This is a genomic window from Paenibacillus macerans (assembly GCF_050565405.1).
Classification (GTDB): domain Bacteria; phylum Bacillota; class Bacilli; order Paenibacillales; family Paenibacillaceae; genus Fontibacillus; species Fontibacillus macerans_B.
Genome location: NZ_JBNYYG010000019.1, coordinates 1 through 57,671 on the forward strand (window position 1 = coordinate 1; position 57,671 = coordinate 57,671).

General features: G+C 53.5%; 45 protein-coding genes and 1 pseudogene (1 of these 46 running past the window's edge). 17 read left to right on the forward strand and 29 right to left on the reverse strand.

Going from position 1 to position 57,671, the window contains the following annotated elements; translation table 11 throughout:
* The 3 genes from ACQ4N8_RS13400 to ACQ4N8_RS13410 form a co-directional block, all read left to right on the forward strand.
* Window positions 1-265, forward strand: a 265-nt coding sequence (locus ACQ4N8_RS13400; RefSeq protein WP_430704876.1) for a redoxin family protein, incomplete at its 5' end; no start/stop codon positions are given.
* A 30-nt stretch (window positions 266-295) separates the two neighbouring features.
* Window positions 296-640 (forward strand): iron-sulfur cluster biosynthesis family protein, encoded by a 345-nt coding sequence (locus tag ACQ4N8_RS13405; protein ID WP_430704877.1) that lies wholly within the window; start codon window positions 296-298, stop codon window positions 638-640.
* Window positions 641-869: 229 nt separating this feature from the next.
* Window positions 870-1,787 (forward strand): aldo/keto reductase, encoded by a 918-nt coding sequence (locus ACQ4N8_RS13410; protein ID WP_430704878.1) that lies wholly within the window; start codon window positions 870-872, stop codon window positions 1,785-1,787.
* Window positions 1,788-2,199: 412 nt separating this feature from the next.
* On the opposite strand, the gene ACQ4N8_RS13415 is transcribed toward ACQ4N8_RS13410, so the two are convergent.
* The 3 genes from ACQ4N8_RS13415 to ACQ4N8_RS13425 all read right to left on the reverse strand — a co-directional run bounded on the left by ACQ4N8_RS13415 (window position 2,200) and on the right by ACQ4N8_RS13425 (window position 3,982).
* Complete coding sequence (locus ACQ4N8_RS13415; protein ID WP_430704879.1) at window positions 2,200-2,403, reverse strand: response regulator transcription factor; 204 nt, start codon at window positions 2,401-2,403, stop codon at window positions 2,200-2,202.
* A gap of 102 nt (window positions 2,404-2,505) precedes the next feature.
* A complete protein-coding gene (locus ACQ4N8_RS13420; RefSeq protein WP_430704880.1) occupies window positions 2,506-3,336 on the reverse strand; it encodes a hypothetical protein in 831 nt (276 codons plus the stop codon).
* Between the two features lie 220 nt (window positions 3,337-3,556).
* Window positions 3,557-3,982, reverse strand: a complete 426-nt coding sequence (locus ACQ4N8_RS13425) for an NUDIX domain-containing protein (RefSeq protein ID WP_430704881.1) — start codon at window positions 3,980-3,982, stop codon at window positions 3,557-3,559.
* A gap of 176 nt (window positions 3,983-4,158) precedes the next feature.
* On the opposite strand from ACQ4N8_RS13425, the gene ACQ4N8_RS13430 reads away from it, so the two are divergent.
* Window positions 4,159-6,066, forward strand: a complete 1,908-nt coding sequence (locus tag ACQ4N8_RS13430) for an FAD-binding protein (RefSeq protein ID WP_430704882.1) — start codon at window positions 4,159-4,161, stop codon at window positions 6,064-6,066.
* An 83-nt stretch (window positions 6,067-6,149) separates the two neighbouring features.
* On the opposite strand, the gene ACQ4N8_RS13435 is transcribed toward ACQ4N8_RS13430, so the two are convergent.
* Window positions 6,150-6,734: a TetR/AcrR family transcriptional regulator gene (locus ACQ4N8_RS13435; RefSeq protein WP_430704883.1), complete on the reverse strand. Its 585-nt coding sequence runs from the start codon at window positions 6,732-6,734 to the stop codon at window positions 6,150-6,152.
* 110 nt (window positions 6,735-6,844) lie between these two features.
* Complete coding sequence (locus tag ACQ4N8_RS13440; RefSeq protein WP_430704884.1) at window positions 6,845-8,572, reverse strand: methyl-accepting chemotaxis protein; 1,728 nt, start codon at window positions 8,570-8,572, stop codon at window positions 6,845-6,847.
* A gap of 371 nt (window positions 8,573-8,943) precedes the next feature.
* Between ACQ4N8_RS13440 and ACQ4N8_RS13445 the strand changes: the two genes are divergently transcribed.
* Window positions 8,944-9,129, forward strand: a complete 186-nt coding sequence (locus ACQ4N8_RS13445; protein WP_430704885.1) for a hypothetical protein — start codon at window positions 8,944-8,946, stop codon at window positions 9,127-9,129.
* Between the two features lie 17 nt (window positions 9,130-9,146).
* Window positions 9,147-9,395 carry a spore coat protein gene (locus ACQ4N8_RS13450; RefSeq protein WP_430704886.1) on the forward strand — a complete coding sequence of 83 codons (249 nt, stop codon included), beginning with the start codon at window positions 9,147-9,149 and terminating at the stop codon, window positions 9,393-9,395.
* A gap of 112 nt (window positions 9,396-9,507) precedes the next feature.
* On the opposite strand, the gene ACQ4N8_RS13455 is transcribed toward ACQ4N8_RS13450, so the two are convergent.
* Window positions 9,508-10,383 (reverse strand): SDR family NAD(P)-dependent oxidoreductase, encoded by an 876-nt coding sequence (locus ACQ4N8_RS13455; protein WP_430704948.1) that lies wholly within the window; start codon window positions 10,381-10,383, stop codon window positions 9,508-9,510.
* Window positions 10,384-10,549: 166 nt separating this feature from the next.
* On the opposite strand from ACQ4N8_RS13455, the gene ACQ4N8_RS13460 reads away from it, so the two are divergent.
* Window positions 10,550-11,002 (forward strand): MarR family winged helix-turn-helix transcriptional regulator, encoded by a 453-nt coding sequence (locus tag ACQ4N8_RS13460; RefSeq protein WP_430704887.1) that lies wholly within the window; start codon window positions 10,550-10,552, stop codon window positions 11,000-11,002.
* 181 nt (window positions 11,003-11,183) lie between these two features.
* Here the strand turns inward: ACQ4N8_RS13460 and ACQ4N8_RS13465 are convergent, their stop codons facing one another.
* Window positions 11,184-11,327 (reverse strand): hypothetical protein, encoded by a 144-nt coding sequence (locus ACQ4N8_RS13465; protein WP_430704888.1) that lies wholly within the window; start codon window positions 11,325-11,327, stop codon window positions 11,184-11,186.
* A gap of 184 nt (window positions 11,328-11,511) precedes the next feature.
* On the opposite strand from ACQ4N8_RS13465, the gene ACQ4N8_RS13470 reads away from it, so the two are divergent.
* Window positions 11,512-12,258 (forward strand): GTP pyrophosphokinase, encoded by a 747-nt coding sequence (locus tag ACQ4N8_RS13470; RefSeq protein ID WP_430704889.1) that lies wholly within the window; start codon window positions 11,512-11,514, stop codon window positions 12,256-12,258.
* A 208-nt stretch (window positions 12,259-12,466) separates the two neighbouring features.
* Here the strand turns inward: ACQ4N8_RS13470 and ACQ4N8_RS13475 are convergent, their stop codons facing one another.
* The 8 genes from ACQ4N8_RS13475 to ACQ4N8_RS13510 form a co-directional block, all read right to left on the reverse strand.
* Window positions 12,467-17,797 (reverse strand): glycoside hydrolase domain-containing protein, encoded by a 5,331-nt coding sequence (locus tag ACQ4N8_RS13475; protein WP_430704890.1) that lies wholly within the window; start codon window positions 17,795-17,797, stop codon window positions 12,467-12,469.
* Between the two features lie 48 nt (window positions 17,798-17,845).
* Window positions 17,846-19,462 carry an S-layer homology domain-containing protein gene (locus ACQ4N8_RS13480; protein ID WP_430704891.1) on the reverse strand — a complete coding sequence of 539 codons (1,617 nt, stop codon included), beginning with the start codon at window positions 19,460-19,462 and terminating at the stop codon, window positions 17,846-17,848.
* A gap of 26 nt (window positions 19,463-19,488) precedes the next feature.
* Window positions 19,489-23,778: a PA14 domain-containing protein gene (locus ACQ4N8_RS13485; RefSeq protein WP_430704892.1), complete on the reverse strand. Its 4,290-nt coding sequence runs from the start codon at window positions 23,776-23,778 to the stop codon at window positions 19,489-19,491.
* Between the two features lie 491 nt (window positions 23,779-24,269).
* On the reverse strand, window positions 24,270-24,728 hold the full coding sequence (locus tag ACQ4N8_RS13490; RefSeq protein WP_430704949.1) for a HEAT repeat domain-containing protein: 459 nt from the start codon (window positions 24,726-24,728) through the stop codon (window positions 24,270-24,272).
* Window positions 24,729-24,781: 53 nt separating this feature from the next.
* Window positions 24,782-24,952: a DUF3934 family protein gene (locus ACQ4N8_RS13495; RefSeq protein ID WP_430704893.1), complete on the reverse strand. Its 171-nt coding sequence runs from the start codon at window positions 24,950-24,952 to the stop codon at window positions 24,782-24,784.
* A gap of 30 nt (window positions 24,953-24,982) precedes the next feature.
* A complete protein-coding gene (locus ACQ4N8_RS13500; RefSeq protein ID WP_430704894.1) occupies window positions 24,983-26,245 on the reverse strand; it encodes a DEAD/DEAH box helicase in 1,263 nt (420 codons plus the stop codon).
* A 323-nt stretch (window positions 26,246-26,568) separates the two neighbouring features.
* Window positions 26,569-33,075 carry an S-layer homology domain-containing protein gene (locus tag ACQ4N8_RS13505; protein ID WP_430704895.1) on the reverse strand — a complete coding sequence of 2,169 codons (6,507 nt, stop codon included), beginning with the start codon at window positions 33,073-33,075 and terminating at the stop codon, window positions 26,569-26,571.
* A gap of 328 nt (window positions 33,076-33,403) precedes the next feature.
* Window positions 33,404-33,952 carry a GNAT family N-acetyltransferase gene (locus ACQ4N8_RS13510; RefSeq protein WP_430704896.1) on the reverse strand — a complete coding sequence of 183 codons (549 nt, stop codon included), beginning with the start codon at window positions 33,950-33,952 and terminating at the stop codon, window positions 33,404-33,406.
* Between the two features lie 251 nt (window positions 33,953-34,203).
* On the opposite strand from ACQ4N8_RS13510, the gene ACQ4N8_RS13515 reads away from it, so the two are divergent.
* From ACQ4N8_RS13515 to ACQ4N8_RS13530, 4 genes are all read left to right on the forward strand, one after another.
* A complete protein-coding gene (locus tag ACQ4N8_RS13515; protein WP_430704897.1) occupies window positions 34,204-35,979 on the forward strand; it encodes an ABC transporter ATP-binding protein in 1,776 nt (591 codons plus the stop codon).
* Window positions 35,966-37,744, forward strand: a complete 1,779-nt coding sequence (locus ACQ4N8_RS13520) for an ABC transporter ATP-binding protein (protein ID WP_430704898.1) — start codon at window positions 35,966-35,968, stop codon at window positions 37,742-37,744. The genes ACQ4N8_RS13515 and ACQ4N8_RS13520 overlap by 14 nt, the downstream gene beginning before the upstream one ends.
* Window positions 37,745-37,864: 120 nt before the next feature.
* Window positions 37,865-38,452: a TetR/AcrR family transcriptional regulator gene (locus tag ACQ4N8_RS13525; protein ID WP_430704899.1), complete on the forward strand. Its 588-nt coding sequence runs from the start codon at window positions 37,865-37,867 to the stop codon at window positions 38,450-38,452.
* A gap of 72 nt (window positions 38,453-38,524) precedes the next feature.
* A complete protein-coding gene (locus tag ACQ4N8_RS13530; RefSeq protein WP_430704900.1) occupies window positions 38,525-39,163 on the forward strand; it encodes a DUF998 domain-containing protein in 639 nt (212 codons plus the stop codon).
* Here ACQ4N8_RS13530 and ACQ4N8_RS13535 read toward each other — a convergent pair.
* Window positions 39,125-39,673 (reverse strand): CarD family transcriptional regulator, encoded by a 549-nt coding sequence (locus ACQ4N8_RS13535; RefSeq protein WP_430704901.1) that lies wholly within the window; start codon window positions 39,671-39,673, stop codon window positions 39,125-39,127. The two genes, ACQ4N8_RS13530 and ACQ4N8_RS13535, sit on opposite strands and share 39 nt — an antisense overlap.
* Before the next feature lie 452 nt (window positions 39,674-40,125).
* Between ACQ4N8_RS13535 and ACQ4N8_RS13540 the strand changes: the two genes are divergently transcribed.
* Complete coding sequence (locus ACQ4N8_RS13540) at window positions 40,126-41,664, forward strand: flavocytochrome c (RefSeq protein ID WP_430704902.1); 1,539 nt, start codon at window positions 40,126-40,128, stop codon at window positions 41,662-41,664.
* Window positions 41,665-41,737: 73 nt separating this feature from the next.
* Here ACQ4N8_RS13540 and ACQ4N8_RS13545 read toward each other — a convergent pair whose 3' ends face one another.
* Window positions 41,738-42,043 (reverse strand): MFS transporter, encoded by a 306-nt coding sequence (locus tag ACQ4N8_RS13545; RefSeq protein ID WP_430704950.1) that lies wholly within the window; start codon window positions 42,041-42,043, stop codon window positions 41,738-41,740.
* A complete protein-coding gene (locus ACQ4N8_RS13550; RefSeq protein WP_430704903.1) occupies window positions 41,952-42,338 on the reverse strand; it encodes an MFS transporter in 387 nt (128 codons plus the stop codon). The genes ACQ4N8_RS13545 and ACQ4N8_RS13550 overlap by 92 nt, the downstream gene beginning before the upstream one ends.
* Before the next feature lie 120 nt (window positions 42,339-42,458).
* On the opposite strand from ACQ4N8_RS13550, the gene ACQ4N8_RS13555 reads away from it, so the two are divergent.
* Window positions 42,459-43,061: a TetR/AcrR family transcriptional regulator gene (locus ACQ4N8_RS13555; RefSeq protein ID WP_430704904.1), complete on the forward strand. Its 603-nt coding sequence runs from the start codon at window positions 42,459-42,461 to the stop codon at window positions 43,059-43,061.
* Window positions 43,062-43,501: 440 nt separating this feature from the next.
* Here the strand turns inward: ACQ4N8_RS13555 and ACQ4N8_RS13560 are convergent, their stop codons facing one another.
* From ACQ4N8_RS13560 to ACQ4N8_RS13570, 3 genes are read right to left on the reverse strand one after another with little or no spacing between them, the layout of a single operon-like run.
* Window positions 43,502-44,848 (reverse strand): MFS transporter, encoded by a 1,347-nt coding sequence (locus tag ACQ4N8_RS13560; RefSeq protein ID WP_430704905.1) that lies wholly within the window; start codon window positions 44,846-44,848, stop codon window positions 43,502-43,504.
* Between the two features lie 39 nt (window positions 44,849-44,887).
* A complete protein-coding gene (locus ACQ4N8_RS13565; protein ID WP_430704906.1) occupies window positions 44,888-46,417 on the reverse strand; it encodes an FGGY-family carbohydrate kinase in 1,530 nt (509 codons plus the stop codon).
* A gap of 14 nt (window positions 46,418-46,431) precedes the next feature.
* The gene (locus ACQ4N8_RS13570) at window positions 46,432-47,208 is read right to left on the reverse strand and encodes an SDR family oxidoreductase (protein ID WP_430704907.1); all 777 of its coding nucleotides are present in this window, start codon (window positions 47,206-47,208) and stop codon (window positions 46,432-46,434) included.
* A gap of 205 nt (window positions 47,209-47,413) precedes the next feature.
* Here ACQ4N8_RS13570 and ACQ4N8_RS13575 point away from each other — a divergent pair, with 205 nt between their 5' ends.
* Complete coding sequence (locus tag ACQ4N8_RS13575; RefSeq protein WP_430704908.1) at window positions 47,414-48,538, forward strand: ROK family transcriptional regulator; 1,125 nt, start codon at window positions 47,414-47,416, stop codon at window positions 48,536-48,538.
* A gap of 81 nt (window positions 48,539-48,619) precedes the next feature.
* The gene (locus tag ACQ4N8_RS13580) at window positions 48,620-48,814 is read left to right on the forward strand and encodes a hypothetical protein (protein ID WP_430704909.1); all 195 of its coding nucleotides are present in this window, start codon (window positions 48,620-48,622) and stop codon (window positions 48,812-48,814) included.
* Between the two features lie 194 nt (window positions 48,815-49,008).
* On the opposite strand, the gene ACQ4N8_RS13585 is transcribed toward ACQ4N8_RS13580, so the two are convergent.
* The gene (locus ACQ4N8_RS13585; protein WP_430704910.1) at window positions 49,009-49,206 is read right to left on the reverse strand and encodes a type II toxin-antitoxin system RelE/ParE family toxin; all 198 of its coding nucleotides are present in this window, start codon (window positions 49,204-49,206) and stop codon (window positions 49,009-49,011) included.
* A gap of 245 nt (window positions 49,207-49,451) precedes the next feature.
* A pseudogene (locus ACQ4N8_RS13590) lies at window positions 49,452-50,207 on the reverse strand (PLP-dependent aminotransferase family protein); the annotation flags it as partial.
* Between the two features lie 194 nt (window positions 50,208-50,401).
* Between ACQ4N8_RS13590 and ACQ4N8_RS13595 the strand changes: the two are divergent.
* A complete protein-coding gene (locus ACQ4N8_RS13595; protein ID WP_430704911.1) occupies window positions 50,402-51,364 on the forward strand; it encodes a DMT family transporter in 963 nt (320 codons plus the stop codon).
* A gap of 256 nt (window positions 51,365-51,620) precedes the next feature.
* Here the strand turns inward: ACQ4N8_RS13595 and ACQ4N8_RS13600 are convergent, their stop codons facing one another.
* The 6 genes from ACQ4N8_RS13600 to ACQ4N8_RS13625 all read right to left on the reverse strand — a co-directional run.
* The gene (locus tag ACQ4N8_RS13600; protein WP_430704951.1) at window positions 51,621-52,328 is read right to left on the reverse strand and encodes a DNA alkylation repair protein; all 708 of its coding nucleotides are present in this window, start codon (window positions 52,326-52,328) and stop codon (window positions 51,621-51,623) included.
* Window positions 52,329-52,470: 142 nt separating this feature from the next.
* Window positions 52,471-53,820, reverse strand: coding sequence for a sodium-dependent transporter (locus ACQ4N8_RS13605; protein ID WP_430704912.1), 1,350 nt, complete (start codon window positions 53,818-53,820; stop codon window positions 52,471-52,473).
* A gap of 125 nt (window positions 53,821-53,945) precedes the next feature.
* Window positions 53,946-54,788, reverse strand: a complete 843-nt coding sequence (locus tag ACQ4N8_RS13610; RefSeq protein WP_430704913.1) for a formylglycine-generating enzyme family protein — start codon at window positions 54,786-54,788, stop codon at window positions 53,946-53,948.
* Between the two features lie 129 nt (window positions 54,789-54,917).
* Window positions 54,918-55,553: a glycoside hydrolase family 11 protein gene (locus tag ACQ4N8_RS13615; RefSeq protein ID WP_430704914.1), complete on the reverse strand. Its 636-nt coding sequence runs from the start codon at window positions 55,551-55,553 to the stop codon at window positions 54,918-54,920.
* Window positions 55,554-55,970: 417 nt separating this feature from the next.
* Window positions 55,971-56,918 (reverse strand): alpha/beta hydrolase, encoded by a 948-nt coding sequence (locus tag ACQ4N8_RS13620; protein WP_430704915.1) that lies wholly within the window; start codon window positions 56,916-56,918, stop codon window positions 55,971-55,973.
* A gap of 3 nt (window positions 56,919-56,921) precedes the next feature.
* Window positions 56,922-57,671, reverse strand: the 3' portion of a protein-coding gene (locus tag ACQ4N8_RS13625; RefSeq protein WP_430704916.1) for an SDR family oxidoreductase. Its footprint extends 99 nt past the window's final position; the window shows 750 of its 849 coding nt (coding positions 100-849); the start codon falls outside the window, past its right edge; its stop codon occupies window positions 56,922-56,924.

Genomic DNA, 57,671 nt, shown 5'->3' on the forward strand with positions numbered 1-57,671 from the left:
GTTGACGATTTCCGTCGACCTGCCTTTTGCCCAAAGCCGCTTTTGTACCGTGGCCGGCATTGACCGCCTCGAGGTATTGACCGATTACAAGAACCGCTCTTTCGGCGAGGCCTATGGCGTGTTAATCAAGGAATTGCAGCTGGATATGCGGTCTATCTTTATTGTGGATGAACACGATACGGTGCGTTATGTGGAATATTTGCGCGAAATGAGCGATCACCCCGACTATGACGCCGCTTTGAATGCATTGAAAGAGCTGATTTGATCTATTTTCGCTAGAAAGGAGACGATGGCGATGAAAGTGGAAATCACGAACTTAACTAAAGAAAAGCTGCAAAAAAGTCTTGGCGGAGAACCGGGGTATTTCAAATTGGTCGGCGAAACGGAAGGCTGCAGCGCAGGAAGCGTGTATTCGCTTCACCTGGTTCGCGAACCGCTCCCGACCGATGTTCCAGTAGCGTCCGACGGTTTCTCCTTTGTGGTCGACCGCCAGCAGGAAATTCTGTTCGATGGCGTAATGCGGCTATATGCTCATGATAACTACCCTACTTTCCGATTAAGCAGCGACTCCATGCTATACAGCGATCACGTCGTGCTGAAAGACAAACGCTACGCGGAAACAGGCGGATCCGTGCGTTAACGTTAACGCACCCGCCTTCAGGCCGCCGGGATACCCCGGCGGCTTTTTTATGCAAAGTGTGTGGTCGCTCGGATTTCATCTTTCGAGTCTTGAAACCGCAGTGCTTCTATGTCACAATGATGGGGGCATCCAGGCGCCGTACGGCACCCGCCGTTGTTTAGTTTATCGATACATACTTGCCGGGATGGACCGTTGATATTTTTCATAAACCATGAGGAGGCTCCAATCCATGAAAACCATCAAGCTTGGAACCAGTACGCTGGAAGTGCCCGTTATCGCCGTCGGCTGCATGCGGATCAATTCGCTGGACAAAACCGAAGCGGAACGTTTCGTGCAAACCTCGCTGGAAGAAGGCGCGAATTTCTTCGACCACGCGGATATATATGGCGGCGGCAACTGCGAGGAGATTTTCGCCGACGCAATCCATATGAACGCCCAGATTCGGGAGAAAATCATCCTGCAATCCAAATGCGGCATCCGTCAGGGTTCGTTCGATTTTTCGAAAGAGCATATTTTGTCGTCGGTGGACGGGATTTTGAAACGCTTGAATACCGACTATCTCGACGTATTGTTGCTGCACCGTCCGGACGCGCTGGTGGAGCCGGAGGAAGTCGCCGAAGCGTTTGACCAACTGCACGGCTCGGGCAAAGTCCGCCACTTCGGCGTATCCAACCAAAACCCGATGCAAATCCAGCTGCTGAAAAAATTCGTAAAGCAGCCGATCGTCGCCAACCAACTGCAGCTCAGCATCACGAACACCACGATGATTTCGGCCGGCATCAACGTCAATATGGAGAATGAAGCGGCCGTCAATCGCGACGGCGGCGTGCTGGATTTCTGCCGCTTGAACGATATTACTATCCAGCCTTGGTCCCCGTTCCAATATGGATTTTTCGAAGGGGTCTTCCTCGGCAGCGACAAGTTCCCCGAGCTGAACCGGAAAATCGACGAAATCGCCGCAAAATACGGCGTGTCCAACACGACGATCGCCATCGCCTGGCTGCTGCGCCATCCGGCCCAAATGCAGCCGATTATCGGCACGATGAATATCGAACGCCTGAAAGACTGCATCAAAGCCGGCGAGATTCGCTTGACCCGCGAGGAATGGTACGAAATCTACCGCGCCGCGGGGAATATTTTGCCGTAATAGCGGCTCCGGTCACGAAAAGAGCAACCTTGGGTCTGTACAGACTCGAGGTTTTCTTTTGGTTTGGGACCCCGCTTTGGCCTCAGAAGATATGAAGGACTTCCCGCCCCTCCGTTTAGACCACCCCGTCTCCGGTTTTAAGCTTTACCGTGGCGTGGGACGAGGAGCTAGTGCATCCCGATTGTTGTATTTAGTACATCATTTTGAAGCGATAAGGGCGGTATTCGGCAAAAATATTGTATTTTGTACAACAATTTGACCTCAGTTGGCGAAAAGCGGCTCGACATGTTGTACGTTTTACAACTTAATTCGTATTAGGCAGGTTAAGTCCCCAAAATGTTGTACGTTTTACAACCCTTATGGGTGACGACGCTATGCTGTCGTTAACGCCGGATCGATCCCGATTACTTCCCTATTCGTCAAATAAGCCCCGTTCCTGCGCGGCGATCAAAACCTGCGTGCGGGAAGACACAGCCATCTTTCCGTACAGCCCGGAAAGGTAGATCCGCACGGTACCTTCCAGTAAAGCCATCGCTTGGGCGATTAGCTTGTTGGTCGCTCCTTGCCGAAGCTGCTTAAGCAGTTCAATTCCTGGCGATTCAGGGGCTCGGCCCAAGCCGCGCCGGCGTAGGCCCGGGCTTGATCGATTAAGGCAGCAAAACCCTGCACATGCCATGTGCAGGGCTTTTTGCCGTTTCGAGTCTGCGTGCGAATCGCTTTACCTCCGAAGAGGCTGGCAGGACGGGCAAAAATACACGTTTCCGCCCAGATAGGCCTGGCGAGTAATCTCGGAGCCGCAAACGGGGCAGGGCTCTTTCCACGTGAGGCTGGACAGGTGTACCTCATACCCGCCCCTCCTCCCCAGCAAATCCTTTTCCGTATTGCGTCCGCCCTGATCGGTCATCTCCCGCAGCGTGTTTTTGACGCTCCGGTACAGCGCCTCCAGTTCCTGCTCCTTCAGCGCCGCCAGCCGGGTGCGGGGATGAATGCCGGCAAGAAACAGGATGTCCTGGAGCACTCCGTTGCCCAGGCCGGGAATGCGCTGCTCGGTGGCGAGAAACGCCTTGGCGCTAAGCGACGGCTTAGCTGCCTCCAGGAGCGAGGCAAAATAGCCTTCATCAAAGTCCGCAGACAGCGGCGAAGGTTTTTCTTTGGCTATGAGGTAGTATGGATTCTCGTTTTCGCCCTCGGGATAAGCCCATAATCCCCCGTACATTTGCACGGTGCATACGATGGAAGCACCGTCGTCCAGCCCGAGAAGCAACTGATGCTTCCCGGGCATCTCTTCCTCTGGCGGGTAATAGCGGATATTGACGCCATCGCCGAAGAGAAGGCGCATCGCTTCCGCGTCGATCTCGATTTGCCCTGCCAGGGCGCGGGCTTCTCCGATGCGCCGTCCATTGAGACGCCGGGGATACTCCGCCGGGTCGCCGAAGTAGAAGGCGAAGCCGTGCGGCGAGGCGTTTGCGGAAACATTTCGGATGGTCCTGCCCGTAACCGTCCGATTCCATTGCGAGGCGATAGTCCGGCTTTCCGGTATTTCCAGCATTTCCATTCCTCCTTATCGATCTTCCCCGTAGTCGGGGAACGGGGCATCCCCCAAAATGCGCTCCCGCCAGACCCTCCCCCAAAGTGTCGCGGTTGGAGGAACTTCCGGAAGGCATGGTGGCGGACACGGTGCCGGCCCTGGCTGACGCGCATTACTGCGAGGTGGATCTCTATTATCCCTTGCGGAGGCTGTAAAGCCACTTCATTGCCCTGACCGTCTGCTACTCTCGGCTCTTCACTGCCTCGATTGCAGGTACAGTGAAGCTGGCAAGCTTGTCCGGCAGCCGATCAAGCGTGAACCACTCGACGGCGCCGATCGCCCCGCCTTCCTCCATGTTTCGCAGCTCGCCGCCAACGACGGACGCTTCGTAAATGACCGATACCCAATGCTCCGCCTTCTCCGGCCGGATCGTCTCGGCCGTGCACATCACCCCCTTCACCGCAATGTCGAGGTTCACCTCTTCCTTGATTTCGCGAATGACCCCTTCTTCCATCGTTTCGTAGAGGTCGATCTTTCCGCCTGGAATGCTCCAGGTATCCTTTTCCGGCGCCCGATTGCGCAGCACCAGCAATATCTCCCGGCGTTCGTTCAGGATCACCGCTCCCACGCCAAGCCGCGGGACTTCCACTCCTGCCGTTTTGTTCATACCCCTTGCCCCCTCTTTAAAGTCGCTGCTTCTATTATAAGGTTAACCGCTTTCTTGACAACTTGTGAATTTTTTCACTTTAATAATAAACCAATCGAGTTAATCTATTAGTGACCGCGTTCAATGACCTCGGTCATCGAACGTAGCCAAACCAATGTTGAAGGGGAGTTTTGGCTATGAAATCTTGGATCAAACCGGTTACGGTTGGCCTCCTAGGTCTTTCGCTCGTGCTTGGAGGCACTCAAATCGGCGGCAAGGCAGGAGTCGACGCGTCCGTTGCCGCAGCGCAGGGAGCAAGCAGTAAAACGGGTACCTCCACGCAAAAAGGATTTGGAGGCGATGTAAAAGTTACCTTGACGGTAGAAGGCAAAAAAATAACCGGGGTGACCATCACCGCCGACAAAGAAACGCCGGAGGTTGGAGGCGCCGCAGCGAAGAAGCTGCAGGAGCAAATGTTGGCCAAGCAAAGTGTTGAGCTGGACGGCATATCCGGTGCCTCCCACACCTCGGCCGCCGTACTGGCTGCCGCCAAAGCGGCGCTCGCGCAAACCGGTTTAAAGCCGTCCGATTTGCAAACGGTTACGACCAACAAGAAGGTCGAAACCGCAACGGCGGATGTCGTCGTGGTTGGCGGAGGCACCTCGGGAACGGCCGCCGCGTTAGCAGCGGCGCAAGGCGGCGCTAAGGTTATCGTACTGGAGAAAACCTCCGCCATGGGCGGCCTGCTGAACTACGCGATGGGCATCGCCGGTACGGAAACCTCGCTCCAGAAAGCTGCCGGCGAAACCGTAACGACCGAGTACCTGTTTAACTATCTGGAAAAATACAATCACTACCGCAGCAACGCCCCGCTGCTCAAAGCCATTCTCAACAAGTCGGGCAGCACGATCGACTGGCTGCAGGCAAACGGCATCGGCTTGCGCCTAAGCCTCGGCGTCAACCAGAAGCTTCACGTCGACTCGCCGAAGACTTACCATCTGTGGACGAATTCCAAAGAAGATTTCGCCAAGCTGCATGAGCGGATGCAAAAAGAACTCGGCGTCGACGTCCGTTTCAACACGACCGGCCAGTCGCTGATCACCGACGCCAACGGCCGCGTGACCGGCGTCAACGCCACGATGGAGGACGGCAGCACGCTGAAGGTCACGGCGAAAAACGTCATCCTCGCCAGCGGCGGATTCGGCGCCAACGAAGAGATGTTCAAAGAGAAAACCAAGGTGAACTACTACAACTATTACGGCTGGGGCAACAAGGGCGAAGGCGTGAAAATGGCTTGGGCCGTCGGGGCCGACGAAATCGGCAGCGGCGTGATTCAAATCCACTTGGGCGACCTTTCGGGCACCAAAGGGATTTTCGAAAACTACAACGGCCGTCCGACTTTTACGGTCAAAGACCTGCCGCTGTTCTGGGTCAATAAAGAAGGTACGCGGTTCGTCGACGAAGGCGTCGTTTACGATAACGTCCTGTGGGGCAACGCGGCATATTCCGCAGGCGGCGAATATTTCGCCGTCATCGACCAGGCCACGGTCGACAAATTGACCAAGGAAGGCAGCCCATTGTGCGGCGCTTATCAGGTGAACGGGGACGGCTTGTTTGCTCAAGGGCGCAACGACGTAAGCAAGTTGAAGACGGCTCCGATCAAAGGTTTGCAGGCCGACCTTGAGACGTTCTCCAAAGATGGCGTCGTTCACATCGGCAAAACGCTGGACGAGCTGGCCAAAGCGACGGGCATGAACGCCGCGAAGCTGAAGGCCTCGGCACAAGCGTACAACCAGGCCGTCACGGCGAAAAAAGATACGCTCTACTATAAAGATCCGGCTTACCTGCAATACACGATCGAAAAAGGTCCCTTCTACGCCATCCGCGTCAGCGGCTCTACCTACGGTTCTATCGGGGGCGTGCGCGTCAACGAGGATCTTCAGGCGCTGACCGCCGAAGGCAAGGTCATCTCCGGCCTCTATGCCGTCGGCAACGACGCCGGCGGATTATACGATAACAGCTATCCGGACGTTGAGGGCTTGACGATGGCATTTGCCGTCAACTCCGGCCGGATCGCCGGGGAACATGCCGCTGCCCATAAATAAATAAGGGACAAGGCTCTACCCCCTCCCTATAACAAGAAACCCGTTCGCCCGATGGCCTCCATCGGAACGAACGGGTTGTTTTTTTAGATGCGAACGGCCTTCATCATAAACTCAAAATAGTCCTGGCCTTCCTTCAGCAAATCGAATTGCTCGACGTCGGCGATCCAATAGCGGACCAACCCCAGATTCCCATCGGACCAGTAATGGCCGATTTTCTCCGGCATCAGTTCGGAGCGGAAAGCCCCTTGCTGCTGCCCCAGCCGGATATACCCCTCGATAAAGCTGTTATGCAAATCGGAAACGTCGCCGCTCGTGAACTGAACGGAATAGATGATTTTGAATATTTCCCGCGACATGGCGGGCCCGCATTCCAATACGGTCCGGAAATAAAGCCGGATATACTCCTGCAGCTGCGGCTCCGCCGGCAGTTCGGGATTCACCTTCAAGCCGTGGAACAAGCGCTCGTTGATATCCTTCAATATTTCGATCGCGATATCGCTTTTGGAGCTGAAATGGGTATAAAAAGAACCTTTGGCCACCTCGCTGGCCTTGCAGATTTGCGAGATGGTCACCTCGTCGTACCCGTAGGCCGAGATCAGCTCGATCGAATTGCGCAAAATCTTCTCTTTGGTCAGCAGCGACTGCTGCTCCCGCTTCTTCAATGTCATGCTTGGTTCCCCATCCATCGGTTATTGGCCGGATCACCCGATCCTTCTCTTGTTCCAGTGTAACGGATGACTTCCCCGGGGTGCAAGCTTTCCGAATCCAAGCTCCCCCGCTAAAACTTGAATTGGCCGACTAGGCGATTCAGCTCGTCCGCCACGTCCTTCATTTCGCCGGCCGATGACGAGACTTGCTCCATGCTGGCCAGTTGCTCCTCGGTGGACGCCGATATTTCCTCCGTGGATGCGGTCGACTCCTGAGCGATCGAGGAGATGCTTTCGATCGTGCCGATGACCTCGTTCTTGTCGTGGTTCACCTGGTCGATGCCGCCGATCAGCACCTGCATTTCCTCAATGATATGATGCACCGTTTGGTCGATCTTCTTGAAGGCTTGTCCGGTTTCCCGCGAAACCTCGCTCGTCCGGGTAATGACCTCGGCGCCTTGCTGCATGTAGCCCTGCGTCCGGCTCACCGCCGTGCTTACTTCCCGAACCATCTCTTCGATCCCTTGCACGGAGCCGGTCGTTTGCTCGGCCAGCTTGCGGATTTGCATCGCTACCACGGCAAACCCCCGGCCCTGCTCCCCGGCCCTAGCGCTTTCGATCATCACGTTCAAAGCCAGCAAATTCGTCTGCTCCGCCACCGTTTTGATGACCGAGGTGACCTGCGTGATCGCCTCCGATTTCGCGCTGAGATCGTTTACCTGTTCCTCGATGCCCATCGTCACTTCCGCGTTTTCGCGAATGGCCTGCTGCAGTTGCTTCATGCTTCCCATGCTGATTTGGTTCGCTTCCCGCGTCTCTTCGATGGTCGCTTTCATCTGATCGGCCCGCTGCGCCAGCGATATGATTTCTTCTGCGAGCCGGTTCAGCCGTTCCAGCCCTTCCTGCGAGTTCAACGCCAGATCCCCGGAACCGGCGGCCAGCGAATCCGTCGCCGCGGAAATTTCCCTGGCGGCGATCGAGGATTCCTCGATCATGGCGGAAAGCTGCTGCGAGCCGGCCGTCACCCGGATGGCGCTGCGCTGAATATTCTCCATCATGCCGCCCAGCGTTCTTCGCATATGCGCGAGATCCGCCGCCATTTTGCCGATTTCGTCGTTGCCGTTATGTACGAATTCCGTCGAGAAATCCCCTGCCGCAAATCCTTTGATCCGATCCGACATCATCGAGATCGGCCGGATCATTCTCCGGGCCATCAACAGGCCGAGCCCCACCGCGAACAACAAAATAACCAGCGAAATGATAATCGTTTCGAGCAAGGCTTCGCGGATTTGCGCATACATGCTTTCCAGCGAGATCCCGACGTTCAATGCTCCGGAAAGCTCCTCGCTATAAGCGAAATCCGTTGAAATGTTATATACCTTTTCCCCGCCGGCCGTTTCCAAAATGCTTCCCCGGGTTTCCTGCCGGGCAACGACCGCCGATATATCGGTGCCGGAGCCCGCGGCCGAGGCAGAGGAGGTGGCGTCCGTCTCCGCGGTCTCGCCTTCCTTCCGGATCTTGCTGTTATCGGAAACGATCATTTGTCCGGAGGCGTCGGATAATGAAATATATTCGATATTCCCGTTCCCTTCCGTTTTGATCGTTTGGAACACCTTCTGCAGTTCCTCCAGGTTCATAATCTCGTTATTGGCGATCTCCCGTTTCATGTTCGTAACCAGCGTCGTGCCGTCGCTTTTCATCTGCATGGTCATCGATCTTTGCACTTCATAATAGGAGACCAGCGTAAACGAAACCGCGCACACCGCCATCAGCAATACGATCAACGCGAGTATTTTGCCGGTAAGCGATGAGAACCGGAACAACCTGAAGAAACGCAATGGCTTGACTTGCCTGGACATAAATTATTCCACCTTTTGAGATTATTTTCACATGTAAAAAATGCAGGTTACGCCAATTTTTGTCGATTCATGCACAATTACGGCTTTACTAATTTTAACAAAAAACGTAAAAATCACAGTGACTATTTTAATATCTTCCATGCCAGGGGATGTAGGACTTTGGACGCATACACGCCCGCATTTCCCCGTTCGAGCAATGAAATAAGGCCCGAAACGCTGCAGCTGCGGTCGAGCGACTGCCGCTGAACAGTCGGCGTCACATTTTATCCAAGAATCCGCTCTTCTCCCGCCGGACGAACGAGCTTTCGCGCATATTTGCCTGTGAATCGCAGACAATAACCAGCGAATACCAAATGAAAGGAGCAAGAGGCATGGCCCAAATCAACGAGCAGGAGCTGCAAAGCCTGCGGCACCTCATCGGCGCCCATGAGACGGCACACCAAAAAATGCTCACCTACGCGCAGCAATCCGCCGACCCGCAGGTAAAGGCTTATTTTCAAAAATCGGCCCAGGACGCGCTGAACACCAAGCAACAGCTAATGTCATTTTTAAACTAGGGAGGAATCAGGTCGACATGATGCAAGATAAAGACATGGTCAATGACGCGCTTTCGATGGTCAAAAGCAGCCTGACCACCTACACCAGCGTGATTTCGGAATGCGCCAATCCCCAGCTGAGATCCACGATCCAGCAGATTCGGAACAATTGCGAGGCATCCCAATACGAGTTGTTCCACCTGGCGCAATCGAAAGGCTTCTATCAACCGGCGATGATGGCGGACAACATGGAAGTCCAGCAAGTGAAATCGCAGTTGGGCGGCTGAGCAAAAGGTTAGTTTGCGCAAAAAAGACGATCTCGCTTTCATTGCGAGATCGTCTTTTTCGTTTACGATTTGTCTTCTCCTGCAGGAGCGGCAGACCATCGTCTTGTAACCTTTATTCGAGGAACCCATGATGAGACAGCAGGTCTTGGGTGGCGTTCCATAACTTTTTTTGCATTGCGGCATCTCCTCCAGGGTGCACGGGCTTAATCGGATTCCCGGTTCCCACGTTGAAGTACCCTCCTGTCACCTCTTGATACTTTGAGTCCGTGATTAAGCGAGTCATGATTTCAGCCCCCCTTCGGGGATCTCCAATATGAAAAAGGTTCATAAGACGTTCGATGACAGATGCAAATCTGAGTTCACGTCCAAGGCCGGTGACATTGAATCCCGGATTCAGGGCATTCACACTGATCCCCGTACCAGCCCATCGTCGGGCCAATTCAACCGTGAACATGATGTTCAACAACTTGGTTTTTCCATATATCGCGGACGAGCCGCGGGCAGTAAAAGGAGAGGTATCGGTTAAATCCTCAGGCAGCTGTAATTTGCCATGGTTTCGCGAGGCTTCCGAGGCAACATTGACAACCCGGGCTTTCCCCGCTTTTTGTAAGGATGGCTGCAAGGCATGCGTCAGTAACCATGGAGCTAAATAGTTAACGGCGATCATTTCCGAAAATCCCTCGGAGGTGATTCGCGGCTTGAAGGCGTGAATTCCCGCATTGTTCAAAAGCACATCGATGACAGGGTACGCTGCAGCAATTTCTTTGCCGACTCGCTTAACCTCACTCATTAACGACAGGTCCCCGAAAAAGAAGGCAACATTGGCGGAAGCATGGGTTTCTTGAATGATTTTCTTCGTTGCTTCCGCGCGTGCTCTGCTTCTAGCTGTCAGAACCAGGCGGAAACCTCGTTTCGCCAAATCAATGGCCGCAAGCTGTCCCAGACCACTTGTGGCTCCGGTTATGACAACAACTGGATTTTTCGGCATCATGACCATTCTCCTTTATGGTGATACAATATTTTTGAAAAAATAAATCCAAAAAAACGGTATCAGCCAATGAATTTGATTGATATATGTCAACTATATTGATTTAATTGATATATGTCAATCAAATGGAGAAGTTATTTTTTGACTGAAAGTAAGGTGGATATAGATGGAAAACAATCAATCCAGCAATAACCCGAGAGAGCAATTGGAGATCGCTTTAGGCGAGCAGCTTAACGCTCTCATCAGCGCTGCGCATGCATTAAACGTCAGGGCTGCGGCGCGGTTCGATTCGTCGTTGCAGCCTGCTTCCTTCCATATTGTTCGTTGGCTCTACTCTTACGGGCCAACAAGTGCTGCGGCCCTAGCGGAATCAACGGCTATGGATCGCAGTTCCGTAAGCCGACTCGCGAAACAATTGGAAGTTCTTGGGTATGTGAGAAGGGAAGCTTCTCCTGATGATGGCCGAGCCATTCTTCTTTCACTTACAGAGTACGGACAGCAAAAGACAATTCAGGCCCTCAAAGAAAAAGAGTCCGTTTTTTTTGAACGGATCTCAGGCTTGAATGATGCTCAACTTCATGAATTCATCCAACTTCTCAGACACTTTAATGGTTTTTGAGTCACTAGGAACGTTGCTCCAGTACCGTCGTTGGATAGCGGGCTAATTCTCTGCTCAACTCGGCTACGGCCTCATCCAACACGCTTAACGGACGCGCTGCTTCTGCAGCGGACGACTTAAAAAGAAGAGGAGCCGTCCCTAGGCTCTCCGGATGAAAAGTCTTTGGGCGGCTCCGTTTGGGTTAAGCATGGTATTTTTCGGTGGGCTGGTTTAGAATCCACTCCAACATATCGACCTGGGCTTGGATCACGGGGTCGTTTTCCCTGACGGCCAACAGTTGTTTAAGTTCGATCAGCTTGCGTTTGACTTGGTCTTCCGTTCTCATGGAATTTCCTCCGACATTCACAGTTTCGCCGCATTCGTGGGCCTGAACGCTTATGCGTTCATTATACCATACCGGCTGAGCGGCTCTCGCTTCCGCCCTTTCTGGCATCCCGGCTACCCCCTAGGCTATAATGGGAATAGGCAATCGTTTTTGCATCTTAAGACAAAGGACGGAAAACCAAACCATGATCGACAAGCCCAATGCCAATCCCCTGGAACAAATGAAGGCTTTGCAGAAAACGCTGACGCGGTTCATCATGATGTACAAATTCGCGCTCCATGAGGTGGAGACCAAAATCGAAATTTTGCAGGAGGAGTTTCAACTGCTCCATGATTATAATCCGATCGAACACACGAAATCGCGGGTCAAATCGCCGGAAAGCATCATGAAAAAGCTCTATCGCAAAGGCGGCATCACCTCTCTTGACGACATCAAGCGCAACATTCACGATATCGCCGGTATCCGGATTACCTGCTCTTTTATTTCGGACATTTACCGGATCAGCGAGATGCTGCAAGCCCAAAAGGATTTGAACATTCTCTCGGTGAAGGATTATATCAAAAATCCCAAGCCCAACGGCTACAAAAGCCTGCACATGTTAGTCGAGGTCCCGGTGTTTATGTCGGACCGCGAAGAACTGGTCTGCGTCGAAATCCAAATCCGTACGATCGCCATGGATTTCTGGGCCAGCCTGGAGCACAAAATTTTCTACAAATACAACGAGTCCGTCCCGGAACGGCTGCTGCAGGATCTCAAAAACGCCGCCGACACCGCTTACGAGCTCGATATGAAAATGGAACAGCTCCAGCAGGAGATGGAGGAGATCAAGCACGCCCACCAAGCGGAGGCCAACGGCGATTTCCAACTGCTGCTCGACAACCAGAAGATCAACATCCCGCAAAACCTGCTTCGGTTGCTGTCGGGAGAATAACACGGTTGGATCAGGAGGTCGGGTCGCGGGCAGGTTCTGGGCACAATTAAGCGGAAAAAGTCCGGCGAATTTAACTAAAAAAAGAAGCAGAGCGCCCGTTCGCTCTGCTTCTTTCATTAGCAATCTTCACGCATCCCCTGCCGGCCCATAGGCGGCGACGATGGCATCGGCGATGCGCGTCGCGGCCCCTTTTCTATCAACTCGATTTTTATTTTTTGGTAAACGAGGCGTTATCGAAGTTACCGATGTAGATATACTTCGAGTCTGTCGTACCGGTCAGGACGAGATACACATCATAAACCCCGGTAACGGTTCGGTTCAGTTCGCCGGACGCAATCTTGTAGGTTCCCCAGGACCCCGCCGTCGGCGGAACGGGAAGCGTGCCAACCAACGTGCCGTCTACTCCACCGAGCCGAACTTCGACCACGGCATCATTGGGGCAACTGCTGCTGTTGCCTGAGTACTCGATCGAGAACTCATTCACTCCGGCGCTGCCGAAGTCCATTCCTTTGTAGGCGAGCCAAGCGCCGTTAAAGGTGTTTGCGACCTGATTATGGCCATTGCTGATTTCTGTTTTGAGAGGCGTCCCTTTCGCCGGATTTTTCGCCGTCGACCACGCATCATAGTTTTCCAGTTCCAGCTTGGCAAAGTCGGTTCTGGTATTTATATACGAAAAGGCCGCAGATTCAAAATTCCCGATATAGGTGTATTTCGAATCGGTTGTACCGGCGAGCACGAGATAAACGTCCTGCACGCCGGTCAAGGTCCGGTTCAATTTGCCGGATGCCGTTTTGTATTCTCCCCAGGAACTGGCCGTCGGCGGCGTGGCTACTGTCCCGACCAAGGTGCCGTTAGCGCCGCCAAGCCGAATTTCGACCCTGGCGTCCGAAGCCGTATTCGAGGTGTTGCCCGCATAGGTAATGGAGAACTGATTGACGCCTTCGCTGCCGAAATCCATTCCTTTGTAGGCCATCCATGCCCCATTGAACGTATTGGCTACTTGATCGCTTTCGATTCCGCCTGAAGCCCGCTCCTTTTTTAAAGGAGTGCCTTTGGCGGGATTCAGCTCGGTCGTCCATTCATCGAAGTTTTCAAGCTCCAGTTGGGCAAAGTCGGTTCTGATCTTCTGATTTCCCCAGGTAAACTTGTCGAAGTTTCCGATGTATGGGCGTGCGCTCGTCGTGCTGCCTCTCATGACAACGTAAAGGTCCTGTTTCCCGGTTACGGTTTTGGCGAATGCGGCGTTGACGGTCGAGTAATTGTCCCAGCCGTTGCCGGTGTTCGGCAACGTTACCGTGCCGACAAGTTCTCCGTCCACGCCGCCCAGCCGGAATTCGAGCGCCGCGTCGGTCGGAGCCTTATCCGATGGAGCCGTGTATTCCACGATTACCCGGTTCGCTCCTTCCGTGCCGAAATCAATGCCCTTATACGACAGCCAAGCGCCGTTAAAGGTATTTTTCACCACGGTTCCGTTGTTCGCGTCTTCCGTTCCAAGCGGGTTGTTATTGAACGTATTCACGTCTATCGACATCGTTGAGAATCGCTCGAACTGAACCGTTTTCGGGTCTTCCACCGGCGGTTCCGGCTCGACCGGCAGCTCCGGCACGTCAGGCGTTTTTGCCGGTACCGGAATCGGTTCTGGCAGTTCACCTTCGCCCGGATGTTCGGGTGGTTCGGGAGCCTGTTCCGGCTGCGAGACGATTGGCTCAGCCAGCCACACCGAATCGTAGATGCTGCCGTTATAGTCATCCACCAGGTAAATGTTCACCTGATATCTGCTCGAATTGACGTTAAACGTCTGCGATAAGTCGAATGCTCCCGTTTCCACGGGCACGGCGCTGGACAACATCGCCTGGCCGCTGCCGTTCATCAGTTGGATGACGGCGACCGCCTGATCGGCGTAAGCTCCTTTCAGGTTACCGTCGATATTCACCACCATATTGCCTTTCCGGTTCACGTCCGCCTTCAGGTCGAACACGTCCCACACGATATCGGAGGTGTAAACCTTATCGGAAACCAAACGCTCGCCGGGAGCTCTCCCCGAGCTTGCGTCTCCCTTGATTCTGACTTGAACCTGTCCCGCCGCATAAGCGCCCGGACCCACGATTTGCGGATTGGCGGAAGCGGCCGTCCAGTTCTTGCCTCCGTCGGTCGTGAATTCATAGTCGGTTGCGTTCTCAAAGCCCGGCACGACGGTCCAACCGAAGGTATTGGCTTCGTCATCGGCCACGGGCCCGGTCGGAGCCGCAGGCACCGTCAGCCGCTTCACGGCTTCCAGTCCGAAATCGAAAGCGATATCCGAACTGCTGCCCCCCGATTGATGGACCTCCGCCGTCAGCACGTTGGTGCCTGTCACCAGCAGCGACGGGTCGATACGGAACGTGTTCTTGTCCCGCTCGTCGTTGACGGTGACGTTGGCGTATGTGGTATAGCCTACCGGACCGCCTGGCATATTGGTACGAATGATTTCCTTCCCGTTCAGGTAAACGACGGCGCCGTCGTCGCGAACCAACGCGGCGTCAAGTTCAAGGATATCCTGGGTGTCCGCCACCTCGAACGTTTTACGGAAGTACGTCGTCGGATACTTGTTGTTGCCGTCCGTTCCGTAGCCGACGATCGTTTTGGCGTAGCCTTTATTATCGTAACCGAGCGGAGCCGCCCCCGCGCCCCAGGCGTTGTCGTCGAACCCGGCCTCGTGCCAGCCGCCGTTCGGCGCTTGCCCTTTGTCGTAATATTTCCACGCCGAGCCAAGGGCGATCAGCTCCTGACGGCTAAGCGTATCGTCGACGCCGGCGCCGTAATCGGTCATCGGCGGGGTCGACTTGGCCGTGGCGCCCCAAGCCATATTCGGCTTGGACCCCATTTCGAACTCCAAGGTTCCGCCGGCCATGATCTCCTTGTAGTCGATCCAGGCCTGGTCGAAGTTCTTCCCGTTCAACAGCGCCGATTGAATGAAGCGGTTCTGGCTGGAAACGTTGTTCGCCTTGATCGTCAACGTCTTTCCGCCGTCCAGATGCAGCTTCACTTCCGAGAAGATCGGCGATCCGATCAGGAAAGCGGCGTCCCCCGGATTGGCCGGGAACAAGCCTAACGCGCTGTACACGAACCAAGAGGCCATCGCGCCCGCATCGTCGTCCATCGACGGCAGGTACCCTTCCGGGTCGGCCCGGTACACGCGCGATTGGAGCGGATACGAGTAAGCCCCGTGGTTGTGGTATTTTTGCGTGACCACTTCCGTCGTGAATTCCCGGGCGTAATATTGGGTCAGATAAGGATACCCCAGATAATTGAACAAATACGGGGCATCCAAGTCCGTTTCGTTAATGGCCATGTATTCGTCTCTTTGGAAAAAGTCCACCAGTTGCTTGGCCATTTCCGTTTTGCCGCCCACCAGCTCGGCCAGTCCTTGAATGTCCTGCATCACGGACCAGCGATACTGCCACAGATTGCCTTGGTAGGCGTATTTGTCCACCGCCGTAACGTCCGAGCCGCTGACGTCCGTCCCGTTCGGCGTGAAGAAACCGATCTTCTTGCCGGTTTCGTCGGCCTGTTTCGGATTCCACAGGCTTTGGTAAGACTGCGCCACGCGCTTGTATTTCTCGTACGTATCTTTGTCGCCGATCAGCTCGGCCAATTTCATCGGGAAATAGCCGCTTCTCGCCTTTTCCAGTTGGCCGGACACTTTATCCTGGTCCCCGAAGTTATCGGCATCGGCGCCCATACCTTTCAGTGCCGTATAGGCGTCGAAATCCTTGAATCCCTTCGCGTAGGCATCCAGGACAACCGCGCCGTTAAACTCGTTGCGCACCGTCGGGCTTGGCCAGTAGCCATCCCCCCACTGGGTATATGTCCCGCGCGTTTTGTACAAATCGACCAGCGATTTGACCATGTTGTTGTATTCCTTCGGCGTCAGCACGGAGAACAGGGCATATTTTCGGAAATCGTCCCAGGTCGTCCAGCCGTTGTAATACTCGAAATCGTCGCCCAGCTCCGAGGCTTGGCGGATCGTGTTCTCGTCCCGTCCCGCCCGGAAGGTGCCCGCCGAGCTGGTGACGTTCTTGGGATGGAGGAACGTATGGTACAGCTGCGTGTAAAAAATCCGCTTATTCTCTTCGTCCGCATCCGTCACCTCGACCTTGCCGAGCAGCTCGTTCCAGGCGTTGCGGATTTTGGCGTGCTGGGCATCGAAATCCCATCCTACGATATCGTGATCGCGCTCGTATTTCGCCTGCTCGACGCTGATCGGCGACAAGCCGACCTTGGCTTGCACCGTTGTACCCCCAGCCGTATTGAAGTTGACCCACGCGCCGGTTTTCGGGCCGGTGCGCGTCGCTTCCGCTCCGGTTGCATCGCCGGACCAAGAGGTGTAGGAATCAAAGTCTTGGTCGAACTGGATGGAGTAATACATCGTGTAATAACCGTGTTCGCAAACATTCTTGGCTTTAATCATGCCGGAAATCGTATTATTGTTCTCGACTTGCAGGCTGGCATCCAGCATACCGTCTCTGCTGTAGTTATTGCTTAAATCGACAAGCACGGATCCGGTCGACGCGTTCTCCGGGAAAGTATACCGATGAAAGCCTACCTTATCCGACGCGGTCAGCTCGACCCCGACGCCGGAAGCCAGTTTCACCGCGTAATAACCCGCGGAAGCCTGCTCGCTGTTTTTGTCGTAGGGTTGCTTGTATTCGTTGCTGTTGTTCGTGAACGTGCGGGTTTCCGGCATCATCAGGATGTTGCCGCCCGCCCCGTTGCAGCCGACGCCGCTAAACCGCAGATGCGAAAACCCCTTCAGGTTTTTATCCTGATAGTAGTAGCCGCTAAAAGCGCCGCCGTCGCTATCCGGTCCCAGCGAGACCAGCCCGAACGGCATGGTCGGCCCCGGATTCGTCTGGCCGTTGTCGCCCAGCGTATTGATGAACGGGTCCACGTAGTCGGCCGGGTCCAGGCCTACCGGCGGATACGCCGGCGTTTGTCCCGCGTCGACCCCGTAGAGCTCCAACTCGTACAGGCGCACCGTATTGGAGTCGTAGGCCCCTTGGCTCACGTAAAACCGTACGTACCGGGCGGAAAAAGGCTCCGGCAAATAACGGTCGACGATCGTCTGCGCGTTGTTTTGCACGACGTCGACATCCGTCCAGGCCGCGCCGTCGTCACTTTTTTGCAGGCGGAAATTTTTCGTGTTCCAGAACGGGCTGGTGCCTTCGTTCAAGCCCGCGTTTTTGACGACCCACTCATTGATGGTATATACCTGGCCCAAATCGAGCTTCATCCACTTGATCTTCGCCGCCGAGTTATCGCACCACTTGGTATCGTTTTTGCCGTCTACGGCAAACTTGGGGCCTTCGCTGCTTTTGCATTGGCCCGAGGCCGTCGCCTTGGCGTTCAGCGCCACATTGCGGGTAGCCGTTCCCCCTCCCGCCGCCGCGGCAACCGCCCGCAGCTCGGCCGCCGAAACGGTGCCGACGACGAACAGCGATTCCATCAAGCCGTACAACAGCATCACCGTCAACAATATCGAGACTATCCTCTTCCCCATCGCGTTTCGTTTCCCTCGCTTTCGTCTAGTCCATGATCCGTCCGACATTTACAGGAGCCGCCCGACCATGACGGCCACTTCGGCCCGGGTTACCGCTTGACGCGGGTGAAAGCGGCTGCCGTCCCCCTGAATCCAGCCCTGCGTCCATGCCTGATTCGCCGCGGCCGTCGCCCAGGCCGAGATCTCCTTCGCATCAGCGAAAGCCGGGGCTCCCTGTCCGCCCTTACCCGATGCGTCCATGGCCTCCGCCGCGCGCACCAGCGATACGACGGCTTCCTCCCGCGTAATCGGATCGTTGGGCCGGAACGCCCCGTTATAGCCCGAGACGATGCCTAGGGCCGCAGCTTGCGCTACCGGTTGTGCGTAATACCGGTCCGCCGTTACGTCCTTGAACGGGGTTGCGCCAGAACCGCTTGTAGTAGCCTGGCCCGTACCATCGGCTTGCTCTACGCCACGCATGATCAGCGTGACGAATTCCGCGCGCGTGATGCTGCGGTTCGGGGCGTAGTGCCGTTCATCCACGCCGGTGACGATATGCTTCGCCGCCAGCGATTTCACGGCTTGTTCCGCCCAGTGCCCGACCAAGTCCAGGAACGTTTTGTTATATTCCAAAATCGCATAGTAGCTAAAATGCTCCGCCGTAAAGGTGAATACGCCGCCTTCCAATTTACCCGGCACGTATTCGGCTCCCTGGCCGTCCACGTAATATACGCCGGCCAGCTCGGCGGAAATCTTCTTCTCCTGCTCTTCGGTCAACTTCAGCGTGACGATTGCCGGCCGATCCAGCTGGTGAATCTCCTGAATCCGATCCCCGGAGATGACCTGAATGACTACCGACAGCACGACGCCGGTCGGCTTATAGTCGGCATCGGCCCGCAGCGACTGCTCCACCGTCGTTTGCGCTACCGCGGACCAGGCCGCGTTCAGCACGACGCGCACCCGCGACGACGCGTTGTCTGACGCCGCAATGGCTCCGGCCGAAAAGCGTACCGTCCGGGTTCCCGTCGTAATCACAAGGCCTAGGTTCTTCGCCTTGAGCTCGTTCAAAGCTTGCCCCGGCAGCTCCAACGCGGTTCCCGCTTCGCCGGCCGCCGCTGGCAGCTCAATCGATACCGCGCCGCCGCTGACCGCTTGCTGAGCGGTTTGCGCCAACGTGTCGCTGCCGACGATATACCGTCCGTCCTGCGCCAGCTCCGGCCGCGCGATGGAACCGTCGGCCTGGCCGGCGCCAGGCGGGATACCCGTTCCATCCGCCGGAGTCGAAGCCGCAGGGGGAGTCGGACTCGTCCCCGAACCGCCGCCACCCGGCGTGCTCCCGCTTACGACAGAGAACGTCTCGGTTTTCGTTTCGCCCCCGCTGCCCGCAACGACGGTATAGCGGCCCGGCGGAGCGAGATCGTCGCTCGCCGGAATCCCGACGGTTGCGGAATAGTTGCCGCTGACCGCCTGGATCATGTCGACGTAAAAGACCGTTTGCGCCGGACTAACGATTTTGATGGCGACGGCATCGTCCGACTCGCCCGGAACCGTGCCGGATAACGTCAGTTCGCCGCCGCGGCGCACTTCCTTCGTGCTTAGCGTTAACGTGAAGGCGTCGGCCGCCAGGACGGAGACCGGCGAGAGCGCGAACAGCAACGCCAGCAAGCCTGCCATATATTTTTTCACGGAGTATCGTCCCTTCTTTCTATCCATTACTGGAGCACCAGCGGTCTCGACAGATAAACCGGCACGTTCGGATCGCTGTTGAACCGGTCCATGACGAACACCTTCACCTTGTAATTCGCTCCGCTGACATTAAAGTATTGGGAAACCTGCAGCTGATCCGGCTTGACCGGAATCGCATTGATCAAAACCGGCGTATTGCCGTTCATCAGTTGGAACACGACGTTCGCCTCGCCGCCGTTAACATCCAGTTGTTTTACCGTGACGTCGACCTTCAATTTCCCGTCGCGGGTCAACTTGCCGGAAAGCGAATAAAGGTCGTTCGTAAACGCTTGGTCCGACGGTAGCGGCACCCCCGCTTCGATGCCCGGGACGGCGTTCGCTTTCACGCGTACGCTGATCCGGCCGGCCGGATATTCGCCGGTCCCGATCGGTTGCGGGTTCGCCGTAACCGGCTGCCAGGTTGCCCCGCCGTCCACGCTGTACTCGTAATCCGCCGGGTTATCGAAGCCCGGGGCATGGGTCCAGCCGAACGTATTGGCCCCGTCATCAACGACCGGACCTACCGGCGATGCTGCGGCGTTTCCTTCCGCTTTCACGGTCACGGCCTCCGAGTTGTCCCGTTTGTCGACGGCTGTAACGGCAAATTCATATACGGACGAAGGGTCGGCCTCATCGACGATATACTGGTACATGTTCTTGCCTTCTTCGGCCGGAACGTAGACGCTCCAGTTCATGCCCAGCTTGCCGTTCGCCTCATAGATGCGATAGCCTCTGATCCCGTCTTCCGCACTGCCGTTCTCCGGTTTGGTCCAGGTGAGCGCCCATTTTCCGTTTCCGGTTTTGCCGGCGCTCAGATTTCTGACCGGATCCGGCTTGTCGTCCGTCCGCACGATCGTGTAAGCGTCAAACGGGTTTTGCTCGCCCGAGCGGTACGATTCGATCGTAAAGCTGTCCTTCGTCATGCGGATGCCGGAGTAAATCGGTGTTTTCCGCTGCTCGTAAACGGCGGCATAATATTTGTCGATGTTATTGTTCACGTCGTAGTATTTCGTCCCTGCCGAGTTATTGACGATATACATCGTGCCATCTGGATTCAGCGGGTTCCCGTTATCGTCCAGCTCCGGATTCTTGATCGGCGTATCGTCGTACATTTGGTAGGAACGCATGTAAGTATGGTCATGCCCCTGCAGGACGATGTCGATCCCAAGCTCATCGAACACGGGGTAAAGCATGTCCCGCAGTTCAAAAATTTCGCTGTCGGCGGAATGTCCGCCTACGGAATAAATCGCTTTGTGGAAGGCTACGACCTTCCACTTCTTGTCCGTCTGGGCCACTTCCCGTTTCAGCCATTCGATCTGCTGCTTGAACGCTTCCCGCTGCCGATTGTCCCAGCCCATGTCCATCGTATTCAGCACCATGAAATGGGCGTCGCCGTAATCGAACGAATAGACGCTGCCCGGCGGAAGCGGGTCGTCGATGGAATCGTTCGGGTAATAAAAATGATAATAGTAGTTGTCGTTATAAGGTCCTTCATGGTTTCCGACGGCCGCCATGATCGGAAGATGCATCAGCATGTCCTGGGGCTTGCCGAAATAATCGAGCCATTGGCTTTCCAGCGCCCCGGCATCCACCTGGTCGCCGGTCATGATCATGAACTTCGATTTCGGATAATGATCCAAAGCTTGACCGAGCGTGTCAGCCCAGACCTCGTAATCATGCGTATTCGCACCTTGCGAGTCCGTCAGGTACAGGAACTCGTAATTCGGTTCTTGGGCCCCTTCGGTCGTAAACGTCCCCGTCTGGCTCCAATTCCCGTCGCTGCCAACCCGGTACTGGTACGCAGTTCCCGGCAGCAAGCCCTGCGCCAACACTTTATGGCTAATGAAGGAGCCGTTGGTCGTGTTGGTGATTTTCAAATTCAGAATCCGCGTATCCTCCGGTTTTCCCACGAAACGCATGACCCCCGGGGAATCGAAGCCTTGTCCGGCCGGCACGATATCCACAATGCTGTCCGTGGCGCCCGCCGGAGCGTTCTCCGGTTTGTCGTAATTCGTGTACCAGGCGAAAGAACGTTTCGTTTGGGGATCCTTGTAAAAAGACATCGCAATCGCAATCGGCGCATAATTCCCCGCCCGGTTCTCCGGGCTGAACGCAAAGCTGCCCACGGCACGGCCGTCTGCGGCATATCTCAGCCCGCCTTGACCGTCGTACGTCACGTTGACGATTTCATTGGACCTGACTGCCTCGGACAGTTTCAGCTTCAACACGGAACTGTCCGTGCCAAGCTCTGCGCTTTGCGCCGCGACCGTCCGCCCGCCGGACGTCACGCTCAAGCGATCCTTCAAGCCGGCCGGCAAGTCGTCCAGCTCCGCCGCCATACTCAGTGATACTTCCAAGCCGTTCACGGCCACGCTGCCCGCGATCGGCCCGCTGTAGTCTTCCGGCAAATAGAACGCGGAAGCGGGGACGATATCCTTCGCCAGACTTGGCGTCGACCATCGCAAATACAAATTGGAGCCGCCCTTATCCTCGAAGTATTCCACTTTGAAGTTGTACTTTTGGCCGCCCTGCAGCGTAATCGGGGCGCTGGTCTGCTCCTTGTCCCAATCGTTTACCCAGTGGTCGATGACCGGTTGATCGTCGATCCAAAGCCGGAATCCGTTGTCGCCGATCATGTAGAACGTGTAGTCGCCGGTTTCCGGTGCCATGATCCGCCCGGTCCAGCGGGCATTGGCATGGTCCTGGCTACCGGTCCGGCTTTGCAGCACCGGATCCAGATTCGTAAAGTTGATTTGCGAATCCACTGTGGTCGCTTTAAGCTCGCCAAAGCCAAACTCGCCGGTCCCCGTATAATATTGGGCGAGCAACCCCTGATCGTTGCCGGTCACCGGAGGCCCTGCCGTATCTCCCTTGAGATCCAGGTCAAAGTACAGGTCGGAGCTGGTGGCGCTATCCTGATGCACTTCGACAGCCAGCACGTTGGTGCCATTCACCAGCAGGGACGGGTCGATGGTAAACGGATACTCCTCCCGCGGGTCTGCGACGTTGCCGGAAGCCCGGGTCGTATACGTAATCGTCCCACTCGGCATATTCGTCCGGAAGACCTCCTCCCCGTTCAAATAAACCACCGCGCCGTCGTCGCGGATCAGTGTCGCCGCCAGCTCCCGGATCGCCGACGCATCCGCCACTTCGAAGGTTTTGCGGAAATAAGTCGTGATATATTTATTGCCGGAATCCGGCCCGTAGCTAATCACGGTAGCCGGCGGATTGGGTTTGCCGTTGCTGGCATAACCCAGCGAAGCAGGCGCTTGTTTCCAGCCGCTAACGTCAAAACCGTTGTCCCGCCAGGCCGTCCCCTGATCCGTGCCGTCGTCGAGATACTTCCACTCGCTGCCTCGCGGAATCAAAGCTGAAGGATCCGCAAGCGCCGCCGCGGCCGGGCCTGCGACCGTCACCAGCGCGGACGCCTTGTAGCCGCCGTCCGTCGTCGTTGCCGTGATGCCCGTGGTGCCGGCTCCAACGGCCGTGACCAAGCCGTCCGGGCTGACGGTTGCGACCCCGGAATCATCGCTTGTCCAGGCATAGGTTGCATCCGTCGCATTCGCCGGTGCGACTTCCGCCTTCAACTGCGCCGTCTCGCCGATCGTCAGCTCCAGGCTGGGCTTGTCCAGCGTAATGCCGGTGACCGGGACGAGCTCCGGATCCGTTGACGGACCGGTTTCCGGCTCGGCATCCGATGGGGTTGCCAAAGTACCGTAGGCTTCAAATTCGTAGATATTGGCCTGATAATTCCCGTTTGCATTCGCTTCCCCCGGATCGGTGATGTTCAGCTTGAAGAAGCGTGCCGTTACCGGGACATCCAATTCATGCGCCGATGTGCCGTACGTATTGTCCGTTACCGTTACCGCAGGCGTCCAGCTCACGTCGTCCAGGCTTGTTTCAATGGTAAAGGCCCGGGTGTTCCCCGAATCCGGCTCTCCCGCCGCGCCTGCATGGGCCAGCACGAACCGGTGCACGGTTGCTTCGGCCCCGGCGTCGACTTTCAGCCAATAAGGGTTGGGCTCGCCGGGCGGCTGCGAATCCCCTTCATACGCCCATTTGCTGCCTCCGAGATTTCCGTCAATCGCTTTGGCCGCAGCAAATTCATCGGAAATCTCCCCGTTTGCCGTGGCTGTTGCCCCGGCACCGGCAAACACATTAACATCCCCGGACTCCGCCTTTGCCGGCAGGACCGGGATATACCCCGCCGAGAACAACGAGGTTAATAGCACGACGATGGCAAGCAACCGGCTTGTCAGCGTGATTCTTTTCTTCACTCCCTATTTCCCTCCTCAATAAAGTATCGATGATTTAAGCAATAATACGTGTTCACCCCATTTCATTCAATTCATGCACCGTAAAGAGGACATTAAATTTCTGTAAAGCCCTTCGGCAAACCGGCCCGCTTCCCGGGATGTGTTACCCATTTGCGGCTAGTCAATAATTCCGCCGCTTCTTATATCTGTAAGTAAAGGGGCGTGATTGGATGAAACCGCGGGTGTCCCGGCGAAACGCCGAACGTATTGGATTTTGCCGAAGCCGCAAGGAGGTAAGCGCTTTCGAAATCATCGGATGTTACAGGGCAAGTCAGCCTGACGGAATGTCCTTCTTTACGGTTAAATCTATGTAAAATACGGCGCACTATTTCCTAAATTAGGGTCTTCTAATCTTCGATGATATGAACTTTAGGACGCAAAAAAGCCGGAAATTCCAAAGAATCTCCGGCTGGCGTGAATCCGTAAACGATCCATTCGCGTTATTGTCAGTTTTATCGTTTCATTCTTCTGTCGGTCGATAACGAAGCCCACTTGTCCTTTAGCCAAGGGCCGAACTCTTCGCCTTTTGCTCCTTCGTACGTATCGTATACGTCGATTCTCATCTTCTTTAATTTTTCCTCGAATTGTTCAAACGTATGTCCCTCGGGCAAGCTCTTCTTGATTCTTACCAGCATTTTGGTGAGTCCCTTAAACAGCTCGTCTGTCCGCTTCGGGGGCATTTGAACCCCAAGGCCGAATTGGATCAACTTCCGGTAAGCAGCCGCTTGAATCCCATGTACCGCATCATGATTCATGATATGGGTCAGGATTTCGATCGATTGCTCCGTCTCGTGCTGCCCCAAAACCTCGACGGCTTGCAGCCGCTCCCGCCAATTCGACGTACGATTGGCCGCCTTTCTTAATTCCTTGTAATCGGGATTCGATTCCATGTCTTGCCGTTCCATATTCATATTCATCTTTACGAGTTCCGCTCCTTTGGCTTCATTCCGGGCCGGCCTGTTCATCATTCAGGTTTGGTGGCCTGATCGATTCCCGCCGATGCGCCATGCCCCTTTTTGTCGGCTTTGCTGGTATAAGGCTTAGGAGCGTTTTTTGCTCTTCTCGCACTCGCCTGCCAGCGGTTCCATCCTTTTTTGTCCGTTCCTCTGCCCGTGCCGCCTTTGCCTTTGGCCATGTCATCACTCCGCTACAGTTGTTGTGCCGATTATCCCTTTACTTTTACCTTTTCCTTTACCCTTGCGTTTGCATTTTCCTTTCCCCTCGCCTTTTCCTTGGCCTTGTTTCTAGGTTCCCGTGCGGGCGGAGCCTCTTTCGGGGCGGGTGCCGTCTGGGTCATAGGGTAAGGATGGTCCTTGATTACGTTGATTCGTTTCCCGATCAATTTTTCGATATCGGCCAAATAGGGCTTCTCATCGAAATCGCACAAGGAAATCGCCACGCCGCTTTGCCCCGCCCGTCCCGTTCGACCGATCCGATGGACGTAGGTTTCGGGAATATTCGGCAGCTCGTAGTTGATCACGTGCGACAGCTCGTCGATGTCGATGCCTCTCGCCGCGATATCGGTAGCGACCAAAATCCGCAGCGATTTATTCTTGAAGTTATTGAGGGCCGCTTGCCGGGCATTTTGCGATTTATCGCCATGAATCGCCGCTGCGCTCACTTTGACCTTGGTCAAGTGGCGTACCAGCCGGTCCGCCCCATGCTTGGTTCGGGTAAACACGATCGCGGACGCAATGGACTTATCCTTTAAAATGTGCAGCAACAGGTCCTTTTTATTTACCTTATCCACGAAATACAGATTTTGTTGAATCGTATTCACGGTAGAAGAAACCGGAGTGATCGCCACTTTGACGGGATTCACCAAAATCGAGTTGGCCATTTGGGCGATCGCGTCCGGCATGGTCGCCGAAAACAGCAAGGTTTGCTTCTTGGGCGGCGTTTTGGCAATGATCTTCTTGACGTCGTGGATAAATCCCATATCCAGCATGCGGTCCGCTTCGTCAAGGATGAGAATTTGCAGGAACTTCAAATCGACCAGCTTCTGATTGATCAGATCATTAAGACGGCCGGGCGTTGCCACCAGAATATCCACGCCTTTCTGCAGCGCGGTTTCCTGCGACTTTTGCGATACGCCTCCGAAAATGACGGCACTGCTAAGCTTGGTGTGCTTCCCGTAAGCGCAAAAATTCTCGTGGATTTGCAGCGCCAATTCTCTCGTCGGCGTGATGACCAGCGCGCGAATCTTCCGCCGGCCCGTCTGCGGGACGCTGGTTTCGTTCAGCAATTGCAGCGTCGGTATGGCAAACGCGGCGGTTTTCCCCGTCCCGGTCTGCGCGCAACCCAGCAGATCCCTCCCGCTTAGGATGGGGGGAATCGCTTTTTCCTGGATGGCTGTAGGCGTTGTATAGTTTTCATGGTCGAGTGCCTTTAAAATAGAAGGGATAATGTTCAGTTCTTTAAATTGCATGTTTACTCCTTACTTCGATATGTTATTTTCGGTTTACCGAATCGTAGTTCAAGTGCATCATATCAGTATAACATAATTTTGAGGCATCCTTCAAATTAAGCAAAAAAGAACCGTTCCGAATTCGAACGATTCTCTTCGCATGGGATGCTGGCCGTCGGGACGGTCACATCCAGCATCAGATAAATCCCGCGATTAACAACACCGTTATAAGATTCAAGAATTGTGTTCTTTGATTAAGAGGTTATTTCGGAAACCGGCGAAATCAGGAAAGGAGGGCATGAAAAAAGCCGCCGAACAGGTCAGCGGCTTTCATATAGCGCTTGTTAATAATCGATCAATTCCGATTTTTGCAGCAATCTTCGTACCATAACCGCCGCCTGCGCTCTCGTTACGGCTTCTTGCGGAGCGAGCTTCCCGCCGTCCAATCCCGTTACGATCCCCGACTTTACGGCCACTGCCGCGGCTTCTTTCGCCCAACCGGCCATTTGCGCAGCGTCGCCAAAGGCTGCCAACACTTCGTCCGCCGCACCGGCTCCGGTTCCGGCAAGGTCCGCTTCCAGTCCGGCGATGCTCATCGCTCTGGCGATCATCGCCATCGCCTGCTCGCGAGAGACCGGCTCCATAGGCCGGAAGCTGCCGTGCTCATCTCCGGTAAGAAGCCCCTGCTCATAAGCGATGGATACCTCGTCATAATACCAGGCACCCCCGGTTACATCACGAAATATATTCTTCTCTGTGCCGCTTCCCGTCAAGCCTAAGCCTCTCACGATGACGGCGGCAAGCTCGGCTCTCGTTACCTGTTTGTCCGGGGCAAACTTGCCGCCGCCAACCCCGTTGACAATCAGCCTGGAACCCAAGTCTTCAACGGCTTCGCGCGACCAGTGGTTTCCGGTGTCCGTATACGACGCGGAATTTCCGAGCAAAACGAAGGTGCCGTTCGACATACTGCTGATTCTCGCATAATTCTGTCCATCCTCGGCGGTAACTGCGGTAGGCATCGGAGAAAAATCGCCGTCTCCGCCCCATACTGCGCCAGTCACGGCCATAGTGGATATATCCCCCTCAGTCAATGCCATCGTTCTCTCGACATAGCCGCCAAACCGGTCAAGCTCTGCCATAGTATCGCCATTGATGTAGGTCACTGCAAATCCGATCGGTTCCGCAAGCAAACGGTAGCCGGCGGCCCTTGCCGTTTCTTCAATCCGGGCTGACGTTTCCCCGGGTACTTTGGATAGTTTGATATTGACCACGGTGTCAGGCAATCCGGCTGCAGAGCCTAATTGCGGCAGCATCCGGTCCTGGCCGAGCCGGGTGGCCGGAAGCAGATAAACCATTCCCGCCGTCTTAATTTCCAGCGCGGATGCCCTTGCCTCCATGCTCTTAACGGCTTGGCCGCTCATTTGCACATCCACGACAGCCCAAGCCGCATCGAGCTGTACGGTTACCTTGGCCTGATCGCCCTCCTGCTTAAGCCGGTTTTCGATAGCTTCGGTATCAAGGGCAACGGTCATCACCGTTTTGCCATCGAGTTGGGCCGTTGTATAGGTTGCCGCGGCGTCTTCCTCACTTCCATTGACGAAGAGCCGCACTCCATTCGTCCCGGTTTCGGGAGCTTTGGTAGTCACCGGGCTTCCCGGCGAATTCCCGCTTGGCGTACCTCCACCCGAACCACCGCCTATAGAACTATGTGGGGTCACCGCATTGGACGGTGCCGACTCCGGTCCGCTGCCGGCGCGGTTGACCGCCTTCACGGTAAAGGTATACTCCGTACCGTTCCGCAAGCCGGCGATGGTTATCGTTGTTCCATTCCCCGTAGCGGTTATTCCTCCAGGGCTGGCGGTCACGATATAACCGGTAATCAGGCTGCCGCCGTCATCCGCAGGCGCGGTAAAGCTAACGGTCGCTTTGCCGCTGCCCGCCCAAGCCGTGACCGCCGTCGGAGCTCCGGGCACGGTAGCCGGGGCCGCGCTCACTTCGTTCGAGTACGGACCTTCTCCCTCGGCGTAGATGGCTTTTACGGCAAAATAGTAGGTTACCCCGTTGGTCAATCCGATTGCCCGATAACGGTCTACGGTAGCGGGAACCGTATCGACCGCCGCCGGTTGGACGCCTGTTGCCGTTTCACCCGCAGGCCCAGGCTCTGCATAGACCGCACTGCTCACCGTATCTGCCGCCGGTTCAAGGAGGAGCGGCCCGGCCTCAAGCATCAGTTCGTTTTCAAACGGCTGATCGCCGTAAACCGAGGTGCTGACCGTTCCCACGATCGGCCCGGAGCTTACGAATATTTTATAGCCCGTCGCATCCGCAACCGGAGCCCAGCCAATCTCCACCTGTCCGTCCCCGGGAACGACCGACGTAATGACCGGCGCGGCCGGATCGGTCGGCACTTGATCGTATTCCGGCGTCCGGACGCGGGCGATTGCTGTGCGGTAAACCTCTCCCCGCTCATCCGCAATGTTCGCGTACCACTGATACTCCGTATCCGGAGTCAAGCCCTCCCACACCTGATCGACTTGTCCCGACACCCGCTCCCGCTTGCCGATGCTGCGGTCGGTGTAAACGTCCACCCGGATATTTTCCGTCTTCAGCGTCTTGAGCTCCGTATTGAACGGCACGTCCAGCTCATATATGTCCTGCGAGCTGGCCGTGACGCCGATGTCATACGAATCCAGCTTGGGTTGATCGAAATAGTTAAAATCGTCCAGATACGGCGAGTAGGCGTTCATGTACACCTTGTTGTTTTCGAGATCAAAATACAGCATTTTCAGGTACTGCAATCCGCCTTCGACCGCGCCCTGATAATCGGTGCATATTTGATAGACTTTACGCTCCGCCACTCCGTCCTTGTCGTCATCGAAGCCGTCGATTTTAATGGCCGCCCCGAAATAATGCCCGTTGATGACGGCAAAAACGTTAGGATTTTTTGCCACGACCTCGTTTTGCACCAACTCGCCGGCATAGTCCAACGTCCCGCCCTGCTTCAAATAACGGTGCATGGCGATAATCGCCTTGCGTTCCGGATATTTGGCCAGCACCTCGTTCATCCAATCGACTTCCGGCTGATACACGTCCCAGCTCATATAAAGAATAATGAAGTCCTGTCCGCCGGCGGAAATCAGATCATAATGGCCCAAATTGTTCCGGTAGGAACCGCCGTAGTAGCTGTTGTGCTTATACCGTTCCTCGCCAAAATACTTCCAGTAACTGCCGTATTCCTCATTGCCCGAAGCGACGTCGTGATTCCCGGCTAGTACGCCGTTCGGCATGCCGCTATCGTCCAGGAGACGCTGGGCCGCGTCGGCGATCTTCCACTGCTCGTCCCGATCCCATTCGTCGATCAGGTCTCCGGTATTGATCGTGTATTTAATGTTCAGCCGGTCCCGTTTATCGATGATCCACCGGTTCATGTTCATGTAGTGGTCCGGCCAGCTTTCTACGTAATACTGCGGGTCGCTGATCCAGGCAAAGCTGAAATCATACCGCTCCGGCACTTCGGTTCCGTCCCATTCCGCAGGCTCGCCCGCGGCCTGGCCGGTCAACGGGGGCTCGGACACCCCCGGGCCACCCGCGAAAGGATAGCTGCCTTGGCTGCGGTTTTGCACCAGCAGCAGGGCCTGTCCCTCCTTCACGTGATCCTTCGCCTTGAACGATGCGCTCAGTCTCCCTTGTTCCGCTGCGGCAACGGGATCCCACTTGCCTTCGGCCACATTCAGCGCGAACATCTGCAGCGTGCCGGCTGCGTCGCTGCTTCCCTGCCAATCCGCCTCAATGACGCTGTCATCCGTCAACTCTCCGGTTTCGATGCGGAACAACTGATACGGCAGTTCCTTGTCGCTGGCCGAAATCAGGCTGTCCGAGCCGCCCGCGCCCAGCGGGTCGTCCCCAGCCCCGGACGTCACCCGGATATTTTTCTGTGCAAGCGAATAGGATTGCCCCTCCAGGAACTCAACGGTTACATCGGATGCCTGGTCCTCATCAAGTTGTACCGACAGAGTGGCCGCGCGGCTTTTGGTTTGCTCCACTTCGTTGATTTCAGCCAAAGGAACGCGGATATCCGCCGTAAAAACAACGGATCGCTGCGCGGTTTGCCCGGCATTATCTGTATAGGAAGCGGCTAAAGTATGCTCGCCGCTTTGCAAATACTGGCCGGAAATTTTGAAGGGAGGTTGGATGACCTCGCCATCCAGAGTCACAACCGTCTTCGTGTCGTCAATGCCGCCGGATTCGTCATAGGCTTGCGGCGCAATTTCGTCCCCGCTGCGGAGAACTTGCCCGTCCGCCACGCCCAAATCGATCTCCGGCGGCATATTGTCCACGATGATGGACACGGTTTTGGAAACAGCGCCCGCCGTTGCTTCGACAATATGCTTTCCATCCGGCAAATCCGAGGTGTTCAATACGAACCCCCGGGCCTTGATTTCCGCTTCGGGAACCGTGAAATGCACGTCCAAGGCCATGCTTCCATCGCCGATGGTATACGGTTTGGCGTACTCGATTCCGTTATCCGGGTAAACGAACAAGCCGTTTGGCAGGTACAACGCCATTTGACTCATGGCAAAAGCGGCATGATCGTCGTTCTCCTCAAAAGGACTGCCTTGCGAGCCGGAGCGAACCGTAACCGTTATTTCGTAGTCTCCGTCATCTTTTTTCACAAAATAACGGCTGTCGATCTGCGCGGCCTTCTGGTTCACGTTGGCCCAGCTCGACAGCAGCTTGATAACGTCACCCCCGACGGTTATGGCGTTTTTGTAATACGAGGTTAGATTATCGGTTTTATAGGAGAAATAAGCTCCATTCTCGATCATCGGCACTACGGTTTGCTCCCGTCCATCGAGCTTGATGCCGATCTCCCCGTCCCCGCCGCCGGCCGTAGCCGTAATCGACACCGTATCGCTGAGGATTTGGCCTTCCGACACGTTCAGCCCAATGTCTCCCGCAGCGATGCCGGGACGGATGGCAACCTCGTATTCCGGCGTATCGTAATAACGAAACGCGTTGTATGCCCGGAGGTAAAACCTCACTTTTTTATGGCCCAAAAATTCGCTGGCAGGAATCGAGGTAATGAACTGCTTGGCGATCCGTTGGCGCTTGTCCATCATGACACGGTAATTCTCTTCGTCGTCAAACTTGTAGTACGTCTCGATGGTGTTGACGCCCGTAGCCGTATCATATAAGTCGAAAGCGACATTCAGGGCTTCGCCCTCCTTGATCGATTCCGGTATTTCCTCTCTCGGCTTCAGCACCATCGTGCTTTCGTCATCCTCGTAGCCGCCGTAATGATCGAACGGCGCTCTTTCGGCGGGTACCTGCCAATCCTCGACACGGCCCGGCGTCGGCCCGCTTTCCGAATCGGCCTTGACCATGCGGATGCCGTTATCCCGGCTGTAGGTGTAATGTATGGACGTCGCCTTGGCTGTATCGTCCATTTCGTCCTCGTGATAGGTCCCGGCGACGATGAAATTTTCGTAGGTGTTTCCCAGCTTCAACGTTCTCTCATCGTTCGGGCTCATCCCGGAGTAGTTTACTTTCATGATCGATTTGTTCTCTTCCAGTTGTACGCCATAGTGCTCGTTAAACTGCTCCACGGTTTTCCCGTCGTCGTCGTTGATCCAGACCACCAGGGTGCCCCCCGGTTCCACCATTAAGGCGTTTGTATCAAACGTCCAGTATTTATAAGACAATCCGGAAGGATATTCATAAAACACATTATAATAAACGAAATTGATGGCATGATCGGCATTGTTGTAATATTCGACGTAGTTATAACCGGTATCTTCCGTTTTGAGTTCGGTCATCAATACCTGGGGCTGTTTTGCGGGGTCATAGGGGTATTCGATTTGCGCGGTTTTGTCCTCCGACTTGGCGGATTTCGTATCGTTATAAGCCTCGATGTGCCAGGTCAGCGTTTCCCCCCATAACTTGGAACGGGGCACACTCACTTCAAATTTGCCGTTGCCTTCGCTGGTCATAGAAAGTTGCTGATAACCGGTTGCTTCGTTCTGTTTGAAAAAGAGGCGCGCTTGTTGCGCGTCTTCAATGTCGGCCGATACCGCAAACGCCTCCTCAAGGCCGTAACTCTCCTTGGCGTCGATGCTGCGGATGACCGGTTCCTTTAAAACCGGAGGCGTAGTGTATTGCTCTTCCGCCACTGTTCCCGGCGTCGGGTCCGCTTTCTGCCGGTACACGGACAGGAGCGTTCCTTCCGCGGGCATCCGAAACTCGATGCTTTTCCCGTCGGCGGAATCCGTGGCCGGAGTAAAGGCGGATTCGGATACCAGGGTCCCGTCTTTTTTCTTGATGCGGAAGCTGCCGTTATATGTATTGTAGAACCCTGTGCTGGAACTCGTATTCACCCGGTAGACCGGAACATCGCCGCCGATGCCAAACGCCAAGCGGAAATCCTCCATCCCGGGCACTTGATCGGCCGAAGCATTCGTATAGCGGCTTGCCAGAAATCCCCACAATACGATGCTGCTTCTGGCCGGAATGATGATTTCCTCCGTCTCGCCGTATACGGGAAGGCTATATTCTTTATTGGCGGATTTTCGGAAATGATACAAGCCATAATCCCCCGAAAAGTTAATCGGCTTGTCAGCAGCATTGTAAATTTCCACATATTCCATGGGATCGAAGGTACTCACCCCCGTCGGAACCCACTCCGGCCGGTCGATGTCGTCGATGTAAGCTTCCGTCACGATCAACTCCGGCGAGGGAAGCGGGGCTCCGGAATTAAGCGCGGCTTCGTTGGCGCTTGCAAACCCGCCCGGTTGAAATAAACCGGAGGCCGTTAGCGCGGCAACCAAAAAACAGGCAAATATCCTCTTGAGCATTACTTATCAGATCTCCTCGAAATTGTTTGCATCAAGCTTATTTTTCGCGGAGACATTAATCTACCCGGTTTTGGTCAAATCTCCGTAAAGAGAATGTAAAACCGGGCCAAATCTATGCTAAATTCATTAAAAAAATGAAATAAAGGGGAGAGATGCAAAGGAATGTGATTAAAATTTTACGAAACAGGCATACGCCAATCCGTGAATAATAAGGACATTTAATGGCCCTATTTCTCACATCGCCCGGTTTCGGCGGGGAATAAGGGTACTTTTTTCCCTTATTCGCTGACTGGAGGCGACTCATCATCGGGATGACCGCAAAATTGCGTCAGCCAGCATAATCCTTTACATTGCACAGCCAAACCATATGATCGTGCCCCGGTCCCCAATAATCCTTACCTACGGTATACGGCTCGCCAAACTTGCGCAGCCATCTTTGCTGCGCCCGCCGGTAACCGCTGTCCAGGCAAAACCGCTTGATGCCTTGCCGGTGGAGCTGCGTCGCCAGCGCTTTGATCAGCGCCGAACCGAGGCCCTGTCCCTGGTATGAAGGCAATATGTATAAGCTTCCAAGCTCCCCGACGTCATCCAAGGCCTGGTGGGTACATTCCCGAATCTCCTTCCCGCAAGGACCAAAGGAGATCGTCCCGACCACCTCGCCTTCCGCTTTGGCGATGAGGAAACGAACGCCCGCGTTAGCCGAAGCCAGCGCCGAGTTCAACATTTTTTGCTTATGACCGATTTCTCCGTGAATTTCTTCCTCTAAATCCCCAAGCCCTTCCCGCGCAAATGCATCGGGTATGGCCAACTCGAAAACCCGGCAAACCGCCTCCCGGTCTGCTGGAACAAGCGGTGCTATAGTGATGCCGTCAATCATCGCGATCCCTCTTTTCATCGTTTTTTTCGTTCAGCTCGATAAAAATCCATGATATCCACTTCATATTGGAAAGAATTTACCGAAATAAAAGCATAGGGCCGATCCCGTGGAGAAAATGCAAACATATGTGACAACAAGCTGGAATACGCGGGTTTTACCTTCTGACGGTTGTGGTATAATCACCATGATTTGCGAAAAGGGAAAGCAATTTTGCAGCAAGAATGCGAGAACAAACAGAAACAGGTGATGAGATGTTCGAACTCAAATGGCTGTGGCAGAATCTGGAGGGAAACCGGGCGAGATACATATTGGGGCTAGTTCTTTCCGTCGTGGGCTCCTCGCTCATGATCATCAATCCGTACATCGGCCAACGCATCGTCGACACGTTTATTACCGGCGACCATGCGATCCAGAATTTGACGCAGGAGCGGGGGCTGCTCATCATGCTATGCGTGGGCATGATCGGTTTCTCCCTGCTGCGCACGGGGCTTGCTTATATAACGACGATGCAATACGAGCAAGCTTCCCAAAATATGTTGTACAACATCCGGATCTATTTGTACAACAAAATTCAAGGTCAGGATATGGAATACTACGACCATAACCGCACCGGCGACCTCATGACCAAGATGACGGGCGACCTGGACATGGTGCGCCATTCGATGGCGTGGATCATCAAAACGATCATCGAATCGCTGACGATTTTCGTGGCCGCGGTCGTCTACTTCTTCACGATCGACGCCGTGCTGACCTTGTGGCTGCTGATCCTGTCGCCGCCGATTTTCGTCGTAGCCTTCGTGTTTGCAAAGCGCGTTCGTCCCATGTATATCGACCTTCGCGAACGGCTGTCCCAGTTGAACACGACCACGCAGGAGAACATTTCGGGCAACCGCGTCGTCAAAGCGTTCGCTCGCGAGGAATACGAAATCGAGAAGTTCACGGACAAGAACGTCCACTTCTCCCAAGCGAACAAAAAGGCCGCGCTCGTCTGGCTGGACTACTTCCCTTATCTGGAGACGTTCGCGCAAGCGTTCAACGTGATCCTGATGCTCGCCGGCGGCTATTTCGTCATGCAGGAGCGGATCACCTTCGGGGAATTTTCCGCCTTTTCCGCGCTGATCTGGGCCGTTTCCAACCCCATGCGCAACATCGGCATTATTATTAACGATATCCAGCGTTTCTTCGCCAGCTTAAGCAAGATCGTCGAAATTTATTACGCCAAGCCGAACATCGTCAACGAACACAAAGCCGCAGACGCACGGCGTTACGAAGGGCGAATCGAATTTGACCGCGTCAGCTTCAAATATGACGGCGGCGAGGTCCTGCACGATATCAGCTTTACGGTCGAGCCGGGTGAAACCGTTGCCATCATGGGCTCGACGGGCTCGGGCAAAACGTCGCTCGTTAACTTGATCCCGCGCTTCTACGACGTGTCCGGGGGGCGCGTGCTGGTCGACGGCACCGACGTGCGCAAGCTGGAGCTCAACGAGCTCCGCGGCAACATCGGCATAGCGACGCAGGACGTTCTCCTGTTCTCCGATACGATCGACGGCAACATCGCCTATGGCGACCCGGACCTGCCGGAGGAACAAACGATGGAATATGCCCGGTTGGCTGCGGCGCATGATTTTATCACGAAAATGCCCGAAGGGTACGACACGATCGTCGGGGAACGCGGCGTCGGCTTGTCGGGCGGGCAGAAGCAGCGGATTGCCCTGGCTCGCGCTATGGCGGTACACCGTCCGATCTTGATTCAGGACGACACGACCTCCGCGGTCGACCTTGAGACGGAGGAGCATATCCAGAAAAGCTTGCGCGAGCTGAATTATTCCTGCACGAAGCTGATCATCGCGCAGCGCGTATCCACGACCGCCGAAGCGGACCGTATCCTGATCCTGGACGGCGGCCGCCTGATCGAGGAAGGCACCCATGCGGAGCTGTTGGCGAAGCGGGGCTACTATTACGACGTCTTTATGCTGCAGAACGAGGGGATTGGAAGGCAGGTGAGCATGCATGGCAAGGAATAAATTCGACATCGACGAGAACCTGGAATCGCCCTTTGACATCAGGCACTTCCGGCGCGCCATGGTGTATATCAAGAAGCAACAGAAACCGATGATCGTCGCGTTCGTGTTGAGCGCCCTTTCGGCGGCCATCGCGCTCTCGGCGCCGCTTATCATCCAGCACGTCGTCGACGTCACCATTCCGGAGAAAGCGTTCCTTGCGCTGGTCGGCTGGTCAGTGCTGATGCTGCTGACGATCGTGGTCAGCGTCATCCTGGCCACGATCCGTTCCCGGATCATGACCAGCGTCGGGCAGGACATCATTTTTGACATTCGCACGGATTTGTTCAAGCACTTGCAGGAGCTGCCGTTTAAATACTACGACGACCGGCCGCAAGGGAAAATCCTCATCCGCGTCGTCAACTACGTCAATGCGGTGTCGGACGTCCTGTCCAACGGGATCATCAATTTCATCCTGGAAATCGTCAACCTGATCTTTATCGCCGCGTTCATGTTTGCGGTGGATGTGCGGCTGTCGCTGGTGACCCTGGCCGGCTTGCCGGTGTTCCTCGGCGTCATGCTGATGATCAAAACCCGCCAGCGCCGCGCCTGGCAAGCCGTTTCGAACAAAAGCTCCAACATGAACGCGTATTTGCAGGAGAGCATCAGCGGGATCGGCGTGACGCAAATTTTCTCCCGCGAGAAGCACAACGAAGGCATCTTTACGCGCCTGGCCGGGAATTACCGCAAGGAATGGATGCGGGCGCTGCGCTACAACGCCTTAATCCCGTTTTCGGTCGACAACCTGGCCACGATCGTGACGACGCTGATTTATCTGGTCGGCCTGCTGGCGCTCGATCCGAAGGACGTGACCTTCGGCGTCATCCTCGCGATGAGCAGCTACGCGGCCCGGTTCTGGCAGCCGATTCTGAACCTGTCGCAATTGTACAACAACTTCATCAACGCCGTCGCTTATCTCGAGCGGATCTTCGAAACGCTGGATGAGCCGGTCACGGTCAGCGACGTTCCGGATGCGAAGCTGTTGCCGCAAGTCACGGGCAACGTCAAGTTCGACGACGTGACATTTGCCTACGACCCGGGCATCAACATTCTGGAGAACCTGAGCTTCGACGTGAAGGCCGGGGAAAGCATCGCCCTCGTCGGACCGACGGGCGCTGGCAAAACGACGGTCGTGAACCTGATCTCGCGGTTCTACAATTTGACCGGCGGCGAGATCCTGATCGACGGCCACGACATCTCGGAGGTAACGTTGAAGTCGCTGCGCAGCCAGATGGGGATCATGCTGCAGGACAGCTTTATTTTCTCCGGGACAATCATGGACAATATCCGCTACGGCCGGCTGGACGCCACCGAAGAGGAGATTATCGCCGCGGCGAAGACGGTATGCGCCGACGAGTTCATCCGCGAGTTCGAGCAGGGCTATCAAACCGAGGTCAATGAACGCGGTTCGAAGCTGTCCCAGGGACAACGGCAGCTCATCTCGTTCGCCCGGACGCTGCTGGCCGACCCGCGCATCCTGATCCTGGACGAAGCAACCTCTTCGATCGACGCCAAAACGGAGCGGTTGCTCCAGCAAGGCCTGAACGAGCTGCTGAAAGGCCGTACCTCGTTCATCATTGCGCACCGGTTGTCCACCGTCAAGAACTGCGACCGCATCATGTATGTGTCCAATAAAGGCATCGCCGAATGCGGCTCGCACGACGAGCTCATGGCCAAACGCGGCCTGTACTACCGGCTGTACACGGCGCAGAAGATGGAAGCCGTTTAAGCAGAACCGAAGAACCCCGGATCCTAAAGGATTCGGGGTTCTTTTGACACCCGCCTATAATCATGCTACGATATGAATGAATTAAAAAACAGTTCATTCAAGAACATGGAGGCCAGTTACTTGTTGGACAAAAAAGCAGCTATCTTTCAATCGGCAAGGGATATATTTTACTCCAAAGGATTCAAAGAAACCAATGTTTCCGAGATTGCAAAATCGGCAGGGATTGGCGTAGGTACCTTTTATAACTACTACTCTTCCAAAGAGCAGCTTTTCCTGGAGGTTTATTTCAAAGAAAACGAAGAGCTGAAGAAGAAATTGATGGAGTCCATGGACTTCAACGAGGATCCCGTAACCCTGATTACCAAGATGGTCACGGAAAATGCGGTTCACATGAATTCAAATCCGATCCTGAAGGAGTGGTACAACAAGGAGCTCTTTCGCAAATTGGAGCAGCAGTTTTACGAGGACGGAGGTCTAAGCAGCTTTGATGAGCTCACGCATGGCGGTAGAATCGACATGATCCGAACCTGGAAGGCTGAAGGGAAAATCAGGGAGGATATCGATGACGAGATGATCAACGCCATCTTTACTTCCATCCTGTATATCGATATTCATAAAAGCGAAATCGGGATCGAGCATTTTCCGCAGCTGCTGGTTTACGTCACGGAATTTATCATGAAAGGCTTAGCCGAACGCCCAAAATCCTGATTTTGGGATTTTTTTCAACCCAATATGAATGAATATTTTATTGATTCATTCAACCGAAGGAGAGTTATTATTATGAATCAAACCCTGAACGCAGGGATCGTGCAGAAAGCATTGCTTGTTTGCGGCATCCTTTCCTCCCTTCTTTATATCGGCACTGATGTCCTGGCAGCCTTGCAGTGGGAAGGCTACAGCTACACTTCCCAGGCCGTCAGCGAGCTGCAGGCTGTTGGGGCTCCGACCAGACCGCTTCTCGTTTCGCTTTTTTCCATTTACAATCTGCTCATCATCGCATTCGGCATAGGCATCGGGTTAACGGATAACCGAAAGCAAACGCGCTTCACGGGAATTTTGCTTATCGGCTATGGGATTGTGGGCCAAGTGGCGCTGCTCCTTTTTCCCATGCATTTGCGCGGAGCCGAAGTTACCGCGAGCGACACCATGCATGCGGTTCTTACGGGGGTACTCGTACTCCTCATTATGCTATATATCCGGTTTGGTGCCGCTTTGCACGGGAAGGGGTTCCGCCTGTATTCGCTGGCGACCCTTCTGGTCCTTATCCTGTTTGGAGCCTGGGCCGGTCTGGACGGCCCCCGGATTACGGCACAGCTGCCAACGCCATGGCTGGGAATCAAGGAGCGCATCAATATCTATGCATCCCTATTATGGATCCTGTTATTGGCTTTGAAAACCTTGCGTCCGACTGTCCGTTGACTCATCCGAGTTCTCCATTCGCCCGATCCGGCTCGCAATATAGTCTTCGACTTCTTCTTTGGGAATGTCTAAAGCGATGGCCAACTCGCCGTGCAGGTTCTCGGCGGCCGAGCTTAAGAGGCGTTCATCCACTTGCCGAAGTTTCTTGCCTAAGCTGAGCTGCTCTCTTTTTTTGTGCAGCATCGTCTTCATGACCTTGACCCATTCCACGTAATCGCAAGTACCGATCGCTTGCTTGCAGCTCGCTTCCCTTGCCTTATCGTTGCTGATCCAGGTCGTGTCGATGCTCGGAATCCGGTGGATCAGGCGCTCCGATTCTTCCCTCGAGATGATGCTGCGCATAATCACTTTAATATTGTCGACCGGCGTATAAATCGTCGTACCTTTGAGATAGACGGGATTAAGCAAATAATACTTGCGATTCCCCTCTACCCCCGGCGGCGTGCAAATGTCTTTAACTTGGCATACCCCGTTGCTTCCATAGATGACGTATTCATTAACCGCAAACATGAGACATCCTCCTTTAAGCTTTTTTGGGAAACCTCCAACTTGACCTAAAAATAAAACACCGCCCACTCTAGCTGAGTGAAACGGTGTTTGTTGAAATCCGCCGTTTTGTTATTTATCACCCTAAGGATGTACCTATATTTCAATTATAGACTAAAAAACGGGGTTCATGTCATTTATTTTGAAAATAGCGCCGCTCCCCCTGTATTTCCCACTCCATGCGGCAAGCTCCGTCTTTATTTGTGAAATGATTCACTTATTTTATTGGAAACCTGTGTTATCCTCAAAAAAGGGGAACAGAAGAGAATAACGAAGCCGTCGGGGAAACCGTGAACAATCGAAGCTTAGGGCGCAGGGATGTCTTCCCCTCCTCTTCTCTCGATTCGATCGGTTCCCCTTCGTTTTTGTCGGACTCGCCGGTTCACCCAAACATAGACAAAAGTGGAGGGTTTATCATGCAAAGGAAAGCAACAGCAGCGCTCATTCTCGTATTGTCGCTCATGCTCGTCATCGCGGGATGCGGCAGCGGTAACGGCAGCAACGGGAATCAAAGCCAGGGCCAAGACAACGCAAAAAAAGAAGAAGCTCCAAAAACGGAAGCCGTGAGCGGTGCCTCCGAACAAAGCTATACTCCGTACGATCAATTGAAAGACAACTACGATATTATCATTGTCGGTGCGGGCGGCGCCGGCATGAGCGCCGCGCTGGAAGCCAAAGCCAGCGGCATGAACCCGGTTATTTTCGAAAAAATGCCGGTAGCCGGCGGCAACACGACGAAATCGTCTTCGGGCATGAACGCTTCCGAAACGAAATTTCAAAAAGAGCAAGGCATTGAAGACAGCAATGATTTGTTTTATGAGGAAACCTTAAAAGGTGGGCATGATACCAACGACAAAGATATGCTCCGTTTCTTCGTCGACAATTCCGCAGCTGCGATCGATTGGCTGGATTCCATCGGGATTCGCTTGAACAATCTCACGATTACGGGCGGGATGAGCGAAAAGCGCACGCACCGTCCCGAAGACGGATCGGCCGTAGGGAAATACCTTGTCGATGGCTTGGTGAGAAACGTACAAGAGCAAGAAATTCCGCTGTTCGTGAACGCCGATGTCAAGGAAATTACCGAAAAAGACGGCAAAGTGAATGGCGTCAAGGTTCTTTTCAACCAAACGGATGAAAAAACGATTACCGCCAATGCGGTCATTGTGACCACCGGCGGTTACGGTGCCAACCAGGATATGATCACCAGCGTTAGACCTGATTTGGCTGGATACGTGACCACGAACCAAATCGGCAGCACCGGCGACGGCATTACGATGATTGAGAAATTGGGAGGCGTTACGGTCGACATGGATCAAATTCAGGTTCACCCGACCGTACAGCAAGAGAAATCCTATCTCATCGGGGAAGCCGTTCGCGGTGAAGGGGCCCTCCTCGTTTCCAGCGAAGGCAAACGTTTCGTCAACGAGATGGATACTCGCGATAAAGTGACCGCCGCCATTAATGGGCTTCCCGAAAAATCCGCTTACCTCGTGTTTGATTCGGGCGTAAAATCCCGGGCCAAAGCGATCCAGCAATACGAGAAAATGGGCTTCGTAATCCAGGGCGATACGATTGAAGCTTTGGCCGAGCAAATGGGCGTACCGGCGGATTCGCTGAAAGCGACCCTGGACTCCTGGAACAATGCGGTGAAGAGCAAAAACGACGCCGAGTTCGGCAGAACCACCGGGATGGATAACGACCTGTCCGGCGCGCCGTACTACGCCATCAAAATCGCCCCCGGCATCCACTACACCATGGGCGGCGTGAAAATCAACACGAATACGGAAGTGTTGAACAAAGACGGCAAACCGATTCCGGGCCTGTTTGCGGCCGGCGAAGTGACGGGCGGCCTGCACGGCCAAAACCGCATCGGCGGCAACTCCGTTGCGGAGATCATCATCTTCGGGCGTCAAGCCGGCATCAAATCGGCGGAATTCGTTAAAGGGCTGTAAGCGCTACGCAGAACAACTTGAACTCAAAAACCACAACATCCGGACTCGGTTGAGTCCGGATGTTGTGGTTTTTTTAATTGGCGGCTGTCTGGCCGCCATAAGGCAAGATTTTACAACCATCGGTCAAGAGCCGCCAAGCCAATAATGCAGCTACGATGATAATCGGGATATTGACGTAAAAAATCCATTGCCAGCTTAAGCTGTCGATAATGACCCCGCCCAGCACCGGGCCAAGAATCGGTCCCAGCAAGGTAGGGATACTGACTACGGACATGATGCGTCCAAGATTACGGCCGCCGGAAATCTGGACAAGCAAGGTTTGCAGCGTCGGGATCATCAGCCCCGCTCCCGCTCCTTGCAGAAACCGGAAGACGATCAGGCTGCCGACATTCCACGCTTGCGAGCACAGGATGGAACCCGCCAAAACGTTTGTTGGCCCAGCCCGAAACCGGCACCGCCAGCCCCATGGCCAGGATAAACCCCGTAATCACCCACTGGATGACGGAAACGGTGGTGTTCAGATCCATGGTCAGTGTTTTGATGGCCACATTGATCATGGTGGAATTGAATTGGGAGGCCAGGGCGCCCAATATCAAGATGATCGAAGCCTTAAGCACCGCGGGATCCAGCTTTTCTTTGGGAGGTTTTGCGGCTTTGGATTTGTTTTCTGCCATGACAATTTTGCTCCTTTCCATTCGCATAAGGTACGGTACGTTACGTACCTTATGCGAATGTGATATACTAGCTTTACAAGAAGTGCAACCATCACATTAAAATTCAAAGAGGGAATGCTCATGGAGAACACAACCACGCGTCGCCGGGGCGAGTTCCTGGAGAATGACATCCTTCAGGCCGCCTGGGACGAGCTTACCGCTGTCGGTTACGCCCGCCTGACCATGGAAGGCGTTGCCGCGCGAGCCAAGACCAATAAAAATGCCGTATACCGCCGCTGGCCCAGCAAGTCCAAGCTTGTCCTTGCCGCATTGCGGAAACATGTTCCCAAACCTTTCGATGATGTGCCGGATACCGGTAATCTGCGGGACGATCTGCTGATGCTGCTGCGTAAAATCACCGGGCCGTTGCAAGCGATTGGCGCCGAAACCATACACGGTCTTATGGCCGAACGTCTGGGGAACGAATTTTTTGCTTCTTTTCCTAAGAAAAAGAAGACCGGAGCGAAAGAAAAGTGGACCGCCGCCATCATGACCATCCTCCAAAACGCGGAGGCGCGGGGCGAAGTCCGTGTTGACGGAATCCGTCCACGCGTGGCCTTACTGCCGATCAGTTTGCTGCAGCACGAATTCCTTACTTCCTTTGAACCGGTATCCGACGAAACCGTTATGGAGATCATCGACGAACTTTTTCTGCCGCTGATTCGGTCCAGTCAATCTAAATAAGGAACCTCTTCGGAAGACGAAAAAACCCGAACGATTTTCAAATCGTTCGGGTCTTCCTTCGGGTGGTTTTATTTTCTGTCACGCTTCAAGTAAACATTTTCTCGCTTATGCTTAATACCGTAAATCCATACATTCGCTGCTTCGGCATCAACTTCAAATACAAGAATGACCTGCTAAAGTCCAAGTCTAGCCCAAAGTCCCCGCAACGTACCCTGCTGAATTTGTTTAGCGGTTAGCGTGGGTGAATACTGCAGTCGATCAAACGAATCCAGATAGATACGTTCCTTAACTTCCGGCGGATAGGCAAGGATGCCGCTTAGTTCATCCAAAGCAGTTTGCGTCCAGTATACGCTATATATTTTGTCCATGCTCGAAATCCTTCACCTGGCATGCAAATACTCAAGTCCAGCTTCCTTTCCAATCCCAATCGGAGATGTAGTTTAAAAACCAACCGCGTTCTCTCCCACCATAGCCCGGCGCCGATCGAGCTCGATGTCCATCTCTGCCCGCTTATCGTCAAGCTTATAGAACCAAATGGTAACTCCAATGAAGATACAGATGATTAACGGGATCCATATAAACGTTAATTCGATATATTTTAAAGCGGTTGCCGTTTGCGTGGCGTTTGGAATATAACCGCCCATACTCAAAATAAGTCCGATTAAAGCGCTGGCCAACCCCATGCTTCCTTTGACGAAAAATCCTTGGAAAGCCGCAATCATGCCGGAAATGCTTTTTTTCTTCTTGTATTCCGAGTAATCGATGACATCCGGTTGAATCGCAAACGTGATGCCGAAGATGCCGTAAATACCGAGCCCGGTTATCGCCAGTCCCGCGATGAGCAGTGCAGCGGAGGATTTTCCAAAGTAAATGAGCAAATCTCCGGCAATATAAATGGCCGTGCTCAGCAGCAAGACTTTTTTCTTGGACATCCGCTTTTGCAGCCAAGGCAAAATCAGCAGCATGGGGAGTCCCGACAAAATGCCGAACAGGCCGACAAAGGTTAGCCAATCCGTCCGTCCGAGATTATAGGTAAAATAATAGATGACGGTTGTATTTCGAATAACGAACAGCGCGAAGTAGAGGAAATTCAGGATAAAGAACAGGATGCTCTGGCCCGTCAACCCTTTCAGGTCTTCTCTAAAAGATGACTTCCCGCGTACCACGGACGGAGGGACAACCTCTTTCGTGTTCATGAACGTAAAGATAAAGATCAACATGGCGGCAACGCCATACAGGCTCATGGTGAGCAAAAAGCCTTTTTGCGTATCCCCTTGGCCAAAGGAATTGACCAACGGCGTCGTAATGGACATCACCAAAGCGGTCCCCACAAGCGCACAAATCATTCGGGTGGACACGAGCCAGTTGCGTTCGTGATTATCCGTGGTCAATCGTGGAACGATCGTATTTAACGGGATATTGACGATCGTATAGGCCGTACATAACAAGCAATACGTGACATAAGCCCATATTAATTTTCCGGTCGTCGTGAAATCGGGAACCATAAACGTCATGACGGTAAATACAGCAAAGGGAATGGCTCCAATCAGAAAATAAGGTCTCCCCTGCCCCCATCTCGTTTTCGTTCGATCCACCAGCAATCCCATGCCGGTATCCGTAAGGGCATCGATGACTTTGGTTACCAGCATTAAAGTGCCCGCGGCAGCAGCAGTGATGCCGAAGACATCCGTGTAAAAAAACATCAAATAAGACGCCATCGTGCTAAATACCAGGTTGCACCCTAAGTCGCCGACCCCATAACCGATTCTTGTTTTCCATCTGCTCATTGGTTCACCTATCCTTTATCAACCATTTTTGGATTGCGATTACGATCGAGAGAGTGCTGTTAGCGTTTTCATATCAAGCTTTAAATGATGATAGACCGATTTATAAACCTCGTAATAACGGTTATATTTTTCATGGTTCCGGGGAATGGGTATGATTTTCTCGTCCAAAACCGGCCATTTCTTCACCTCTTCATAAGAGAGCAGGCCTGTTCCAATGCCGGCAAGCATGACATCCCCCATATTCGCTTCGACATCATGAACCGGGCAAACGATCGGATAGCCGGTCACATCGGCAAAGATTTGCCGCCACAAGGTTGACTTCGTCACGCCGCCGGCAATCAAGATATGCTCGCCGAGATTTTCTCCGGTGGCCTCCATCGCATCCCTTAAAGAAAACGCAACCGCTTCCAGAAAAGCCCGGTAAATATGCGCTTTGGTATGCGCCAAGGAAAGCCCGACAATCGTTCCTTTGGCGTCCGAATCCCAAATCGGGCTTCGCTCTCCCATAAAGTAAGGAAGTACGATCAAACCTTCGCTTCCGGCCGGGATGTTGGCTGCTTGCTCGTTTAAAACATCGTACGCGTTTTTTCCGCCGGCTTGTTCCGCTTCGATTTCCCATTGGCACATCGTTTGCCGGAACCATTTCACGATCGCTCCCGCCGTGGCCCCGCCGGCAAAATAGTAGGACAGTTGTTTGGCATCGTATAAATAGGGCCAGACAATCAATCCTTTTCCCTTCAGCGGTTGATCGGAAATGAAGGCCGCGCACATCGAGGTGCCGATGGCCGCCGCATAAATTCCCGGCTCCAATACGCCGAGGCCGATATTGGCGGCCCCGCAGTCGATCCCGCTGGCGATCACCGGCATTCCTGCGGGAAGACCTAGCTCAGCCGCGGCGTCTTGGGTTAAACCGCCGACAATATCCGTGGATTCCACCAGTTTTTCCGGCATCATGGACAGCGGAATGCCCAGCGCATCCATTATTTCTTTCGACCAGGTTCGGGTATTCATATCAAAAATGCCGCCGATATTTCCGGCAGAAGAGTAATCGATAGCTATTTCCCCGGTCAGTTTATAGATGACATAATCATTGGGCGGAAGAAAAAGCTTGGTTCTTTTCCAGTTTTCCGGTTCATTGCGTTTCATCCACAATATTTTCGTATAGCCGTAATAGGGATCGGCTCCATTATGGGTGATTTCCAGCAGCTTTTCTTCGCCGATCCGCTCCAAAACCCACTTGGTTTCTTCCTCCGCTCTGCGGTCCATCCAAATCATGCACGGTCTGACCGGCTCCATGTTGTCGTCCAAAGGAATGCCGGAACCTCCGTACAAACCGCTGATGGCGATGCCGCGAATGCTCTCCGCCGGAATCCCCGATTTCCGCACCGTATTTACAATCGAGGTTTTGGCCGCGTCCAGCCAAACATCGGGCCACTGCTCCGCCCATAAAGGCTTGGGGGTCAATACGTCATATTCCTGCAAGTCCTGGGCAACCACATTCCCGTTCGTGTCCGCCAAGATCGTTTTGGTGCCCGATGTGCCGATATCCGTTCCTAGCAAGTAGTACATTTGCAATCTCCTTTCTAAATGCAAGTAAAGGCGCCGTCGATGACGAAATCGGCTCCGGTCGTAAAGCTGCTGGTATCTCCCGCAAGATAGACACAGATGGACTGCAGTTCTTCGGGTTTCCCCATCCGTTTAAGCGGGGCCATGTTATTCCATTGTTCAATCAAGGGCCGCAAGCTTGGAGAATTCAAGGTAAGTTCCGTTCCGATATATCCGGGACTGATGGAATTCACGCGCACGTTTCTTGTCGCCCATTCCACGGCCAGCGATTTGGTCAGCTGGATCACTCCCGCTTTGGAGGCGTTGTAGGAGCATTGCGGTTGCGGTACGTTCACGATATGTCCAGACATGGAAGCGGTATTGATGATCGATCCGCCGCCTTGTTTCAACATGACTTTTCCGGCTGCCTGCGCCGTCAGAAATACCCCGGTCAGGTTAATTTCGATCACTTTTTTCCACTGGTCGTACGTCATTTCCTCGGCCGGGATATTCATGCAGATGCCGGCATTGCAGAAGGCCACGTCCAAACGTCCGAAAACGCGCAGCACTTCCCGGATCATGGCGTCCACCTCTTCAGGTTTGGTTACATCAGCCTGGATTGCAAGCGCTTTAATTTTATGGTTTTTTACGAGCTCTTCGGCTGTCTTGTTAGCTTCCTCGATATCCAGGTCCACAATCGCTACATCCGCTCCCGCTTCGGCAAAAGCGGTCGCAACGCTTTTCCCGATTCCTCTTGCGCCGCCCGTGACAAAAATTTTCTTGCCGTCCAATCTCATTTTTTCAATAATGCCCATACGTAACGCCTCCCATTTAGTCATTTTATTTTGTAAAATTATTTTATAAAATTCATTTATATAATAAACCCGTTATTTATTGCCGTCAATATGCACATTTAAACATTCCGCTACGGTTGTTGCCGCCTAAGCCGATATGATATAGTTAAACCAGCGTTAAATAAATGTTTTTTGTAAAATTATTTTATAAAATCGAGGTATTTTTATGGATTCCAGTATGGCAACTAAAGATATAAAAAAGAATAATTACTCGTCGACTTATCACCTGATTTACCAAAACGGGAAGCTTTCGAAGCAGGAAGTCGCCAACCAACTTCATTTGAGCTTGCCGACCGTCACGCAAAATCTGGTTCGATTGGAAGAGGAAGGACTGATTGAGAAGAGCGGTCAGTTTGAATCTTCCGTCGGCCGGCGCGCAGCCGCCTATACCATCCGTCCTCAAGCGCGGATTAGTGTCGGCGTGGAAATTCAGAAAGAAACCGTGCGCGTCTTGGCGGTTGATTTGCTCGGCGCTCCCATTCGGCAAACGGAATTCTCGCTGGGTTACGCCAACGAAGACCGCTATTACCAAACGCTGAGCGCAGCTGTGCAATCGTTCATCTCCACTCTGGATGTGAAGGAAGATCAGATCCTCGGCATTGGTTTAGGCGTACAAGCCTTAACCTCCGCCGATGGGCAAAAAATCACCTACGGAAAAATATTAAATTGCACCGGGCTGGAAATCGATGTTTTTGCGCGGCATCTCAAGTATCCTTGCATGTTTGTGCATGATGCCAAGGGAGCGGCAACCGCAGAACTGTGGGTAAGAAATGACATTGGCGACGCGGTCTACTTGTCGATTGGAAAGCATCTTGGGGGAGCCATTATCATCCATGGCCAAATTGAGATGGGGAACGAGGGTCATAGCGGAACGGTCGAACATATGACGATTGATCCAAACGGCTCTCTTTGTTACTGCGGGAAAAAGGGATGCATGGAAACCCGCTGCTCGGTAAGTGCCCTTTTGGAGGAGGGAGAAACCTTGGATTTGTTCTTCCGGCAAGTGCGTTCCGGGATTCCTCCCTATGTAAAGCGGTGGAATACCTTTTTGGATCATTTGGCTTTTTCGATCAACAACATCCATCTTGTCATTAACCGCGAATTTATTCTGGGCGGGCACATTTCGCCTTATTTAAAGCAACAGGATCTGGATATTCTTCATGAAAAAGTTTACGGAAGAACGGCCTTTCCCAGCCATGAGCCCTTTATTCACCTTAGCCGTTCCCAGGAAGACGGAGTTCCGATCGGGGCCGCGATCCCGTATATTCGCACGTTTTTGCATTCGGTTTAATTCGGAGCAGCTTATGGAGGTAAAACCAGCGTTTGGGGAAACACTAATAAAAACCATGAAACGCGAAAAGGAGGTAACTCGGTGAACCGAGCAGAAAAGGCAAAAGAGCGGCTCGAGCAGGCGCGGGCCAAAGACTCGACCGATGAAGGACGGCGCGGCGCCTTCATGACGAAGGACGCATGGAACCAGGACGGCAATCCCGCCGGAGCTGCCGACCAGTTCGGCCCGGAAATGAACCAAGAGGCTCCGCCGACGCTGAACGGAAGGCCGTTGTAGTGTACGGGGTTGCGAGTTGAACGAGCCCACCTCCACCGGTCAATCACAATCTGTATGATTTTTCGAATACAATTCGTCGGAATCGGCAGAAAAGATGAATTGTATTCAATTTTCATACCATAATTCCGCACGCCCCCGCGCCCCGATAGCCCTCGCATTAAGATCGGCAAGAGGAGCAATGTTCGGGATCCTCGTCATCTTTGCGGCTCATTCCGTAAATGATCAAACAAAACGCGCATGTAATTCCGTCTACCGTATAGGACTCTAAGTACATAGACCACGCCGTCTTCATATCTGTAAAAAATCGAATAATTGTCGCAAACAAGATACCGATATTCGGTTTGGAGGTCTACAATCACAGATAGAGGTGCACCAACTTCAGGAAAATCCACCAACCCGGACGGACAACGGGCGGCATCGATGAATGGAGCGGCCAGGACGAATACATCGAACTGGCCTCCAATATCGGCGAAACGGACATTTATGCCGTGAAGGGGTATGATACGGATTTCCGCATCATGTCCTATACCGAGATCAACGGAGAAGTCTACGCCGAGCTGTTCGAGCGTACCAACGGCATAACCGTAAGCCGCGGAGCCGATCTGCTCGGCAAGCTGAATCTGGAGGGCCGGATCGCCACCACATACACATCATACCTGGCTGCGAGGCGGGCTATCGTCTTTTTCTCCCTGGCACCGTAAGATGTGCCAAGCGGATTATGATGTCTCGACATCGTGTAGAAGCATTTGATTTCCCCGCCGCGAAAGTGCTCCTCCAGTTGCTGCAGATCGATGCCGCCTGTGGTACGCGCGATGCTCTTCACCGGCAGCCCCTCCGCCTCAAGGAATTTCAAATACAAGTTATAGCTCGGCTGTTCCACCAGAATTGCCGTCCTGCCGTTCGGGAACGGCATCCGCGCTAATGTTTGAAGCGCCTGCTGGATGCCCGACGTTACCGCGATTTGCCGGGCCTTCGCGAACACTTGATCATCAGCGAGATGCTTAACGAGCGTTTCACGCAAAGCGTCAAGCCCCTTCGGATCCCCATAGGTAAACAAATGGTATTTGTAGGTGTCGATTGCCTTGTTCAAGCAATGCTGAAAGTCCCGGTAAGGAAATACATTCAGATCGGGAGATGAGGAGGCAAAATCAATCACCCCGTCATCTATACCGGCATCTTCCTCTTCGTCCTCCACCATATAGTAACCGCTCTGCGGAATCGAATAGATCGCATGGCGTTTCTCAAGCTCCGCATAAGCCCGCGTCACTGTGCTGATGCTGCAGCCGTACATATCCGCTGCCTGACGAACCGACGGCAGCTTCTGTCCTGGGCGAAGCTCGCCTGCAGCCCGCTTTTGTTCAATATCCGCCAGGATCTCCGAATATTTTTTCATGATCTGCCCGCTCCCCATGCTTCAAGATCTGTCCGAAGTTCTTCTTAGACCTCACTATAGCGAAAAAATCGCCTCCGCGCTATAACTGCCGACCATAACTGTATCGATACAGTTTCGATTTTTTCGAATTGTACCCTGAAACGGAATGCCTTACGATTCCAGTAACAACAACCTCTAATAGGAGGAATTCATCCATGCGATTCAAGACACAACACGGTCGCGTCTATGCTTACATCGCCGTTCTCGTCTACGCGGCCATCATCGGATTATCATTTATGTTTACGAAGGTCGCCCTCGCGTACGCCAACCCGATCGACCCCCTTGCTTTTCGCTTTACCTTGTCGTTCGCGGCAATTGTTGTACTGGTCGCCACCGGCGTGTTTCGCCTTTCGCTCAAGGACAAGCCGTGGCCAAGATTGTTCCTCTTAGCCCTGATGTATCCGCTCGGCTTCTTTACCTTGCAGACCTTTGGATTGAAGCACGCTTCATCTGCTGAAGGCGGCATTATCTTTGCGACAACGCCGATCCTAACCGCCTTGCTGGCGGGGGTTTTTCTGAAGGAATCCACGACACTGCGGCAGAAGCTCTCGATCCTGCTGTCCGTATTCGGCGTTGTATTGATCTTTGTCATGCAAAACACGGGCATTGATCTTACAAATGTGGCGGGCATATCGCTGCTATTCCTTTCATGTCTCGCATCTGCGGGCTATGTCGTACTTTCGCGCTATCTGCTTCGTACGTTTACGCCGACCGAAGTTACCATCTCCATGATGGCGATCGGATGCGTAGTCTTTTGGTCAGCGTCACTCGCGAGTCATGTGGCTAACGGAACAATGAACCAAATCTGCACGCCGTTGGCGAATTCGGAATTTGTCTGGTCCATTCTTTATCTCGGCATACTGGCATCGCTGGTGACAGCTTACTCGTCCAGTTACGCGCTGACCCAGCTTGAAGCTTCCAAGATCAGCGTATTTTCCAATCTGTCCACCGTTATCTCCATCGCAGCCGGAGCCTTCATTCTCGGAGAGACAGTGACCGTCTATCATCTCATCGGTTCCGCGTTCATTATTGCAGGAGTGATTGGAACGAATATGAAGCAGAAGACGAAGCGGGGCAGCATCGCTCCGAGTTACCGGACGAAACAAGCCAAAGGGTAAAAAAAACTCCCCTTCAAGCAGCGGTTTACTTAAAGGGGAGTACACCGGGTTAAATTGTTGCTTATTTCAATGGCTTCCAGTTTGGGTTAACTTATATTTGCCAAGCATATAATCGCAGCGCCAACAAGTATTGAAATGGGGTGCATACGAGGACGTGTATCACTTACGAATACTTCGTTCTGAGTCGCTAAATAGTAAAGCATAAAGCAAGAAAAAGAGGGGTTTTCGCCCCTCTTTAATATTTTCGCCAATCCGCCTAACACCGCACATACTTCCGCTTAAATCCAACCTGCCCCTTATCTACTGCTTTTTGAATGCTGTCGGAAGCAAGCAGGATGCTGCTTTTCTTCTTGTCCCGTTTGATTTCTACCGGGCCGACCGCCTTTGCGGTCTGGACCGCTTGATCATGGAGCGGCAAATAGGATACCGCCACCGTGTACAGGAAATTATTCATCGCTGACTTTGTTCGTTCGGGAGACTCGTGAATCGTCTTTTCAACCAACTCCAGCATATGGGCGAGTTTGCTTTCGGAAAATTCACCATCCGGCCGACTCCCCAAGAGCCAGCAGTAACAGCTCCAGCCCGCCGACATTCTCAGCTCTTCCCCGCTTGCGATCCACTTATCGGCAACCTCTTGGGCAATTGGCGCTTCCGTCAAGGTGACGGCAACCACATAATCGGACAGCATATAGAAATAAGCCCCATCCATCCAACGTTCGAAATCCGCTTCCGACATCGCCTTCGGATCGGCAATGATGCCGGCAAAGTACATGGCGTCGTAATTCCCCGTAGCATAGAGCTGTTCCGCCAAAGGCTGGTTGATTTTGATTTTCTTCGCCAGGGGCTTCATCGCCCCCGTCGCCACGCCAAAAAGCGGTTCGCGGGCACCGTTGGATACATACATTTTCTTAAGGCGTTCCTTGCCGAGAGCCTCAAGCTCCTGCATCACCGAGTCCAAATTCAACATTTGACGACTCCCTTCCTTCACCATGGATTCTTCACCTAGCTTACTACGCGAGGTAACCTGGATTCAAATCAAAAAGCGGAATTGCAAAAAAAGGCAATCTTCCAGATCAACGGCGACCTGAAGATTGCCCTTTTTGCTCCTAAAATGTAAGAATTCCGGTTGTGTGCAGCAGTACCAGGAGCACGAGAACCGGAGCAATATACCGGAGCATGAACAGCCATATCCGGAACCAGCCCGCTTTGAGCCCTGCGGCCTCCGCAGCATTTTTCCAGAAGTATCCGGCAAAGACGGTCGTGATAAGACCACCGAGCGGAAGCAGAATATTCGATGTAATGAAATCGAGCCAGTCAAAGAAGGTTTTCCCGCCCATATCCGTCAAGGCCGGCGCGATGCCAAAGGACAAGACGGAAGGAAGCCCGACCAACAGTACCAGCATGCTGACGATCACCACGGACTTCACACGTCCCCATCCCCAACGGTCCATCACGTAGGATACCGGGACTTCAAGCAGCGACACCGAGGAAGTTAACGCCGCAATCGCCAGCAGTACGAAGAACAGCCCGCCAAAGAATGCTCCCATTGGCATCGCCGAGAAAGCGGCAGGAAGCGCCATAAAGACCAGGGACGGGCCCGCATCGGGCTCAATGCCGAAAGAGGCGGTTGTCGGGAAGATAATCAACCCCGCAATGAACGCATAGATCAAGTCTCCGGCTCCAATCGCAAGGGTGGCCGTGCCGAGGGATTGACGCTTGTCCACATAAGCCCCGTAGGTAAGCAGAATGCCCATCCCGAGCGACAGGGAGAAAAAGGCATGTCCCAGCGCCACCAATGCCGCTTCCGGGCTCAATTTCGAGAAATCGGGCTGGAGAAAAAAGGATACGCCAGCTTCGGCTCCGGGCAAGGTTACTGCCCGGACCATCAATATGATCAGGAGAACAATCAGGCCGGGAATCAGCACTTTGTTGAATTTTTCGATGCCCCCGGAGATCCCTTTAGCTACAACGAACCCGGTAATCAAAATTGCCGCCGCCTGCCAGACCAGCGGCAGGTAGCCTTGGGTAAATGAGCTGAACTGTCCGCTATAATCGGAACTGCTGTACAGACTTCCGCTGAAGGACTGCACGGCATAATGGAGCGTCCAGCCGGCAACGATGACATAAAAGGTCAGAATAAGAAAAGGTGCAATCACTTGCAGCAATCCGAGACGACCGAACATTTTCGGCCCGCCGGCTTTTACAAACGACGTGGACGCACTGCCTCTGCCTGCTCGTCCGATGGCCAGTTCCGCCAAAAGCAAAGGCAAGCCGATCAAGATCAAACAGACGATGAACAGCAGAAAGAACGCGGCCCCACCGTTTTCTCCCGTAATATACGGAAATTTCCACATATTGCCCAGACCAACAGAACTTCCGATGGCGGCCAAGATAAAACCAGCTGAGGAAAAACGATCATTCCTTCCCTGCACCGGGTTATTAAGCGATGTTTTCATTGTGTTCCCCCAGTTTGTTTTTATAAAGTTCCTTTTATTATATTGGAAGTTTCACAGGAAAGGGATAGAAATATTTTTCCTTCTGTAGAATTTTTTCGATCACCCTCGACATGTATCGTTCCCGTTTACTCGTTCCGACTTACACGAAAACCTTGATCGGGACCAAAGCCATTCGCCTCGAACTTGCCTCGGAAGGATACCTCGTTGCTGCCAACGTCGCCGATCCAACCGCCGCCCTTCACGCTCCGGAAAGAGCCGCTATCGCTGTCCAATTCGTTTCCGTACCAGTTCCAGCACCATTCCCTTACATTGCCCGACATATCGTAAAGTCCTAACTCGTTGGGTTTCTTGTCCCCGATCGATTGCGTTTTCGTATGGTTGTTTTCGATGATAGGCCAGTTCCAGTCTCCCGATAAGTACTGATCCCCGGCGTTTCTCCAATACCATGCCACTTCATCGGCTTTATTGCTTCCGCTGTATTTGTAACCCTTGCTCATCTGACCTCCGCCGGCGGCATATTCCCATTCCGCTTCCGTCGGCAACCGGTAACCGTTCGCTTCCTCATTGATCGTTACGATCCATTTCATATGATCGTTTTCGCTCTTATTGTTCGGGTCTATCTTACTCTTGTCTATATTGTAATAAGGTTCTAAGCCTTCTTTTATACTTCTTTGATTACAGTACTCAACAACGTCGTACCAGCTTACCATTTCTACCGGCAAATCGTCGCCAATGAATTGGGAGGGATTGCTACCCATGACCTCCGTCCACTCTTTTTGAGTTACCTCGTATTTTCCGATATAAAAGTTCGATAGGGTTACGCTTTTTCCATAATAGTTAGACTTCGTGTTTATAAAAGTCCCGCCTTTGACGAGCACTAAGTTATCCTTCTGTTCCGACCGTTCTTGCGAACAGGCGCCGACAACAACCATTATTGCTATTAAAAGAAATATTAATAGCTTTCTCATGGATAAATCTCCTTTTGATGGGAATAGCCCTATTCCCGTAGGATGCAGGCAAGTTTCTTTTTGTTGGAATCGTTAAGGCCGTCGGCTGTAAAGCCGAACGGCCTCGGAGCATGATCAAAAATTACCCGGTTACCACACCGTTACATTAGAGCTGCCGCTGCTTTGATAGCCCTCGGTCGCTAACACTTGATAAGACCAGCTGCTCCCCAAATTCATTCCTTTACTCTTCCAAGCGTTAACGTGGTTGCCGAACGTGATCGCTACGTTGCTTCCGGTCGCTCTCTTCGACTGACGGACGCTCCAGAACTGTTGGAAAGTTTGCGTACCGTCAATGGAAGGGGCGTTGTATCGCATCGTCGTATAGATGTCATAGGTACCCCCATCACTGGTCACGGTGCCTTTATGCGTTCCAGTAGGTCTATAGGTGCCCCAGCTATCAACGACGTAATATTCGATGAGGGAGTTTCTCGTCCACCCATAAAGAGTCAAATACCCGTTGCCGGACGGGGCCCAGACGCCGGCATTGTAGTTTACCGTTCGATTGGGTGATCCGGTACCCCAGCCTTTGCCGACAACAAAATTTCCGGTATTTTGCCATGTAACGCTGTAATTGCCACCAGAGCCATTGACCGCATTGACTGTCCCGCCCCCGTCGGTCCAATTCTGCCAATAGTCCGTCGCTGCATTTGAGGTTGCTCCAAACAAGCCAAAACTCATTGAAGCCGCAAGACATAAAGTCAAAATTTTCTTATTGAACTTAAACATAACTTTACCTCCTCAAATACTATTATTGTTTTGTTTACTACTGACCTTGCATCCCAACTTCTTGTCGATTGTTTCTCCTTGCCGTACATTTCTTATCCCGTGTCATATTGCGAGAACATATGGCTATCACCTCCTTTACTTGAAAATTATAGAAGGTAAGCGCATACATTTCACTTCACAAATTAAAGATTCTATCTTCAATTTCTTACATAAATTGATAGATAACAATCAGAAAACGAGATATCACGGGTTTCGTAACGTAGAAAGAAGCCTCTCGATAAGCTCTAGTGACGCTATAATAATGCAAAAAAGCCGCCCAATTAAATGACGGCTACGGATTATGGAACTTTGTAACCCATCTATCATCCTATAGGTTTTCCCATTCCTCTATTGTCATGGAATACCGTACGCTGTCGGTTAAAACCCATATAGGGCACGCTTTAAAGCCGCGTGATATTCTTTTATCACGCTCTGGCTGATCTCGGCAGAAGGAAAGTATTCTTCGAAGCCATGAAAACATCCGGGGTACAAATGAAATTCCGTTGGCACACCGGCCTGCGTTAGCCTCAGTACATAGTCGATGGTTTCATCGCGAAACGGATCCAGGTCACCGACACAGGTGTACGTGGGCGGAAGTCCCGACAAATCGGTTGAACGTGCCGGTGCGGCATAGGGGGATACTTCACCTTGTTCCCCTAAATACATTTCCCATGCCAATTGGGTTTTGGCTTTACTCCATACTCGGTCATCCGTTATTTCATGGCTGGACTTGGTCATAACTCGATCGTCAAGCATCGGGTAAAGAGGCATTTGGAATAGGATGGAAGGGCCGTTTCGGTCTCTTGCCAAAAGGGAGACGGCAGCCGTTAATCCACCGCCGGCACTTGGACCCACTACTGCGATTCTGGAGGTGTCGCTCCCCAGTTCTTCGGCGTTTCCGGAGAACCATTTAAGCGCAGCGTAGCAATCTTCGAGCGGAGCCGGAAAAGAATGCTCCGGCGCCAGCCGATAATCGACGGAAACGATGACGCATTCGAGTTCCAATGCCAGATGCTGCAGGGCAGGGTCCATCATATCCGCAGAACCCAGGATATAACCGCCGCCGTGAAGATACAGAACGCCCGGAAGAGGACCATTCTTCACTCTCGGTTCGTAAATCTTGATCCGCACATCCGGATCCCCTGCTGCGCCAGGAATATATCTTTCTGAGGTCAGAACGGCATCATTAATCGGCAGTGTTGCAGCCATACCGGCAACAAACTCCTGCATCTCTTTCCTTTTGGCTGCTAAATTCTCTCGAGTGTAAACGACTTCCGGCAAAACGGAAAACAAACTTTTAAGTTCCGGGTGCACTCTTTCTTCCATTTTTTAACCTTCCTGACTATTTTGCCACGCTGTTTGCCCCAGAAGGTCGCGCATGGCCGCCATGTACTTTTCTTCCGACTGGGTCCATCTCAGTTTAGCCGTTTCTTCCGCATCCGGACCTGCGAGATAACGCAGCCGATTAGACGGATCGCACGCGGCGGCGTAAACCTGATCTGCTACCTGGTTCTCATCCGCGTTATCAAACGGATAATTCATCATGGAGTTTAGCATATGGTCAAAATAAGGCTTGTACGCTTGCGGAATGGATAAGTCTTGGGCAGCAGCCATGGTATTCGACGCAAAATTCGTGGTTCGCATGGCGCCGGGTTCCACAAGCTTGACGGCAATATTTTGCGATTCCAGCTCGTACGATAAGGATTCCGACAACCCCTCGATGGCATGCTTGGTCGCAACATAGACCGTCAGGAGCGGGTTGGATGTAAAGCCTACGTTCGAAGTGATATTGACGATGGTTCCGCCGCCTTGTTCGCGAAAATAAGGCGTAATCGCCTGAATGACGTTCATGACACCAAAGACATTGGTCTCGAAAATCCCGCGGATCGCATCCATGGGTGTTGCTTCAAATATCGAGAGGATACTGACTCCGGCGTTGTTCACGACGGCGTCGATCCGGCCGAACCTGGCGACCCCTGCCGCAATCGTTGTCTCGATGGTAGCGGGCTTAGTCACATCAAGCTCGGTTACGAAAATCCGTTCGGGATTTTCCTCCGCCAAGCGTTGGTCCGGCTTGCG

Bases quoted from the DNA above. Each gene is read 5' to 3' on its own strand.
- ACQ4N8_RS13405 (WP_430704877.1), top strand. From the start codon at position 296: ATGAAAGTGGAAATCACGAACTTAACTAAAGAAAAGCTGCAAAAAAGT.
- ACQ4N8_RS13410 (WP_430704878.1), top strand. From the start codon at position 870: ATGAAAACCATCAAGCTTGGAACCAGTACGCTGGAAGTGCCCGTTATC.
- ACQ4N8_RS13420 (WP_430704880.1), bottom strand. From the start codon at position 3,336: ATGCTGGAAATACCGGAAAGCCGGACTATCGCCTCGCAATGGAATCGG.
- ACQ4N8_RS13425 (WP_430704881.1), bottom strand. From the start codon at position 3,982: ATGAACAAAACGGCAGGAGTGGAAGTCCCGCGGCTTGGCGTGGGAGCG.
- ACQ4N8_RS13430 (WP_430704882.1), top strand. From the start codon at position 4,159: ATGAAATCTTGGATCAAACCGGTTACGGTTGGCCTCCTAGGTCTTTCG.
- ACQ4N8_RS13435 (WP_430704883.1), bottom strand. From the start codon at position 6,734: ATGACATTGAAGAAGCGGGAGCAGCAGTCGCTGCTGACCAAAGAGAAG.
- ACQ4N8_RS13440 (WP_430704884.1), bottom strand. From the start codon at position 8,572: ATGTCCAGGCAAGTCAAGCCATTGCGTTTCTTCAGGTTGTTCCGGTTC.
- ACQ4N8_RS13445 (WP_430704885.1), top strand. From the start codon at position 8,944: ATGGCCCAAATCAACGAGCAGGAGCTGCAAAGCCTGCGGCACCTCATC.
- ACQ4N8_RS13450 (WP_430704886.1), top strand. From the start codon at position 9,147: ATGATGCAAGATAAAGACATGGTCAATGACGCGCTTTCGATGGTCAAA.
- ACQ4N8_RS13455 (WP_430704948.1), bottom strand. From the start codon at position 10,383: ATGCCGAAAAATCCAGTTGTTGTCATAACCGGAGCCACAAGTGGTCTG.
- ACQ4N8_RS13460 (WP_430704887.1), top strand. From the start codon at position 10,550: ATGGAAAACAATCAATCCAGCAATAACCCGAGAGAGCAATTGGAGATC.
- ACQ4N8_RS13465 (WP_430704888.1), bottom strand. From the start codon at position 11,327: ATGAGAACGGAAGACCAAGTCAAACGCAAGCTGATCGAACTTAAACAA.
- ACQ4N8_RS13470 (WP_430704889.1), top strand. From the start codon at position 11,512: ATGATCGACAAGCCCAATGCCAATCCCCTGGAACAAATGAAGGCTTTG.
- ACQ4N8_RS13475 (WP_430704890.1), bottom strand. From the start codon at position 17,797: ATGGGGAAGAGGATAGTCTCGATATTGTTGACGGTGATGCTGTTGTAC.
- ACQ4N8_RS13490 (WP_430704949.1), bottom strand. From the start codon at position 24,728: ATGAATATGGAACGGCAAGACATGGAATCGAATCCCGATTACAAGGAA.
- ACQ4N8_RS13495 (WP_430704893.1), bottom strand. From the start codon at position 24,952: ATGGCCAAAGGCAAAGGCGGCACGGGCAGAGGAACGGACAAAAAAGGA.
- ACQ4N8_RS13500 (WP_430704894.1), bottom strand. From the start codon at position 26,245: ATGCAATTTAAAGAACTGAACATTATCCCTTCTATTTTAAAGGCACTC.
- ACQ4N8_RS13505 (WP_430704895.1), bottom strand. From the start codon at position 33,075: ATGCTCAAGAGGATATTTGCCTGTTTTTTGGTTGCCGCGCTAACGGCC.
- ACQ4N8_RS13510 (WP_430704896.1), bottom strand. From the start codon at position 33,952: ATGATTGACGGCATCACTATAGCACCGCTTGTTCCAGCAGACCGGGAG.
- ACQ4N8_RS13515 (WP_430704897.1), top strand. From the start codon at position 34,204: ATGTTCGAACTCAAATGGCTGTGGCAGAATCTGGAGGGAAACCGGGCG.
- ACQ4N8_RS13520 (WP_430704898.1), top strand. From the start codon at position 35,966: ATGGCAAGGAATAAATTCGACATCGACGAGAACCTGGAATCGCCCTTT.
- ACQ4N8_RS13530 (WP_430704900.1), top strand. From the start codon at position 38,525: ATGAATCAAACCCTGAACGCAGGGATCGTGCAGAAAGCATTGCTTGTT.
- ACQ4N8_RS13535 (WP_430704901.1), bottom strand. From the start codon at position 39,673: ATGTTTGCGGTTAATGAATACGTCATCTATGGAAGCAACGGGGTATGC.
- ACQ4N8_RS13540 (WP_430704902.1), top strand. From the start codon at position 40,126: ATGCAAAGGAAAGCAACAGCAGCGCTCATTCTCGTATTGTCGCTCATG.
- ACQ4N8_RS13550 (WP_430704903.1), bottom strand. From the start codon at position 42,338: ATGGCAGAAAACAAATCCAAAGCCGCAAAACCTCCCAAAGAAAAGCTG.
- ACQ4N8_RS13555 (WP_430704904.1), top strand. From the start codon at position 42,459: ATGGAGAACACAACCACGCGTCGCCGGGGCGAGTTCCTGGAGAATGAC.
- ACQ4N8_RS13560 (WP_430704905.1), bottom strand. From the start codon at position 44,848: ATGAGCAGATGGAAAACAAGAATCGGTTATGGGGTCGGCGACTTAGGG.
- ACQ4N8_RS13565 (WP_430704906.1), bottom strand. From the start codon at position 46,417: ATGTACTACTTGCTAGGAACGGATATCGGCACATCGGGCACCAAAACG.
- ACQ4N8_RS13570 (WP_430704907.1), bottom strand. From the start codon at position 47,208: ATGGGCATTATTGAAAAAATGAGATTGGACGGCAAGAAAATTTTTGTC.
- ACQ4N8_RS13575 (WP_430704908.1), top strand. From the start codon at position 47,414: ATGGATTCCAGTATGGCAACTAAAGATATAAAAAAGAATAATTACTCG.
- ACQ4N8_RS13595 (WP_430704911.1), top strand. From the start codon at position 50,402: ATGCGATTCAAGACACAACACGGTCGCGTCTATGCTTACATCGCCGTT.
- ACQ4N8_RS13605 (WP_430704912.1), bottom strand. From the start codon at position 53,820: ATGAAAACATCGCTTAATAACCCGGTGCAGGGAAGGAATGATCGTTTT.
- ACQ4N8_RS13610 (WP_430704913.1), bottom strand. From the start codon at position 54,788: ATGAGAAAGCTATTAATATTTCTTTTAATAGCAATAATGGTTGTTGTC.
- ACQ4N8_RS13615 (WP_430704914.1), bottom strand. From the start codon at position 55,553: ATGTTTAAGTTCAATAAGAAAATTTTGACTTTATGTCTTGCGGCTTCA.
- ACQ4N8_RS13620 (WP_430704915.1), bottom strand. From the start codon at position 56,918: ATGGAAGAAAGAGTGCACCCGGAACTTAAAAGTTTGTTTTCCGTTTTG.